Raw genomic sequence first — 43,086 nt, forward strand, 5'->3', positions numbered from 1 at the left:
GTGTCATCGGATACAGATGGTACCTCCCAACCAACTGGTGATCGCGCTATTCTGACTGTAACAATGGACAATGGATTTGATAAGGAATTCGATCTGAGTAAGAAAGAACTAAATGCCTTCATCGCTTGGTATGACGCTAAAGATGCTGGTAGAGGTCCTTCATTCTTTGCCATTGATAAACACAATAACAACAAAGGACCATTCAGCAACCGTAAAGACTATGTAATATTCAATAAAATCCTCACGTTTGAAGTAAGCGAGTATTCAACTAAATAACCAACAAGAAGGACTCTTTTCGGCTACAAGCCGTTAGAGTCCTTTTTCACATCTACTCTGAATTCAAATTGCTTACGAAAGAAATAAGATCCGTTAATCTTGATGGATTCCGGTGTAATCTTCTCTATTGCATCGCCGTAATCTACAACCTCCACTATATCATACTCAACGGCTGGACTACATATACTCTTACCTGGCTTAATGCAGCTGCGAACAGTTCTATATCCGATCGGTGAATGGTGTGGTAATTCCTTCAACAAAAAATCTCCGCCGACCAGTTAAGGTTAGCGGGGATTTTTGTTTAATGAGAGCAGTGAGGGTTATCTCTTCGGCTCTTTTTTTGTTATACCCATACCTCTTGAATCACAAGGGCATCATCAGGCTATCTGCTTGTGTAGCGAGCGGACAAACTATCGTAAAAAAGTCAGATAAGTTGAGACAATATGTGTACTTATATACGCAATTGACAAATGGAAAAAAGTTGAATATCCTGTGAATATGCGGTAAATTGAAAAGGAGGATTTGGGGATAGTTGAAGAGGTTGTCACATCTTTGTTGCATATTTTTACTTAATCTAAGTAATTGATCATTGTCCAAATATGTTATATTATTGGATAAAAATGTAACTAAGGAGGGGTTTTATGTTTAATAAGTCGATTCTTGAAACCATAACTGATATAGACTTGTTAGCTGACATGCTACGTGCAGAATTTTCGCTCGAAGGATGGGACGCTATGGTTCATATCGCAGACAAGCTTTATTCTTCGATACAAAAACTATATGAAGAAAATCAACTGCGGCAAGCTAAAGGACAACCGAAAATTAGAACGAAACTCAAACGAAACATTGCCTACTATTTTGGTTTTTCCAATCTCGCCAAGGGTATCGCACTCCAAAAACAGGGCAATTACGTTGCTGCCCGAGATTGTATCGAAAAATATGCAGAATTGGGATGGATATATGGATTACAGCAAGAAGGACAAGAAGAGGTTGCTAACTTCAAGATGCTTGCAAAGGCAAATACATATACTCTAGATTTACTAGAGGGAAAGATGGATATACTCAGGGAGTACGTCCAGTTCATCAAACAAAGCGAAGATGAAGAGCTACTACCGGGGATTATAACAGTGCTTGAATCATCGCTTGCCCATAATTACAATGTAGATTGGGTTCTAGAAGAGTTCAGAGCTGAGTTGGATGCTCTGGACGGAGAGTACGAAACAGATGCTAACATACGATACTATGTAGACCATCTTTACCTTATCGCTCTATATCAGTTCAATAATGGTACTATTTACAATGCAGTAAGTACTACCATTCAAGGATTGAGAATGAGTGATAAGCTAAAGGACGATACAGGATACAAAAAGCTCAATGCGTTGTTCGTCGCTTTTAGAGATAAAGCGACTAAAGAGCAAATAAGTGAATATAATGCATTGAACAAAAAAATTCTGGAGAGGGTGTTGAAAAGTGAAAAAGGCATTTTGTATGATGGCGGTAGCATTGTTTCTGTTAGGTAGTGTAGGCACCTTAATCGTCCCTACAGGATCAACCATAATATCCACGAATAATCACGGAATGAACTCCTAATATTTCATTGAATAACTAAGTTGAAAACCCTTCGCTGATGGAAGGGTTTTTGTATTACATATCAAATCTAAATCCCGAACAATATAAAACGTAAAAACACCCCACCAGCTTAGCCGGTAGGGTGTCACCGATCTTTCGGATTCCACAACAGTGCTTCCATATGTATTGTTATAAGCATATGGTTGGGATGACATTGTGCATGCACATATTTGTTCCATGCCGATCCCTCAATTGATCTAATAGTGTACAGTTTAAGAAACAACCAAACGTCTGGCTTTTTCTCAAACTGATTTATTCAAGAATATGGTCATTCTATAGAATAAATTCGCTCCCTCTAAATATTTTAAAGTTTATCAATAAACTCTTGGGCTAAACGCTTTGAAGTAAATCTAGGACAGCCTACAATATTTATCATTAGCCCTAATACTCCAGATATGATTGCAATCACAACAGAAGCACCTAAATTCTCAAATAAATAGTCACCTATCATCCAGCCCGCTATACCACAAGCTAGACCAAATACAACAGTCATAATTAGACATGTTACAGGAACAAAAAGAAGAAGTAGGCACACGATAAAAACCCAAGCACCAACCCACCATTCTCCCTCTGGCCACCAAGTTCTATCAGCCCATCTACCAGCGACTACAGACACCATCAGGATTTCGCATAGAACAAATATTTCTGCTAAACCCGCAGTTTTGTAATCTCTAATACCCTCCGCTACTTCTCTTCTAATACTCAATACAATCACCCTTACGCACGTAAACACGCATGTTGATATTATAAGCTTGCATACACTTAAAAACACCCCACCAAAGTAGCCAGTAGGGTGTCACCGATGCTTTCGGATTGCACAACGATACTTCCGTATGTGTTAGGCTAAGTATAATCAAATTGGGCTATTTTGTAAATATCAATAGAAAATATCTACAAGATCATATATACTATTTTTATAAAATTATTGATTATTATCTTAATTATATTAGGAGTGTTATTATGAAGTACTTCTTTTCTATTTTTATTCCCCCACTAGCTATCATTCTATGCGGAAAGCCTTGGCAGGCATTTTTAAATGTCATTTTGTGCTGTATTGGCTGGGTTCCTGCAGTAATTCATGCAGTGGTGGTAGTGAACAATTATAATGCTGATCCCCGAAACGAGGAACTTATTAGAGCGGTAAAGCAAGCCAGACAATTCCCTAGGTAACCAGAAATCCCAGAGAAATCTCGGGTATTAATATTCTGTAAAATATCTAGGATTAAGTCATAGAATTGTTTCCGGCTGCTTTTAGAGTCCACTTTGTTTAAGAATGAATATTATTCCAAAAAAAGCTGGTGGTAAGAATGATAGATCGTGTCTGCCGCAACTTTTTTTCAGTTATTCTGTTATATATGATAAAAAAATGAAATTAGCAGATTCACTTTATATTCCCTTGTCCTTCACGAGTGATGCAATTGAACTATTAAATTTAACTTTAAAATCAAGACAGCACTTTTCGAGAATTTCAATGTAAACAATTGCTATTGATAGTTAAAAGGGACGGCAGCTAATAAGTTCTTCTAACATTAAACTCATATCGCCAATTGTGAAGTCTTCCAAATTATCGGGGAAAGGTCTTTTCAGAATCTCTATCTCTAAAGGCCTATTGAACCTTATTTTCCTAATTACCTCCTTTGTAAAGTAATTCGCGGTCTCAGTTTCCGCAAATTCCCGATAATTGTTTTTCAGTTTAAGCATTCTTTGTTCCAAAGACTCCCATGTAACAATCTCTTCTTCCTCGAAATCAGGTATCTCTAATTTTTCTATTTTAACATTAGGCTTCTTTAAGTAATTAAACCACTTCAATGTTTGTCCTCCTGTATAAAGAATACCCCCACCAGCTTTAGCCAGTAGGGTGTCACCGATGCTTTCGGATTTATATGGTAAGTATATACCGATTGGATAAAATTGTAAATATTAGATTTTCCGCATCCAGTGTGTACAGATGGCTGCGCACGACCGTAAGCGGCGTCCGAATATCGTGTGACAGATCGGCGACCAACCTTTTCCGCAAATCTTCCTCCTGACGCTCACGTCCCCGGCTCTCTGCCAACTGCTCAACCATCTGATTGAACGCTTCCTCCAGCTTGCCGATTTCATCCGGTCGTCCGGTGCTGACGGGAATGGGTAATCCATCCTCTCCCCGTTGCGACATGACCGCCTGAAGCCGCACCAGTCTGCGCCGAATGCCTCCATAAAACAGGAGAAATACGAATATAAAAGCTGCAAGCACCAATACAATAAAAAAGAGGTAGTACAGCAATCTGCTACTATCTGTAGGCGGCTGTTCAAAGAACGAACGGGGAACTTTTAATGGCATATAGCCCCGATTCACATCATCCTTGCCCCCGCCAATAAAGGCCACTAAAGTAAAGGCCCCTCAATGCTTATTTGCTTCATAAAAGCTATAGCCAGTGCCGCATTCCATTGCTTTGGAATGTTAGGTTGTGTGGGTAGCTCCAGCCTTGTTTTCCCGGTTGCATCCACCCAAAATATCTGAGAATCGGGAAACGTATCCCGCTGTATTTTTCGCAGATGGGCTGAGATTTGCTCTGGTGTGGCTCCCTTCAAGGCTACAGCTTCGCGATGCCAGTTATTTTCGGTATGGTTACTGGAAGGGTAATATGGATTTTTAGGCTTGAGATTCTTCTCCCAGTTAGACAACATGCTATATATAAGCATCGTGGCAGGCAGCACCGTCGGCAACAGCATCATGGCAACTACAATAATGACCAGATAGCGGAACAACAGCGAACTTCGGAAACGTGTTCCCTTCTCTGCTCCAGGCTTACGGCGTAACCTTCTCCATCCCTTTCGCAGTCCGTTCATTATGCCTTTACCCGATAGCCTACACCACGGATCGTCTCAATGATGCGGGGAACCGCAGGATCAACCTCTAGCTTTTCGCGCAGATGCCGGATGTGAACCATTAAGGTTTTGTCCCCGTCGATATATGGATCGCCCCACACGGCTTCATACATTTGCTCCTTCGTCATAATCTGGCCCAAATGCCGGAGCAAATAAGCGAAAATATGATATTGCTTGCCTGTTAACGTAATTTCTTCCCCGGTATCACGATTCACAATATGGTTATCAGGAGGGTACACCGTGAGATGTCCCAGTTGTAAGGATTCTTCGGGCACAGTTCCCGATCGACGCAGCAAAATCTCCATTCGTGCAATGAGCTCATCCGGGTGAAAAGGCTTTGTCACATAATCGTCGGCAAAATCCAGCCCTTGCAGCTTATCGTCAATGGAAGTACGTGCTGACAGCATAAGAATCGGAAGCTCGGGCCGCTCCTTCTTGAGCCTTTTTCCAATCGTAAATCCATCCAGACCGGGTAGCATCACATCCAGAATCACAAGCTGGCATGTATGGGATGCTTCCACAGCTCCATCTCCGCTGCGCAGCCATACCACAGCGTAATGCCGCTCTTCCAAATACTGATGCATCCAAGCGCCGATATCCTGATCGTCCTCGATATATAACACACTTGTTTTCATTCACGCACACCTGCTTATCGTTTTTCTTTTATTGTAATGGGCATTATAGCATTTATGGTACATAACCCGCGTAAAAAGGTTAATAACTACCTTATACGACATATGCTACATGATTTCAAATTCTACTGCTCTCAAAATAGGAGGAATGCCATATGTTGCTGGAAGCGATATACCATCATCCGAAGCGAAATTGGGCTTTTGGTTATAACGATGCAACCATATTTTTACGGCTTCGTGTGAAGAAAAATGACCTGACCGCTGTACACGCTCTAACCGGAGACAAATACGACTGGGAGCGCACCCGACAACTCGTTCCGATGTCCAAATTCGCCACCGACGGCAGATTTGATTACTACGAGTGTACCGTAAAGCCCACTCATCGCCGGCTGAAATATGGATTTTTGCTGGAAGACGGAGAAGAACAAATATGGATGAACGAGGACGACTTTACCACCCAGGAGCCTCAAAATGCAGACAGCCTGTTCCAATACCCGTTTTTGAATCCAATTGATATTCTCAAGCCGCCTGCATGGGTGAAGGATGCGGTATTTTATCAGATTTTCCCGGAACGCTTTGCAAACGGTGACCCCTCCATTAGCCCGGAAGGTGTAGAGGCATGGGGCGGCACACCGCGAAGAGACAATTTTTTCGGTGGCGATCTACAAGGCATTCTGGATCATCTGGACCACCTGAACGAGCTGGGGATTAACGCCATATATATGACTCCTGTGTTCAAGGCGACGACCAATCATAAATACGATACCGAGGATTATATGGAGGTGGACCCGCATTTTGGGGACAAGGAGACGCTAAAAAAACTGGTGGATGCCTGCCACGACCGGGGAATCCGGATACTGTTCGATGCAGTGTTCAACCATTCGGGACGTACCTTTAAGCCGTTCGTGGATGTGCTGGAAAAAGGCGAAGCCTCGCCTTACAAGGACTGGTTCCACGTACATAGCTTCCCGCTGGAAGTGGTTGATGATACACCGACCTACGATACCTTCGGGCTGGAACCGATGATGCCCAAGCTGAACACGGAGCATCCCGAGGTGAAAAAGTACCTGCTGAACGTGGCAAAACATTGGATCGAAGAGATCGGCATCGACGGGTGGCGGCTGGATGTGGCAGATGAGGTGGACCACGCCTTTTGGCGGGAGTTCCGCACCACGGTCAAACAGGCTAACCCGGATGCGTACATTCTGGGTGAAATATGGAATGAATCGTCTGAATGGCTACAGGGTGACCAGTTCGATGCAACGATGAATTATCCTTTTACTCACGCAGTGAATGATTTTTTCGTCAAAAAAGCAACCGATGCCCAAAGCTTCGCCTTTGCCATCGGACGGCAGTTGGCCCGCTATCCGCAACAGGTATCCGAGGTTGCCTTCAATCTGCTGGATAGCCACGACACGCCGCGCCTCCTGACGCTGTGCGGCGATGACAAGCGGCTAGTGCGGCTGGCCGCACTGTTTCAGTTCACGTACATGGGCGCGCCCTGCATCTATTACGGTGATGAAATTGGTCTGGATGGAGATGCGGATCCAGGCTGCCGCAAGTGCATGGAGTGGGACCCCTGCAAGCAGGACCGCGAGCTGTTCGACTTTTACCGCGAGCTGATTGCGCTGCGTAAGGAACATCCTGCGCTGCGTGCTGCGGGATGCCTCACTTTTCTGGAGGCAGAGCCGGAGGGCGCAGCACTCGCCTATGAGCGCCGCAGTGAGGAAGAGGTGCTGCTCGTGCTGCTTAACCGTTCCGGTAAGAACCACGTCTTGGAGTTGGATATTCCCGAGCAGGAATGGGAATTGGCTTTTGGCGAAAGCCAGTGGTCCGCAGGAGCGAAGGGCTTGCGCGCCGAGCTTCCACCCTACGGCTACGCCGTACTGAAGACAGCGCCTGCGAAAAAAGGTGGGGGAAAGCCATAATAAGGATATAAGCCTATGTAAGACACATATGTCAAACAGCGAGAACCATCGGAAACAGTGTGGTACCTGTTCCCGATGGTTTATTGAGCTATCTATGAATATTTTATATGGTAATCTCGGTGATCCTTTGACTCTTTTTATTGGGTAAGTATTACAAATAATACGTTCCAATCATTGTAGCAGAGCTAGAATAATCAAAACACCTAACGAAAAATGTCACCTAGAATTTTAACACTCTCAATCTTAATCAGGTATAATCTCTTTAACTGCGGCACCCTCAGCAAGGCTACTTAATTCGATCTGTTTCTTATACTTTTCTAACAGTTCCACTAATTCCGAAGGTTCTGTTTCTTGTGTAGCTAGCTTATTATAAAATGTGATGACATCCTCGTTAAGATGGGGATTTTCATCTAGAACACTGGATAATTGCGTTATATATTTCTCATCATGCTTTTTGAACTCGGCCTCCATAATATCCTGTATAGAACCTTTTATGTCTCCCATTTCTTTTTTTACCAGGTATCTATTCCATAAAATTTCTGAATTATTGGGTTCCTCATTCAAAGCCAGAGTAAATTCCCTAATCGCTTCTTTTAGATCACCTAAATTGTAGTAACATATTGCTCTAATATTATAATGTACAGCAGATGATTTAATAGAATGCATCTTCGCTAATTCAATTCCTTCAGTCAGGAACCCTATAGCGTTATTTAAAAGTGAATGACGCTTTTGTTTGTCTTTTTTAAACTTATGGCTATAATCCAAAAAAGCATGTCCTAAACTTCTTAAGTATACATGTTTACTTTTGTAATTATCTGTTTTAGCAACGCAAAATTTATACATTTTAATTGCCAATTCATAGTCTTTTGTGAAAGAATAACATCTTCCTAGAGTGTCAAAATATTCAGGTTGAATATAACTCTTTTCTGCTCTTTCCATACCATATTCAAAAAAAGAAATAGCTTTAACATAGTTTTTCTTAAGATAGTATACTTTCCCAACTTTAAATAACCAATCACAGTCTACAATTTTTGATTGCAGGAGAGTTTCCTCCTTCTCCTGCAACTTGTCAGAATCATGATTCTCCTCATTGATACTGTCAATAATTTCCTCAGCTAATGCTAGTATCTTTTCCTCATCTTCAGATTCGGGAATTAAGTCTACCATGCCATCCTCTGAAATAATAGCGATTACACATTTACCGTTCTCATTCTGTTCATCAATATCTCTAAGCTTATGCCAGTAGCGATGCGCAGAATTATAACGAGCCCCACGACTAGCATCTCCTATATCTCCCTTAGCGATACCATCCAGAATGACACCAATTGCATGACAGTTTCCATCAATATCAAAATAAATTGCACCGTCAATAGCAGTTAGGAATTTTATGTATTCCGGGTTTATGATGCCTGGTTCAATTAATGTTGACTGTTTACTTAACCTCTCCATCTCACATTTAGCAATCTCCGGTTCTGTGATAACTACCATAGTTCCATGCTTTTGTTCCCGAGCCTTACGGACAATCTGATCCAATTTCTCAAGTTTCCGATTGACCATGTCATCATGATCAGACTGTCCTTCCCAAAAAACACTTTTTAGAAGATGGATAAACTTCTCGGAAGTGTAACCTTCTTCTCCAAGTCTTGGGTTTTTAAAAGAAACGGATACCAGTCGAGTTTCTACCAAACTAAGATCTGAGCGATAAAACTTCCTGTCATCATTTACTAAAAGTTCACCATAATTTGATCGTTTTGCATCCGTTCTAACGAGAACCAGATTGCACTTGGAAAGTCCATTAAAATCCAGTCTTAATATCAGAGCACCCTCTTGTAAATTCCAGTTTATCTCACCCAAGCCATGGATCTCGTTATGATCAGCGATAAGATAAAGGTCCTTATCTATATTTGTTAATTCAAGCAGCTTACGTATACGTTTGGAATCGTCCAGCCTAATGCGGTCTTCTTTAGTGAATTTCACGGTAAAACGAATAAGAGGTTGCTCCTTAATAACCATTTCATTCATGAACAAAATGGAGCCAAAGGGACTTGTACCTTCATATGTTTTAGTAGATATTTCATCTACTTTCTCAAGTAGATTATTCACATAATACTTACTTTGAAGCATATGATCATATTGAACTTCAATTTTAAGACTCGTAGCTTCAATAAGACATTGTTGCATCTTTCCAAAAAACAATCTTGTTAATCTTCTGGTAAATTGAAGACTGTCTTCGTTATACTTTGTGTCGATTTGATTATCATTATTCATCGTAATAGCATTAAATTGGGTATCTAAAGAAAAATAATCACTAAAGAAATAATCCATTATCATTCTTAGAAAAGATATTTCGGGTTCTTGATAAAAAAGCTTCCTACTCTCATACTCTACATTTCGTACTTCCACTATATATACGACATTATATAATGCTTGGCCATTATAAAAAGGTAACTGATTAGAATAAATAATCTTGGTATCAAGTATGCTATTCTCAACGTTTATATCCTGTTCTATTTCTATTTCATTTTCAGTATTCTTTGAATCTTCGTCATTATTAATGTCTGCCTGATACGGTTGTTGCTTTTGCCTATCAAAATAACTCTTAATATCGCCGTAACTATCAACCACTGCCGAAAAATCAGCTTTTAACTCAGCATATACGTTCGATACATCTTGTAGGGTATCTTGAGAGACCGGTTTCCCATCTTCGCGACTACTCGCAATGGTTTTTTTTATTCTAATATTTTGAGTGAGAGATTTTTTTCCGTTATAAACAAGGGCGTAGAGCTTGATATGAATCCTTTTATTTAACTTTTTTAAGATCCCCTCCAAACTGCTATACACAACCTCATTCAACACGTCAATATATTCAACTTTGGTTCCCAAAAAATCGCCTCTTTCAAATGTAGTTCTTATAGCCTATTTCTCTACATAATAGCATACGTATTTACAATTATCACCATGGATAATTTTTTAGAAAATACAAGAAATCTGATTTCAATTTAAAATCCATAAAAACTTTTTCTATATCATCACAGCGCTGTTTTTAATCTACCGTGTTTATTGAAATGCCTTTAATCAAGCTGTAAACTTCCAATACACATACAAACACTCCCAGAACGGTGCTATAATATGTTCAGGTAAGCGCTGATTGAGCATGCGAATTGTGAAAGGGGTGGTTTATTTGGAACATACAACCACGATACGCACAGAGCTGGAGCAATTCATGGCACGAGAAGGCCTAAGCATAACCCAATTTTGCGAAATGGCAGATGTAGAAACGGAGACAGTCGATGCGATTTTGGGCAAAAAAATGCCATTCTCGGTAGAGCAACTGGATCGGGTTACATACGGTATGGGACTGAATCCAGGCCATTTTTATGAGCATTACATCAAAGAATATCTGGTCGAAGTTGTACCCGATTGGCGTTACATTAAACCTTTTTTATACCGATGTGAAGAACTGGACAAACTGGATTGCATTCGGCAAACCAGTTTGTTAGGGTTGGATAACAAGACTTACGCTCCTCTATTGTTCGAAGTAGCTGAGGATTTTTTCATACATGACAAACACGCCGCAGCAGCCCTTCTCTACAGAAATATTGTTAAAAGGGAGGGCGGCCGACGTTCAGAACGCTTGGCCTTGTGTCAGTATCGCTTGTTTATTCTTGGGCTGGGACCCAATAAACAGAAAAACGTAGATGCTGCTAACCGGGTTTTTTCCCTTTTGGATCAGCTTGACGACATAGACCGACTCGACGCATTAAGAGAACTGGCGATTGCCTATTCGCAAAGGGAATTATGGGATTTAGCCAAGGACTTGGCTCAGGATATGGACGATGAGGCTAATATTCAATACCTTCTCATGCACCAACCTAATAAAGTTAATCAGGAACCACTCAAAAAGCCACAAAGACCAATGTTCTTTTATATGGCCTATTCTAACTATCTTCGTGCGAACATTTGTGAGGCCCAAGGAAGCTACAAGCAAGCGCTACAATATACGTACGCGTATGCTAATCTAAGCTGGGTGAAGGAAACGGATGAGGAAACCCAATACTGGCTGAACAAATGCAAGGAATGGGCACGGTCTGGTATATTTTTATATAAAATGCTAAGCGGAGATGTAAGCGCCATTTTGGACTATGTGACATGCATTGAAGCTTCACAAACGGAGCTGATGTCGGGTTTATTCAAAATCGTCAGAGCCGCCAATCAGCAGGATATCAAGGTTGATTATTTTCTTAACAAGTTCGAAACAGACATTACAGCCTTTATGGCGCGGGAAAAAGCTATCGTTACGTATACACACAAGATCACGCCAGATTTATATATTCTTTTTCTATATGAGCTGGCTCACTATTATTTAAGCAGAGGGGCATTTGACGTTGGTTTTCAATATCTAATCGACGGTTTGGAAAAAGCCTTTGAGGTCGATAATAAATCCTGTATCATTAATTATATTGGGCTTTATGAGCATTCCCGATTATTTGCGTCCCGTGAAACTGATGCAGAGTATACGAGATTAATGACCGGAATGTACTTAAAAGATGATGACTAACTCAAACTAAACTCAAACAACGCGCGCCGAATGGGTATCGACGCGCGTTGGCTACATAACTTTTTAACGGATTACTTATTTTGAATATCTGTTCTTACGACCCCGACATCAGAAGCATTGATAGAAATAGGGTTGCCACCTTGTCCTGTCTGAGCTGAAGAAGATTGTCTGACGTCTACCGAAATTCTTTTATTTTTAAAACCGCTCCGTCTCTTCCTTCCCAAAGCAATTACCTCCTTAAAATACTTTGATTTTCCTTTAATCTCTCATTTGCGAGCCCTGTTCAGACGGATATAAGCCATCCTTGAGTTGATCTCAACTGCGAAGAGATATGTTATATGAATATGCTAGAGTAGGAGAAGTTGTATCGGCAAATAGCAGATCATAGAGAAAAGAGGCTTTACTAACAAAACACTACAAGTAAATATCACAACCTATTTTAATGAGTAAATGGGGTTCGGCTAACGCCGAATAAATAACCCAGACGTTGAGTGAACCTCATACCCTTATTTTTCAGTCTCGTACTTTATTTTCTTCTAACACTTATGACTCTATTCGCTTATTCACATGTTTATAACTATGCAATATCCTATAAACAAGAAAAACACTTGGTTCCCAATCTTCGCTACCCGCCATCCGATACCATAGGTCAGTTTCATCCTTCCGGACTTTAAACGTTTGTCATACTTTTGCATAGGCGTAATCCATAATAGGATGATGTCTCTCATCTTCAGCATATAGACAAATCGAAATATCCATTAATCGAACAACGACCGGCCGACATTTCATTTAACCATGGTGAAAATACAAATTTTTCTTCGAATAGAGTAATAACAATTCCATAGATATGGGACAACCACACCGGAAGCGCAGGGAATGGACTCGGCTCAGTTGGCAGAAATGATGGATGCTTTTCGTAACCGCCATGTGCACAGTATGGTCATCATACGTAATGGATACCTGGTAGCTGAAGCAATGCTGATAATCAAGTGGACTCGCTGATTACGTCCGTGGACCAAAGGCTCTCTGATTTTTTTCCCGAGCTTCCTAAAATTCTGTTAAAATACGAAATTGCGATCAAGCACCTGCTTAGCATGTAGTTAATCATGGATAAACGTGTATGTGTTCCACCAAGTTAACAAGCCAAAAATTATAAACTTTTACCTGCAAAAAACACAAGACACTACTGGAAAAATTTATTATACTAGATATTGGAAACGGTTGCAAAAGTGCAATCATTCACATTTTTGAAAGGTGGGAAAGTAATGAAACCAAAGAGCAAAGGTAAGTTGCTGCTTTTATCATTGGCGATGGCTGTTTATGGTGTCGGGGCCAACAGCGGACATGCGGCAGCAGCGGATCCCCCGTGGCCTGGCATGTATGAAAATGACGGAAGAACTCCGCACACCATCCATATGTCGAACAGCAAAACCGGCTCCACCCTCAATCTGGTCACCCAATATGGGGCCAATACGGCGGATTCTGCTGCGGACGATGCAGCCAAGATCCGCGCCGCCATAGCTGCGGCAAAAGCGGGCGATGAAATCTATTTACCGAATGGGACGTATAACTTAAATTCCCCAGATCCCAATGATACATCCACTCATTTTCAGCTTAAATCGGGTGTTAATATCCGTGGAGAAAGCCAATTGGGTGTTGTGTTGAAATCAAATTTCGACAATACTGACAAAACCTCTAACCCCATTACCTATTACGTCATGCGTGGGAAAGGGGTTAATAACGTTTATTTAAAAAATTTCAGCATCACTTCTATTTGGAACAAAACATATTCTTCCGACTCGACCACGAGTAACCCTGATGCCGGTGGGCCTAATCATGGCATCCAAATCCTGTACGACAGCACTACTAGCAATAAGTCATACAATGTTACGATTGACCGGATAACCATCGAGAAGTTCAAAAACAATGCCATTAAAATTACGAAGGCTCAGGATGTCGTAGTCCAGAACTGCACAATTAAGAATGCGACGGACGTAGGTGGAGCCGGAGCGGGTTACGGCATTGTGTTAGAAGGTACTTATCATGAGGATCATATCGGACAGAATGACGATTCTGCACGCAACGTGGCGCAGAATAACACAATCCTCGGTCCTTATATCCGCCATGGAGTTCTTTTGCAAAACTACACGCATAATAACGTGATTCGTAACAACACCATCACGAATAGCGCCCTTGATGCCATCGATCTACATGGCGAAGATGAATATTTGAACGAAGTATACGCCAATACCATTACGGGTGTCTCTAGGGGAGGTGGAGTGGGGCTAGGCAACTCCGGCGGGACTACCTATATTCATGATGCGACAGGTTCATATAACTATATCCACGATAATGTTATTGACAGCAGCAAGTACGGTGTTTGGGTACTGTTTGACACACCAGACACGACCATCGAGCGAAACACGATCCGAAATTTTTATAAAGTTTCCAATTCATCAGGAATTTATTTGGGGAAAGCGCCCAGAACTATTATTCGAAGCAATTTGATCGATGGGAACGGCGCAACTGGTTTCTGGGGCATTCATCTTGCCGGCGATAGCGGCACAGGTACTTCGACGGCAGGAAATCCTGATTATACCGATATCATCAATAACAAGGTGACGGGTAACAGCGGAGGTATCAAAATAACAGCAGGATCCGGCGTTGAGCTTGGAGGCAACACGGTGAGCGGAAATACAACAAACACCAGCTATAGCGTAGCTGTAGGGTCAATTGCCCCTGACGCGATACCGCCTTCACCTCCGAGCGGCTTGCAAGCAACAACCGTTGGGAAAACGAGAGTAACCTTATCCTGGACAGCCGGCACTGGCGCAAACCGATATCTCATCTATGCCGGAAGTACGCTGGTCGGCACGACGGAGGGACAAACAAGCTACGAAGTAGTCAACTTGCTAACGGGTACCAATTACAGCTTTACGATCATGGGCAGCGATAACGGTGGTAACCTTTCGGCAGCAAGTAATGCCTTGACAGTCACCACTTTGCAGTAACGGAAACTAAGCATTTTAAATAATTGACTCATATCAAACGTTTAATTGTATTGCCGAAGAATTCCTATCAAAATGTGTAAGAGTAACCGTTAGATGGCGAGGTACCTGCATGCAGCAGAAGAGAATAAGCCGCATGGTGGGTCAGCCTCGCTTACCCCAAATCCCAAACCACCTCTAAGAAAAACGCGCCTTGCGGCGTCCTTGGTGTAACCCATACGTTTGGGGAGGGAATTGGATATGGGGCCCCAACCGCTGTTGAAATTCGTGTTATTTTGAATCTTGTTTATCGGTATCAACACGAATTTCAAAGGCGGGCGCTCTCGCTTTTCCGCCCCATATCCATTCCCTCTTCTATCCTACTTTGAGCTGCCTTCTACTTCTCTTTCCCCCATTCGGTTTTCTATCCGGTATTCGTATCCATGAACACCCTTGTAATATTCCGGATACATCTCTCCTTCACAAATCTCACAGGCAAATTGTGGTGCAACCTTCGGGTCTCCATCGTCCATCATATCAAAGTTTTGAACTACGCTAAGCGGTATGTCTTCTGTTTCCTTGCAATTCAAACAGATGTACTTGACCGTCTCTTTGGTTAACATGGGCTTGCTTATGTTTAGCGGCTGTTTCTTCTTTTTCTTCCCTACTTTTCGTTTCTTTGACACGGGTGACATCTTGAATCATCCTCTCTAGACATGCTTTTGCAGTACCGCACTTCGCATACTTCACCTTCATATACGAAGAACTATATAAGTTCAACTAAAGTTTCACGAATCTTGGAATGGATTTCCGATTCGCACGTCGAATAGATAAGGAAAATCAACGAGATGAGTGATGATGATGGAAATTCAACCAACGGATCAACAAGAATGGGAAAGGCGGCTGGGTCAAAAGAAAAACCGTCGGATGTATGAACGCTATCAGACGATCTACTTACATGCTGTGAAACAGATGTTGGCGACCGAAATTGCGGAGATCATTCGCAGAAACCCTGTAACGGTGAACACCTACATCAAATCCTATCAAGAGAAAGGGCTGAATGGCTTGGTGATGGTGCTGGACAACTCTGGAAATGGCTAAAAGCCGATGTCATCAACAATGTGTTTTATCATACGGTGGCCGAGATTCGTAAGAATGTGAAGGACTTCATGGACGAGATCTCCAAAGATAGATGGGCCATCATTAACCGTTTGTGCGTCCGCATGGAATCTTCCTTACGAAAACTCATTAAGCCTAAAATCATTAGTTGAGCTTATATAGATGCATTCTATGGTTAGTATAAGAGAGAGATCAGTCATCATTAAATTTAGAATAGAAGTTAATCCGACTCATTCTGAATCCGATAACGAGTAACAGGATAACCCTGTCGAAAATTTAGTTCCCCAGCTCGTCCATCAAAATATAGACGTTTTTAAGTTTTCTTTAAAATTTTTTCCGCTTCAAGCAAGATGTGCCTCTCCGCTCTGCTCTTCGTTAGATTCAATGTTGGATCAAAATAATCAGTGTTAAAAAAAATCATATTTTTTACGTTTCAGCAGACTACCGCTGGCTTATTAAGTTTAAAAGGCAGTACAACGATCATTTCAAATTGTCTGCTTCTCCTTCAATTTTCAGATGATCAACATATTTTCAGATGATCAACATATTTTCAGCTACACCAACATCACCGGTCTCCAGTGGTGACATTAACATTTAAACCTTAACTTCTTTTAAATCAAAGAGCTTGATTTTTACTCCAATGCAGATGAATGCAAGCATCAGAAACAATACACCGCTCCATACAATCTGGTGTGTTCCCATTTGGGATAAAAACCAGCCACCTGAGGCGGTGCCTATTGTTACACCCAAATTTGCAAAGGATACAAACAAGCTATTGCCAAACTCAGCTGCATCTGAGGCCTCAGAGGTTAGCCAGGTTTGGCTTATAATGAGGCCGCTTGTAAAAACAGCTCCCCACGCAATGATAATAAGGATCATCGGAATCGTGTAATTTCCCACAGAAAATACTAGCAAATAAATGATTCCAAGCAGCAGAGGATAAAAAATGGTTGTTTTAACTACACTCTTGCTTAATAGCTTAGCTGCCTGTAGATTACCGAAAACACCGCTCGCTCCGAAAAGAATTAACATGATACTTATCGTTTTACCATTCATGTTTGTCACTATTCTAAGATATTCAGCAAAATAAGAATATACGGAGTACAATGCTGCAAGAATGAAACAAGTGGCCGCAATGTTAAACCACAATTGTGGCTTAACCAAAATTTTCAACTGATTCCCATAAGATAACTTTTCTTTTACTGACATGGATGGAATCCAAGCTATTATACCGATAAATGTGCAAGCATTAATAACAGCAGAAAAGAGAAAGGCAGCTTCGAGTGAAAACTGATCCCCAATAAATGATGTGATTGGAATGCCTAAAACCATCCCCACAGTTAATCCTGTAAAAACTCTGGAAACTGCTTTAGCACTTTGTTCTTTGGGAACAGAGCTTGCAGCTGCTGAAAATGCTACTGAGAAATAAACAGGATGGAGAAAAGCAGGTAAAATACGACAAAACATTAGGACAGAATAGTTGGGGGCAAATGCTGAAACAAGATTGGCAATTGTAAAAATAGCAAGCACTCCTGCTAAGATTTTTTTTCGGTTTATTCCGGAAAATAATAAAATCATGAACGGACCAGAGATGGCAATGATAAGCGCAAACATGCTTACAAGCATACCCGCTTGAGAAATGCTGACTTGGAATTGATTCGAAATCTGCGGTAAAATACCTATAACTCCAAGTTCGGTATTAACTATTCCAAATACGCCGAGGGCAATGATAAAGGTTACAAATGACGTTTTCATATGGATGTGAAATTCTCCTTATACTTTAAAGTAATATATAAACATATATATTATAAAACAGTACTTATTTTGTTTTAAGCCTAATATTTCTTTATAATGGTGATTTTTAATTCTATTTATTTATTTTTTCCAAATATCACTTCCTATCATTATTTGTCCATCTTATGTTCTAATTCATAATTCTTCTCCATCTCCTTGTAGATAACGATTTTATCTGCAAGCAAATTTAGATTTTTCTGAAGCTCAATCATATGCTCTTGAACTTCTTTATAGTGCTCTTCGAGAAGTACCCTCCTTGTAGTTATAGTTGAATCTCCCTGCCTCCTTAACTCAGCGATTTCGATCATTTTGTTGATTGACATTCCTGTAGCTTTCAGTCGAGTCAAAAACTTAATCCAAGTGATATCTTCAGGTGAATAATAACGGTAACCATTTTTATTTCGGTGGATTGAGTTAAGAAGACCAATATTCTCGTAATAGCGAAGCGTGTGAACACTAAGATTCGTAACATCAGCAACCTGTCGAATAGTTAGTAACTTTTCCATGAACACAGTATATACTTTCGAGTTAACTCGAAAGCAACACTTAATTTTTTGTAGATGTCTCTATGAAATTTTCGGATTAAAAGTTCTTGTCTCGAGCAAAGGATACGTACCGAGCGCTCCTCAAGGATTGTATTGAGCCTGCCAAACATAAAATGAATTTCAAGGTGCTGGATTCGGCACAAGTTCTCGTTTATCTGAAAGACCTTGATTTCGGAATTGTGAAAGGTACATAAAGACACCCAATGGGCCAAGGATCTGAAATCTGCATATGAGTCGGAGGAATTTGGAAATTTCATCAAATCCTAACCTAAGTATGAAGGCTTTGTTCTGGTTGCCGTGCAACGGTTGCCCATTGGCAAGACGACCTATTCTCGTTAATTCATATTGCATAAAAAAGCGCCGTTTTGCAGAATCTATGGAATATGCCGAAGCATACACACCTTACCCGAACAGGACGGAGAAGCGGAGGAACATAGATGAAGCGAATGTTTGCCTTATTGTTATGCACTGCGGTTGTTGGCATGTTGGTAGTTACGAGTCAACCCGCACTAGCTACGCAGGCTGTTGACGGACAGCCTTATCATTTTGGATTTAAAAAAAGCAAGGGAGGGGAGCTGCCTTCCATAGCGCAAGAGGGCTTTATGCACCTGATCGAAAGACAGGGAGGCATTTTTTTGGGGGATACGACCAAAAAAGAACTGTATCTTACCTTCGACAACGGCTATGAGAATGGATTTACCCCCAGAGTGCTGGATGTATTGAAGGCTAAAAAAGTCCCGGCTGCCTTCTTTGTGACCGGGCATTTTGTAAAAGACCAGCCTGCTTTGATGCGCCGTATGGCCAGCGAAGGTCATATCATCGGGAACCATTCATGGAGTCATCCTGATATGAGTACCATTTCTTCGGCACAGATCCGGTCTGAGCTGGATAGGGTACGAAGCGCATCGGCCGAACTGACCGGACAAAAAGAAATGAAATACGTCCGACCGCCACGCGGCATTTTTAGCGAAAAAGCCTTGGCTTCCTGCCGGGAAGCGGGATATACAAGCGTATTCTGGTCTGCGGCTTACAAGGACTGGGATACAAATATCCAGCAAGGAACAGACTATGCCTATCGTCAGGTCATGAATCAGCTCCATCCTGGAGCGGTCATTCTGCTCCATTCCGTGTCCAAGGACAATGCCGAAGCGCTTGGTTCTATCATTGACGAAGCTCGCAAGCAAGGATATGAATTCAAAAGTCTGGACGACCTCAAGGTCAAGCATTACCACTAAAGAAGCATCTTAAATCGGTAAGTCTTTTATGTCTTAGCCCGATCCACACTGCCTACTATAGACAGTGTGTGGATCGGGCTTTTTACTTTACGCTCAAAGAAGGGGTTAGATATAATAGATAAACAAATATTCGGAGGATCGACATACATACCGGAGGTACATCATGCACTTTGTATTCGATTTGGATGGAACGATTTGCTTCAAGGGACAGTGTGTGTCGGATCAGATCGCAGACTGTCTGGAACAACTGACTCATGTGGAAGCCTTCTTGCCGGAAGTGCTGGACATCAGCCCGCAAAATATCCATAAGAAGCTAAAACGCCTATTCCAAGCTTAACTTATATACTCTGGCTTCATAAGGACGCAGCTTCAGGGCGTTCAGATTCTCCCCTTTTACCGGCTCGCAGTTGGACAGAAGCAGCTCCGCTTTCGCGGCAGGATAGCCCTCCTCCTCAGGCCAGTGGAACACTGGGTCACGGTCAAAGAAATTCAAAATGACTAGCAGATGCTCCTTCTCCAACGTACGGGTAAACACATACAGCTCCGTATCCAGTGGCAACAGCAGCTTATATTCACCATAAACGATCACCTCATGCTGTTTGCGCAGGGCAATCAGCTTGCGATAATAGTGAAAAATTGAATCCGGGTTATTTCTTTCCGCCTCAGCGTGGATGTGCGTGTAGTTATCGTTAATTTTCATCCATGGCTCTCCATCGGTAAACCCGGCCGCACGCCCTCCATTCCACTGCATGGGTGTCCGCGCATTATCCCGGCTTTTTCTCCAAATCGCCGCCATAATCTGCTCTTCCGGTTCACCAAGCTTCCGTTGCTGCTCATAATAATTCAATGTCTCCACGTCCCGGTAATCATCAATCGACGAGTACGCGATATTCGTCATACCGATTTCCTCACCCTGATAAATGTACGGCGTACCTTCGAGCATATGCGTGAAGGTTGCCAGCATTTTGCCCGACTCCACACGGTATTGTCCATCATTTCCGAATCGTGAGAGGGCGCGCGGCTGATCATGATTGTTCAAATAGTTGGCATTCCATCCTTCCTGATGAAGCACCGTCTGCCAACTGCTCATAATTTTTTTTAGTTCCACCAGTGTCCACGGCTTGGGTTTCCATTTTTCTGTCCCTTGCCCTTGGGCATCTATAAACATGTGTTCAAACTGGAAAACCATATTCAGTTCATGCCGCTGATCCCCCACATAATCGAGCGCCTGTTCAGGGTTCAATCCTGATGTCTCACCGACGGTCATTAAGGGATAACGCTCCAGCACCCTTTCGTTCAGCATGCGAAGAAGCACATGCACCTGTTCCAAATTGGAAAAGAGCTGATAGGCTCGTACCCATGTCCGTTTCTCGGGATTATTGGCGTCCGGCAGCCCTTCCGCTTTGACAATATGAGCAATGGCATCAAACCGGAAGCCATCGACTCCCTTTTTCAGCCACCATTCCACCATACGGTACAGTTCAGCGACCATTTCTTTATTGTTCCAGTTGAGGTCCGGCTGATGCTCGGAATACAGATGCATGTAATATTCGTCTGTAAGCTTGTCATATTTCCACACAGAACCGGAAAAATACGATTCCCAATTGTTCGGATATCCGCCATTTTTGCCTGTTCGCCATATGTAGTAGTCCCGTTTCGGATTATCCTTGGACGAACGTGATTCCGTAAACCACGGATGCTCATCTGATGTATGGTTTAAAACCAGATCCATCATAATTTTAATGCCTCGTTCATGCGCCTTGTGAAGGAGTTTATCAAAATCCTCCATCGTTCCGAATTCATCCATAATGGCATAATAATCGCTAATATCGTAGCCGTTATCATGATTGGGCGATTTGTACACCGGACAAATCCAGATGACATCAATGCCCAGCTCACTCAGATAGTCCAGCCTGGACAGAATGCCTCGTAAATCTCCTTTACCGTCTCCGTCCGAATCCTGAAAGCTAATCGGATAAATCTGATACACAACGGCTTCCTTCCACCATATTTTTTTAGGCATGTTGCCCTCCTGTAGCTTCTCTGTACATCCAATAGCATATGCTCTTAACATACTCTCAATACCTGCTGGCGAATCGGTTGTATGATGGGGAGAAGGGAGATTGAAAAAAAATATTTTTAAAAACAGGTTGTATAAGTTATTCCGACGTTACCTATATATATAAACCGCCCATATCCATGAACCAGAAGCGGTCCCATTCTCTAAATCAAAGGAGGAACCCACATGAACCATCGCCCCAAAGTGCCAAAGGATCTGATTGTGGAGTCAGCTGTGATCCCGTCGAATATCAATGTGGATGTGGAATCAGCCACCGAAGGAGGAAAACGCCGCCTGATGCTTAGCGATAACCCGGAGACGCTCACCCCTGTGACTGTACCTGCCGAGCAAGCTACCCTGTGGCATGATGTGGTACGCACGACAACCCGTACGGTCAAGCATCGCATTTTCGGTTGGCATTACAACAAAATCGGCGGAACCGTCAAACTGGGCATCACCGTAGAGAACAAAAGCGATGCTGCGCTGGAAGTACGTCATATCAAGCGTGCTCTTGAGATTGCGCCTGAGGATGGTAACTGGATTATGGATGTCGGGCAGTCCATTGCCAAAAGCTGTTTGGCAGGTACGATGAAGCGCTTGAAGCCAGTAGACCGTCATAAATTTGGCAAAGGCACAACGCTGCTGGAAGAATTCGAGCTGCCTGAAGGATCGCTGGCTGGATTCACCTATGACCTCACCGTGGAATATGGCGAAGGCCACGGTACGCTGGACTATGTAATCCGCACCGTGGTCAGCAAGGATACACAGTCCGACCTGCGCGGGATTCATGCGGAACCGCTACCACCCGTACCGCCGCCGCGGGCGCATCCGCGCGGTGTATGGTCCTTTTCCGAAACGAACGCGCGGATGCCAGAGTACGTGGTCGGGCAAAGCGCCAACTACCGGGCGTGTGCCACGAAAAAACTGGACGGCGGGACTCCTGCCGATCTGCTGTTTACCGCGGCCCGCAGCGAACTGGGCCCTGCGCTTGATAACCGTGGACAATTCGGTGTTATATATAACGCGACGATTCCCATCGTTAACGACGGTGGCGAGGAACGTACGGTCCGCATCTACGCCAATCCGCGTGGGGGAGCATTCGCCGGGTCTGTGCGTGTGGATGATCGTGTATATGGTATCCCTCTGCTACGAGATAAGACCAAGGTATGCCGATTGGCTGAGATCAGCGTCCCTCCCGGCAGGTCCAGCTATGATCTTAGCTTCATGGTCGCCGGCAGTGCAAATACGCCGCTAGGTCTGTACGTCATTACACTATAGCTGTGCCCACGATGACTGAATGAGCGAACATGGGGCTAATTGAACAGTCACGCTTCGTTATTAGTGTAAAAAAGCGCGAGTGCAAGGGTTGTTCCCCTTGTAGCTCGCGCTTTTTGGTTCATACTCAGTCATTTGAGCAGGTTATGGGCAAGCAGTTCTCTTCGCCGCCATACCCGGTTTATGTCAGAATAAATACCGCTCTATTTGAACCGCTGGACCTGCCTCGAAGGCATAATGGTCAACTCTGGAATATTGACATGTTCCGGTTGCTCCAGTGCATAAAGGGCAGCTTCTGCAACATCATCGGGATGCAGCGGCACAACGCTCGAAGCAAACGCCCGAATTTCCTGCTCGGGATATCCGGCCACCTGCGAAAATTCCGTCGCCACCGCCCCGGGGTGAATCGCAGTTACACGAATTCCTTGCGTACTGGTCTCCAAACGCAATGCGGAGGCTATGGCGCTAGCGCCGTACTTGGTAGCGCTGTATAGTCCTCCTCCGGCAACTACTTCCTTCGCTGCAATAGAGGAAACAATGACAACATCCCCCTTGGCCTGTTCCTTCATTGGCTGAAGTCCGTACTTCAATGTCAGGACAAGACCGTGCACATTCGTCTTGTAAAGCTCCTCCCATCTTTCCAGATCCACTTCTGCCAGTGGGCTTCGATACCCGAAGCCGGCATTGGCAACGATAATGTCAAGCCGCCCCCAACGTTCAAGAATGGCGTGGACCGCCTGCTGTACGTCTTCAGCTTTTTGGATATCGGCAGGTATTGCCATGACCTCGTACAATTCCTCTTGGTGCAAGTCGCGAACCCATTCGTCCAATCGCTCCTGACGGCGTGCCAATACAGCTACATACGCGCCTCGCTTTGCCAGTTTTTTTGCAATCGATGCCCCAATGCCGCTGCTTGCGCCTGTTACCAAAGCTACCTTACCGGCTAAGCTTTCCTTCCCTTTCCAGGATAATTTCAACTCATCCAATATCATGTTAAACCCTCCCAAGCTTATTTGGTTAAACGCACGCGATGAACGCCCTGACTGCCTCCAGGAGCTGTGCCTATATATAAATATCCGTCATGGTTTACAACCGTGGTTACCCCATAAACCGAGCCTTCAGGATCATGCCAGCTTCCGATGAGTTTACCCTGCGGATTAAGCTCCACAGCAAGCCCATGCTTCACAGGTGCGCTTGCACCGCTGAGCAGCGATTGAGGCAATTTGGCCATCATTCCAGCCAGCCACGGGCTTTTATGCATCTGATCTACAAAGGGAATACGTGTCGTGAAGAGACCGACCCAGAAATGGCCTTGGTCATCACGCGTAATGTTATCCGGAAAACCGGCGAGATTATCCACAAAAATATCCGAAGTCCCCTTCTTCGGCCCTTTGAGCCAGTATCGGGTCAATTGGTAGTGATACGACTCTGCCACAAGCACAAAATCTTCGTCCGCAGACAAGGCAACCCCGTTCGCAAAATAAAGGCCTTCCAACAGAACTGTCGTCTGCTTGGTCACCGGATCATATTTCAGCAAACGTCCATGTGGCTTGTTTTCGGCGATTTCTTTGAAGACTACACTGCCATAATTGGAGGTGTCCGAAAAATAAATAGTACCGTCTTTGGCAATATCCAGCTCGTTGGCCAAATAAATCGGTGTGCCGTCGACTTGATCGGCCAACACCGTCACGTTTCCGGAAGGATCTACCGACAGCAGCCCCTTCTTAACATCCGTAACGATCAGATTTCCACTTGCGTCAAACATAAGTCCATTGGGCGTTCCTTTGGTATCTGCATATAGTTGGGCCTTTTGCGGATTGCCCTTTGTATCAATGGCAGCCTTATAAATTTTCCCGTCGGAGTCTCCCGTATATAAATTTCCTTTCTTGTCAAAGGTGATAAATTCCGGATACTTAGGGGCATCTGTAACAAGCTCTGCGGAGCTGAGTTTATTGTTTTGTTGCCATGGCCCCGCTTCTTCAAAAGAGGGGGTCGAAGGTGCAAGCCATTTTACAGGCTGGACAGGGGAAGGAATGAGCATGAAAATAACCACTCCCAGAAGGATTACCGCCAGCAGCGATAATCCGGTTCTGCGTACCCATTTACGCGGTTTCTTATTCGTTCTTCCTTGAGAATCTTGGACAGATAAATCAGGTTTACTGGGCATTAGAGTGCCTCCTATGTGATGTGAATAATATTTATATTTGAACGACGATTTTACCGAAATACTGTTTTCCTTCAGCCAAAAGTGCGAAGGCTTCGCCGATTTGGCTGAGCGGGAATACCCGGTCGATGACAGGATGTAAACGATGACGGGAAATGGCACGATTCATGTTTTCGAAATGTTCCCGGTTACCGACTTGGCTGCCGCGAATCGTCGCAGCCTTCTGCAATATGCTGGTGACATCGAACTCAGGAATGGTCAAGCCCGATAAGAATCCGACCATGCTCACAGTCCCTCCGGTACGAAGTGCATTGATGGATTGCACCATTGTTGCCGCTCCCCCTACATCCAGGACATGGTCGACTCCGCCTGTCAGCTCCAGAGCCACCTTACCCCACTCGGGAACTTCCAAATAGTTGATTGTCTGCCATGCGCCGAGAGCTTTTGCCCGTTCCAGCTTGTCATTGCTACTTGATGTGATTATTACCCGTGCTCCCGCCATCAGAGAGAATTGAAGCCCAAAGATGGAAACACCGCCTGTTCCTTGCAAGAGCACCGTATCCCCCGCTCGCAGCCCGCCGGATTCCATCAGCATGCTCCATGCGGTTAATGCCGCAATCGGCAAGGTGGAAGCCTCCTCCCAAGAAAGGTGATCCGGAATGGCGACGACCCCTTCTTCATGCAGAACGATATATTCAGCCGCCACTCCACTGAGCGGGCCTCCCAGACTGTCCTTTAATACCTCCGCTCTCGTGCTCCCGCCAATGAATTTCTGTTGTAAATTTGTCGCTACCCTTTGTCCAACCTGAAATTTTGTTACTCCTTCGCCCACAGCCACAATTTCACCCGCTCCATCGGATAACGGAATGAAGGGAAATTGAATGCCGATCGGCATGACTCCATTAAGTATTACTAAATCTCGATAATTAAGAGACGCTGCCCTTATGCGGATCAGAACTTCCAGCCGTCCCGGCACCGGTATGTCAAGTTCCGTCAAGGTTAGCTCTTCAAAGCCAAAGCCGTTTTTCAGTTGCACTGCTTTCATTTTGGTTGTCCTCCTTGAATGTTAAACTTTTACCCAGCATGGATACAGTGTATTACATAAGAAACAATGTTTCTTATATAATACACTGTATCCAATTGTCTTCAAGACGTCAATCTTTACTTTTAAAATATAAACGGTCGTAAACTGCTTTCGGGCTTTTAACGATCCTTACCAAGTACAATTGGAGACTGGGTGACTTCGCTTGTCCAGAACTTGCTCAGGTAGGCCAGCATGGATCAAAAAAACGCAAGTTACAGGGTTGAAATAACCTCTATACTCGCGTTTTCTTTACATTAGCATTTTGCATAATTCGATTCCCAACGCTTAAAAGTACAATATATAGACAAATTAGACCGTTACGATCTATATATTGCTGATTTAAATTTATCTTGGGATTTATGCATGCTAATATTAATGGTGATATAAGAATTGTCTAGTATGCTTGGAATTTGCTTATGGGACAGCCCCATTTAGGCTCCACTTTTGATAAACTACGTCGATTTAAACGTACTCATGACTTCACTACTCTATTAAGTACAAAATTGGTGGGCGGATCAGGCTCCGGCTTGCCAAACAAATAACCCTGCGCCAGGGACACACCTGCTTCACGACAAAATTCAAAATCCTCCATCTGCTCAACGCCTTCAGCCAGTACCTGGCCGCCAAAACGAGAAGCCGATTCTACGATCCCTGTAATTTGTCGCTTCTGATCACTGTTGCGATGACAGCCATCAATTAAACTGCGATCAATTTTGGCATAATCGGGCTGGAGGCAGTTCATAAGCTCTGTCGTAGAATAACCTGCCCCCACATCGTCCAGTGCCACTGAAACTCCACGTTTGCGATATAGTTCAAAAATATGTTGCAAAACATTCAGGTCGTCAATTTCTTCCGTCTCTACGACCTCAAACACAAAATCCTCCGTATTCATGGACAACCGATCAATCGTCTCAAAGGTATGATTCAAGCAATAGGCCGGATCATAAACGGTCGAAGGGAGAAAGTTAATAAAGCGTTTAATCCCCGCAGGGAGGCAAGTTGCACTTTTTTCAATAGCGGAAATACAGGCCGAGCGATCCAGATGAGCATGCAAGCCAGCTTCACGGGCAATTTCAAACAGCCGAAAAGGCTGAAAAGGCCGCTCCAAATGTGACGGACGCAGCAAAAACTCAAACCCGATAATGTTCAGCTTGTGGTCAACAATAGGCTGCATGTGGCTGGAAAAACTTCGATCCTGAATAATATTCACAATATTCGGATGTTGAAGTCTGGCTTGCAGTTGGCTAAATAGAAGCCAGTCCTCATATCCTTCTACATGATACAACCCGGTCACCACAGCCTTCATATGTAACAACCATTTCTGCGGCAAACGAGCCAGTTCGTTAACCAGTTGCTCCAGCTCTGAACGGCTTCCATAACGGAACACTATGCCGCCCTCACACCATTGTCCCGATAGCATACCCAAGCTATCTAATGCCGTATAAAGCGATACTTTGGAATTCCTGATCTTTAATAATCCTTGATCCTTAATAGGTAATATGATGCTGCAACTGCTGCAATTCATAATGGTCCCCCTTGGAACAATTTGCCGGTTTTTTCATCATTATATCACAAATAATTAGAACAAAAGAACTATAAATTACGAAAAAAAAGCTTGTTTTCATCTGAAACTTAGGACTTAAGTTTATATTCGACAAAAAACAAAGTTTTTTGAACAGTATTAAGGAGTGTTTAAAATTAGCCACATCAATAATTAAACTTGAAATTATTTTTCCGGGGTACAATCTCTGCCTATTTTTATTTTTTAGAGCAACTCTTCATTGGCAAAGTGGATATTTGACGTTATAACGTAAATATTAATACGTAGTCATGTTTCTTCCGAAACCGAGATGAAAAAGATAGCATCCGGTGCCCAATGGGCGGCCTCATAAATACCCTTTTCATCCAAAATATGCTGCCATTCTCTAAATATGCGAGGCCTTTATCTATGATTTGCATTTACCAGACCATGCATACATTTAACTTGGGTTACAAAAAGAATGGCATGGTAAGGGGTAAGCTTCTATCCGGCTGTCATGTCCATGCATTTGCAATAACCGTTTGCGGAGCATCCATCTGAAGTGCCAGCGAAACAAATGCTTCTTCGCTAAATCACATGGCTGATGTCTGTTTCATAGAGAAATAGTGAATACTACTCTATAAGAATAATCGTAGGGTGAGATGTGAAGATGTCTATCTGCGAGAATGGATGAGCTGGGCGACATGAAGAAGGGATTCTTCGCTGGTTCCACACCGCATGACCAATGGTCTGCTGGAAGGGATTAACGGTCGGGTACAGGCCTCCAAACGACGAACCCGCGGCTACCGTAATGTGTGGTCTTCCCATCCAATAGAGCGAAGAGCCTTTTATTTTGTCGATTTTATAGAAAAATAATAGGCCTATAGCATCAATTTACATTTTATTCATAAAAATAAACAACTTATACCTTTTTTATGTTATCATTATGAAGTCGTCCAAAAAATAGTAGAGGAATTGTTTGTGTACCATGAAACAATTGACAAACACAGCAATTATCCTTACAAGTGTATTGGCTCTAACTGCGGTAGCTCCATTGGCAGCTTCTGCTGCATCGTCGACAGAACAAATTTCACAAAATTCAAGTTCAAGTGTATCTCAGAAGAGTGTAATTGAGGCAGTGAAACCGTATGTACAAGTTAAAGATGGAGTATTTTCCCTAAAAGATGTTCCTGAAATCGGATTTGCAAAAGCATTTTGACGAATTGAATGAATTATCAAAATCAGGGGTAATTACTGTAAATAGTGATTTAAGCATTAAAGACAACGCGATTTCACTTAATGCGGTATACGGATCATGGACTTATCATTGGTGGGGATATGATCGTAACTTCACTGACTATCAGACAAAACAGGCTATAGACTACTATTACTCTGTGGCAGGCGGTGGCGGACTCGTTACAGGGGCAACATATTGGTTTCCTCCTGTGGCTGGTTTTGCAGGAGGGGTAGCAGGATACTTTACACTTTTTGCGGCTCGTATGGGTGCGAACAATAATGGTAATGGGGTTTATGTAGCGGTTACATGGGCGACAACGTTTGATGTTACACCTTTATAATCCTAAAAAATTGAGGATAACTTATGATTAATATAACATTGGCAAGCATAATATATATTCTTTTGATAATTTGGGGGTTCAGCTATGTGGCTGTTTACCTAATCAAGAAGAAAAAAAATACACATGGACAATCTGGCTATAAAATAATTTTTTTAGTTATTCTTGTTTTTTTGGTAATCGCTCTGGTTAATTCATTTCCTTAATGTATTGCAATTCAACTAACCATATGCTATACGATTCTTATAGCTAAACAATCGCTTCAACTTCTTGAAGAAAACTATTTTAATCATTGTCGGAGCCATTTTAGCGTTCTTTATTCTCTGTTTCTTTTTAAACCTGTGGGTGGTCAATAACATTCGTGTTGTCCCTAACTAATAAACCATGAAAAAAAATTCAGAAAATTGTTGGCTTCTCAGCTTTAGCCATGGTTTTAGTTATCATTTTCTTGGCTATGTACTGCATTGTATACAATTGAATTGTTGTGAATGCTGTACCACAGCTTTCTAAAAGACAAGAGCCTTTCTTAAAGGGAGGGCTTTTATTTGTGTAAACTTTTGAGAAAAATCATAACTCCTCCCTAGCTCCATACATAAAAAAAAGGCTAAACGGATAACCCCATTTAACCTTCACTTAAATTTTATATGATTTAATGTTCTGCCTTGTTTCCATTGATCCATACTAGGAATGATTAAATTCCTCCGTGGCAACCTGTTGATTCGTAATTAGACCCTTTTAGGAGTGCATTATTTCAAAGCCTTTTTAATTCAAATTTATTACATGTTTAGTATCCTCCAATGGTATCGTGAAGCTGAATACTATGGTGCTGGTCATAAGCATGATTAGGCCCATTTGCGATAAACAGAAAACTAGCTGCGACGATCAGAAGAAGCATTTTTCTCAACATTGTTTATCCACACCCTCTCAATGAAATTGAAAAACTCTGCTTTGGTTTCAGGAACCGCATAATCCTGAAAGTGTAAAAACAAACCCATACAGTTTATAAAATAAGTCTCATTATTTAGTGTATGATAACTTACCATTGCATACGTCAAATGTTTAAAACCATCAATGTAAGAACCTCGTTGCACAAAAGACTCAATAACCGTTTCAAAACTTAAGTACGTGACTCACATCTAACTGATATCGGTTAGCCGCAAACGAATGATTAAATTCCCCCGTGGTGACCTGTTGATTCGTAATTAGACCCATTTTAGGAGTGCATTATTTCAAAGCATTTTTAATTCAATTTGTTACACGTTTAAAATCCACCAATCGTTTCCTGAAGTTGTATTCTCTGATTATGAGTATTCGACTGAACAGGTACAGGTACAGTAACAATAAACAAAAAACTAGCTGCGACGATCAGCAGTACCATTTTTTTCAACATTGTTCATCCACACCTTTTCAATAAGATTTAAAAATGCTGCTTTAGTTTCTGGAACCGCATAAGCCTGAAAGTGTAAAAATAGACCAACACAGTTTTTAAAGCAAGTCACATTATTTAGTGTATTCGAACTTTCCGTTGCATAGATCAAATATTTAAAGCCATCGCTATGCATCCCTCGATACAAATAATAATAAGCTAACTCATAACCAAAACGTGCATACTGGTCTGGCACAACTTGTTGGGTATACATATCATTAGATGCTGATAATTGAGCAAAGGAATTAATGTTTTCTTCAAATTGTAAGAGTACATCATCCACATCTATCTGATATTGGTTTGCTGCCATTACTATATTCATCAACTTAGCTACCATTTCCTTTTCCGACTTGTCAGGTGAAGTGCAAATATAATCTACGTAATCAGGAAGTACACTAACTTCTCCAGACAAAAGTTTATATACATAAGTATTACCTTCTGCCCAATGTTCAAACAAGCTGATCCAATGTTTAGCATCTGCGTCAGTCTCTTTTACCCAACTTAAATCAGCATAGGCGTATGTATATTGTAGAGCTTGTTGATAATCGCCTTGAGCCTCACAGACACCCGCACACAATAAGTCAGCATAAGCAATGTATCCAAATAACGGCCCCCTAGTCTCCTTTTTAGACTCATTGCGCTCTCGCTTCTTCTGTTGATGTTTCATCGAATATTGAATTTCCGCTCTCAACTTCATTTTTCTCGCCATTTCATCTACCTTATCCCATTCACGCAAAGACCTATACACGTTGGCCAAATCCTTCAATGCGTCAAGCTGGTCTATTTCATCCAGGCGTTCGACAAAATCCTCAAATTTTGTAGCTGCATTGAGATTGCGTTTTTGATCATCACCTTGTTTTGCCACAAATATACGATATTGACAGATGGCCAAGCGTTCCGAATGCTGCTGCTTTTCGCTCTCGGCTACTTTTTCATAAAGATAAGCGGCTCCGTCTAGGTGTCCTTTTTGAAATGAACTTTCAGCTAATTCAAAGAGGGAAGTAATATAGGCCGATGGATGATCTAGCAGCATACCTACAACTCGCTCTAAGCAATCCAACCGTGTAAACTCCACACAACGGCTTAAAAATGGGCTGATTTTTCGCCAGCTGAGCCGAAATTCTTCAATACACTCTTCAACATAACGCTCGTAAAAATGGTCTGGAGGTAAACCCATGCCCATCGTAATTCTATCTAATTGGTGCATCGAAATAGAACGATTGCCCGTCACAATGCCACTGACAGTACCTACATTCAAATCAATGATACAACCAAACTTGGTCATGCTTAAGCCTTTCTGCTCCAGATACTTTTTAATTTCTGCCCGAATCGTAGGTGTGTTTTCCATGGTAAACCACCCTTTCAGCATTTGGCATATGATGCATAGTTAAATAAATGATGTAGTTGTGAAACAAGTAGTAGGATAGATTCATTTTATTGCTCATGATTATACCATCTTTTGGAACAAGATTATAGACCTTTCAGTTTTTTACTTTAGATACCTTTTTGGGTAGTTTACGATGATTTCTTGATTAAGGGTATCGTCATTTTGCTTATGTCTGGTTACGCAGTGCAAGAGCCTTATCATGCTGAACGATCTCAGGAGAGCTATGCCCAGCGTCGTGAGGCCTCGATTCCCGTAGGAAAGTGGACACCGGAGTTGGCCAAGGTCATCGAAGAGAAGCTTCAGGCGATATGGTCTCCCGAGCAGATCGTAGAGCGGTTGCGTCAGGAGGGACAAGCTATCGTAGGCTTTAAAACGATCTATCGCTGACTGTATACAGGCCTTTTGGTGAAAGGTCTACTTACTGTCCTGCGGCACAAAGGTAAGCGCCAGAAGCCTGCGGAGACTCGCGGCAAGTTTGCCGTAGGCAAGCCGATCTCCCAGCGTCCAAAAGAGGTGCGGTCTCGGGAAACGTTCGGTCATTGGGAACTGGATACCGACATCTCAGGCCGTGGAAAAAGGAAGGGCTGCGTGGCCACATTTGTGGAACGCAAAACCCGTCTGTACACCGCCATTCAGATGCCGGATCGCACGGCGTTGTCCATGGAGATTGCGTTTGGTGTAGCTGCTTCTCAGTACCCTACTGCTGCCTTCCCAACGGCAACCGCTGACCGTGGTAAAGCGTTTGCCTGCTATGCGAGCTTGGAAGCCACTCATGATGTACAAATCTATTTCGCTGATCCGTATTCCTCCTGGCAACGAGGCTCCAATGAAAACGCGAATGGCTTGCTGCGAGAGTTCTTCCCCAAAGGTACGGATTTCGCCCAAATTACAGATGAAGCCTTGGAGAAAGCTCTCCACCTGATTAATCATAGACCCCGAAAATGTTTGGGGTGGAAAACCGCTCACGAATCCTTTTCAGAGGAGCTGTCGCACTTGGCTTGACAATCCGTCCAATACATTCAAATTGTTATTACCCTTTTAATAATTTATCTTCTTTAATTGGAGCGGTAATTTCTTTGATCTCTGCTTCATCGTTCATTTTTTGCAGGTTCATTGGCATGGAGTCTAAATATTTGTATTCCTCGACCCTAACAGAATCTTCTGTCCAATTCCCTTCTTTATCTTTCACAAAGACCTCTCTCTTTACTGGGAGCCCTGTTTTATTATCAATGGTTACAGTCTCTTTTTTAAGATTGGTTTCTGCTACAACCTCTTGAAGTGATGCGTCATTAGATTGTGGCCGTAAAGATTTTACCCAATTTTGGTCTTTCATTTCCTTTTTCTGTTCTTCCATTAGAGAGATATTTAGAATTCTCTTATTTTCATTAGCCAGGTTCACAGGCAATGTCCAAGTGTTCCCTACAAGTTTTCCTGTTACATGATCCCTTCCTATAGAAGTGACTCGTCTTCCCTCTTCAGAAACTATAATTTTATTTTGCAGAACTCCTCCCACATATTCTTCAGTGACCTCACTTAAATTTTTCCGATCACGAATACGTATTGAGTAAGAAAGATCAGAATATGTGCTATTAGAGACAGTTATTTTAATATACTCTACTTTATTGCTAGTGGATTTTTCAGCAGCTGCAATTGTCTCGCTTTGTGCGCTAACAACTGTATCTGTGTTTAAATATAAGTAGCTTGCAGCAGCAACCACAATCAATGGAACAGTAAGGGCACTAATTAAAATTTTCTTTTTCATCCTCTTGACCTCCTTAGTCTGCTTTCAAATTCCACCCATTAACATAGCCATCCGTTCTAGCATCTTTATCGTGAATCCGCCAGGCATTTGGATTACATTCCGTAGCATACAATTCATAATCTTTATAATATGCATTAAGGTACCGCCCTTTGCTTACAGTAATGCCACTGCTACCACTCAAATTTGGACATGCATCCCTGTAAATGGTACTTGTGCGCGATACCCATGCTCCATCTGTATAGTAATAATTCCAACTTCCTTGTTCCGCTGTAACCTGGTCCGGTTCTAACATTTAATCCACCGATTTTCACATCATATACACTTGTTTTCGGTTCCCGAGCAAGTTCTGCATTTGTTACTGCTGGTGTCTGTAGTAATACAACAAAAATAATCAGAGCAATAGAAAAGGATAAAGATCTCACTAATTATTTTAACATAAAAACCCAATAACTACTATTATTTATATATCAACTTTACTCTTTCCATCAATAAAGGTGTCCAGTAAGTGCGTGTATCCATTATGATCGAATTATGGACTGCATCTCTAAAAATCATGATAATCGGTGATCCTATCTACCAGAGTGAACTGCGAAAAACTTAACCCTTAGTTCAGCATCACCTCTTAAATCATTTTGATAAATACTTAAATGAATATGCTCGTAAAACTTCTTTGCTGCTTCTCACATGATGGATTTTAAAATCTTAAATATATTTACTTGTGTCCTCCCACCTTCCAAGATATTTGTTAGGAGTTCGTTGATAGGTGATGCTTATACAAATTCCTATCTATATAAATAGAGTAGGAAATGTATATGTCACTCTCAGAATTCATAATTATTTAATTAATGTAATTTACTTAAATTACGATAATATCATAATCCTTGATATTTTTCAGAAATATATTCGATAATTTACTATAATTGAAACTTCTTTCCTGTACACGATATATCCATAAACGTTTTTGTATCAAAAATAAGGCTCAAATATCTAAATTCATTTTAGGACGTTGGATAGAATCACCTTAGAACTGGTCAATTTATGAATTTAAAAATGGATTCGTTGTAATCAAGGTGGTTATAGGTATACATTATATAAAAAGTAAAAAAGCGGCTCTCGCCGCTAGAAAGCATTTTATAAAGTAAGCGTCAAATATAGCCCACCTATTAAAACAAGTTTCATCATGAGACAATCTTCCTCAGAACAGTTATGAGGAGGATTTTTTTGTTGGAACAGACAGACAAAAAGACATTGTGGAAGTCACGAATACAAGACTATCGCTCTAGCAATGAACAGGTGGCAGATTGGTGTAATCGTCACGGAGTGACATCTGGTCAGCTTTGGTACTGGATGAAAAAGTTGAAAAAAGAAAGTGCGGAACATCTGGAAAACACTCACCCCAAACCGAACTGGGTTAGCTTGCACGTGAAACCTTCGGTTCCCCAAGATCGTACAGCACTGGTGGTCGTAATAGGGGCAGCACGGTTAGAAGTACCTCAAGGTGTAGATCAGAAACTGTTAGCAGACGTGGTAACGGTATTAAGGCGTTTATGTTAAAGGCCCTTCATCTTTCTCATGTGTATGTAGCCTGTGGAACTACGGATTTGCGTAAATCCATAGATGGTCTTGCTGTTTTAGTTCAGGAACAGTTCCATCTCGATCCATTTTCTCCAGCTCTGTTTGTATTCTGCAACCGCCAACGAGACAAGCTCAAACTATTACATTGGGACCATAACGGGTTTTGGCTCTACTACCGCCGATTGGAACGTGGGCGCTTCCGTTGGCCAACAGATATGCACTCGCAAACACTCTCGATTTCTCCCCGGCAGCTCCAGTGGCTACTAGACGGACTTTCCCTCGAGCAGCGTCTAGCACATCCGCAGGTAACAGCTCACGCTGTTGTGTAATGCCTTCGCAAATAGTCACAAAAGGAATGTATGGATCAAGGAGATTCAGTGTGTTTTATCGAATAAACTGAGTATGAAAAATACGGGACAATCCTCCACGTCAACTGAACAATTACAAAGCCACATCGAGAAACTCCAGACTCAGGTTGACGAGCTTTCAGCAAAGCTCAAGTGGTACGAGGAGCAGTTTCGTCTTGCCCAACAAAAGCGCTTTGGCGCTTCAAGCGAGAAAACAGACCCGAACCAACTCGATCTTCAGTTGTTTAACGAAGCAGTACTTGCAACAACCGAAGAGGCAGATGCATATGTTGAGACAATCACTTACAGCCGTAAGAAACCTTCTGGAAGCCGTGAAGCGAAGCTGGACCAGTTTCCTGTGGAGACCATAGTCTACCAGCTGCCGGAGGCAGAACAAGTTTGTTACTGCTGTGGTGGCGCACTACATGAAATGAGTACGGAGACACGAAGTGAAATAAAGATCATCCCCGCACAAGTGAAAGTTGTGCGTCATGTGCGTCAAGTCTATGCTTGTCGTCATTGCGAACGTGAAGACGTTCATACGCCTGTTGTAACAGAGTGGCTGTCTCACCTTGTAGAGAGGATGCGTGTACACCTGTTACGTCAGGATGTCCTTTATGCGGATGAAACCACGCTACAAGTCCTTCGTGAACCAGGGAAAGCTCCACAAACACAGTCCTATATGTGGCTGTATCGAACGGGACGAATGGGTCCACCCATTGTCTTATTTGACTATAAACGGACTCGTGGCGGTGAGCATCCCCGTGATTATCTACAAGGCTTTCATGGGTATCTCCACGTGGATGGCTATGCGGGATACCACAAGGTAGCCAATACGACACTTGTTGGGTGTTGGGCACATGCTCGCCGAAAGTTTGACGAAGCACTAAAAGTCCTACCTTCAACGGAAGAGCGGAAAGGTACAGTTGCGCAGCAGGGACTGCAATACTGTAACCAGTTGTTTGTCGTTGAAAGGGACATTAAGGAAAAAACCACAGAAGAGAGGTATGCCATCCGAAAAGAGCGGAGCAAGCCCATTTTGGATGCTTATTTGGTATGGCTTTGTCAGCAAAGAGCCCGTACCCTACCTAAAAGCGCAGTTGGTCAAGCCATTGCCTACAGCTTAAATCAGTGGGAGAAACTGACTTCCTTTCTAGAAGACGGACGTCTGGAGATGGATAACAACCGCAGTGAAAGGTCCATAAAACCCTTTGTCATTGGAAGAAAAAACTGGTTGTTTGCAAATTCACCTCGCGGTGCAAAAGCAAGTGCAATCATCTATAGCTTACTTGAGACAGCGAAAGAGAACCAACTAAATCCCTTCCAATATCTGAACTATCTGTTTGAACAAATACCCCAATTATCTGATGTGACGAACGGAGAAGAGTTGGACCGTTTCCTTCCATGGTCGACGTCATTACCAGATGTTTGTCGCATCACGAAATCCTAGTCCTAGAAGAAATAGCCCTCACCATTTTTTCTTGGCGGGGCTAATTTGCGCTTACGCTCTTAACTACTACTTCCTTACGAGCAACACACTGCACTCCACATGGCTCGAATACGGAAACATAAATCTAAAAAGCAAAAAAACGACACCTCTGCCGTTTTGATAGTTAAGTGTGGTGGAGACAAGGGGGATCGAACCCCTGACCTCTTGACTGCCAGTCAAGCACTCTCCCGCGATGGTCTTTTACACTACCCAAAAAGCGCGAAAATAATAAGTTTCATCGGTAGATTTAACAAAAAAATCACCCTAATAGAGAGCGCTGTAAAAGCCCTGCTTTTGAGAAAAGTGGTTATCTAGAATTGGAAAAGTGAATAAGAAATGAAAAAAAGCAGCTCGTCCATACTCAATTATGGGTCTGCGCCTGATCTGTTCTTTGAACGTATCCGAAGTCTACGATGCTATTTATCTTACGCAGCAAATGGTCTTCTGGAATAAATTTATTAAAGTTCCGCATGAAATGATGCACTTATTTGTCTAGCTGAATACAGCAACAACACTCAACACGTTTTTCCTTTTTTTCCTTTATACAACAAATCCAGTGCCTCTGCGGTGCTGGATCACTTTTTACATATATTGTATTCGTTTTACAGAGCTCTCAAATAGCAAGTGATTCGTTATATGCTATAATCCATTTTATAAGATTCACTTAATGATGAAGTGAGGAAAAGAGAATGATCCAAGAAACAGACAAAATAAGAAAGAGCTTCCTTTCATGGAGACTGTTTTTTTGTTTAAAGCTAATCTTTGATGTAGTTTTAGCAGGTGCATTTTATTTTGAAAATTCGCTCACACTCTTTTGGCGACTAACTTTTGTAGTCATTTCATTGGTGGTTTTCCTTTTGATTAATTTATTTTACGTAAATATGAAAAATAAACAGACTTGGCTATTTCATATCCTCATCATCGATTTCTTGGTATCCGCTTCTTATGGTTATTTGTATATCGACGGGTATTTCCCGCGTCATTTATTTATCGGAATTACAGCAATGGCGATTTTAATGTTAGTCAAGAACATCCGAATGCTAATTATTACTTGCATACTGTTACTGTTCGTGTATGTAGTTACGATGGGCAGTATCGATTGGTATTTATACAAAAAATTGGATGGGATTGGATACTTCACTTCCTGTTCATTTATTTTTTTCGCAGGTATTGTGAGCTCTTTAATCCATTATTATCAACGCGCACGTAAGGATACCCTGCAGTTGTATGCACAATTGTTGCAATCTCATGCACGCCTGCAGGACTATGCTCTCAAAACCGAAGAATGGGCCGCGACTAGAGAGAGGGTACGAATTGCGCGAGAGATTCATGATACAGTAGGTCATAAATTGACGGCACTATTGGTTCAAATGCAAGCTGCTCGCAAGTTGAGCGGATTGGATTCATTACGCAGTAATCAAATCTATCTGGAATGTGAAGATTTAATTAGATCGTCTATGCAAGAGGTCCGGCTTTCCGTAAGGGCTATTCGGGATGAACCTACGAAGTCTACTTTTTTAAATGATAGTCTTGAAAAGTTAAGTGAGGAGTTTACCAAATTTGCAGAGGTACATACCGTTTTTGAAGTGAAAGGGATACCCGTATCATTACCAGGTAATCTTCAATTAACGGCTTATCGAATTGTACAAGAATCACTTACGAATGCCCAGAAACACGGTCATGCGAAACATGCAAAAATCTTGTTAGCCTATTCGGAGGCGGGCTTTTCTCTTGGCATACGTAACGACGGAGAGGTCCCTGTTGAACTAAAGCCGGGGTTTGGTTTAATTAATTTGCAAGAAAGAGTGAGGGAGTGGAACGGAACGATGCGTTTATGCATGGATCAGCACGAGGGCTTTGCTGTCGAAGTACAATTCCCTTATTCTTTAACGGAAATGGAGCGTGTCAATAGTTGAGAATCATGATAGTAGACGATCAGCGGCTCATGAGAGAGGGGCTTGCAACCATTATCAGTTTGGAACCTGGCATAGAAGTGATTGGAACGGCAGTGGATGGTAGAGATGCCTATGCCAAAGCCCTAGAATGGCGACCTGATGTTGTGTTAATGGATATCCGAATGCCGGGAATGGATGGCGTGGAAGGAACGGAATTGATTCTCAGGCATCTACCGGAAACCAAAGTATTGATTTTGACCACCTTTGATGACGCGGACTTAATTTTAAGGGTTTTGGAAAAAGGAGTCCACGGATATTTGTTGAAAGATATGCCCTCTGAAGCGATCGTCAGTGCGGTCCAAACCGTATATAATGGCGGGACAGTACTTCAACCAGATATAACGGCAACGCTTCTGAATGAGTTAAAAAAAATGTCGGAATGCAATCCGGTTAAAGCTCACACTTTAAGTATGAGTGAGCCCATTGGTTTAGAGTTTCTGACCGAACGCGAGAAAGAGGTACTAGCTTTATTGGGTCAAGGGTTAAATAATAAAGAGATTGCTGGCATTCTTGTCATCACGGAAGGTACAGTGAAAAATCACGTATCGAATCTCATAGCTAAGCTTGGGCTACGCGACCGAACACAAGCAGCAGTATTTTCAGTTCGTCATCAAATATAAATCAAGAGGCATGACTTTTGGCATAGAGCGTGAGATTAATCATGCTTTAGCGATCAAACGTTCTGCCTTTTTCTTTGTAAATCCATGACTATTCATAGATTTCCTTACTGCCTTTTCTAGATAGAATCAAAGTACAAGAAATTAGGGGAGGATAGCCGTGTAGCGAAAGGATAAGAGACCATTGAAATTAGAAAAAAAACACGAGATGAGGAGTTATTAAGATGAAAAAAATAAAAGTGACCTATTGGATCATCACTATTTGTACGCTCATTGGATTCTTACTTAGTGCTATTAATGAGATTTTTCAATCTCCAAAAACATTAGTAGAAACAACGCAGCTGTTGGGCTACCCAGTATACTTTCTTACTATTCTTGGTGTGGCAAAAGTTATAGGTATCATTGTTCTGCTTATTCCCAACTATTACAGGCTAAAAGAATGGGCATATGCCGGTTTTACTATTGATTGTATAGCTGCATTTTGGTCAGAAAATGCTGTCGGGAATTCTATGGGAAGTATTAAGTCTGTCATCGTCTTTTTGTTTGTAATGCTTTCTTACTACATGCTACGGAAAATGCAGAGCGGTATGCAATTAAAAATATAAATTGAGTCGAACCCGCCAGGCTCCTCTCCCCGTGACTACACAAAAGTTAATATATGGAGCCTAGGGGTATAAACAATAAAGAACAAGCTACTTTTAGACACTGCCTTTAATAATACTAATAACGTGCTGAACAAATTCATCTGACAGCCTGATTTTATCTGCTCTAAATTGCAAAGCGCCGAGCGTCCTTCCCCCTGAAGCTCATCATGCGTCAGAGCATGGCTGCTAACTTTAGTGATGTCGGCAATTATTTGTTTCAGCGGCGCGGATTCATCGATCTGTACGCCCCACTCATGGTTGTGCTTCACCCCCCCCCCCCGATCCGTAAAGTTTGCTGAGGTGATGATACCCCTGAGTGGATTATCGTTTTTGCTGGCGATATAGATTTTACCATGTAGTTTGTTATCAACGTGTACTCGAAACGTAATCGTGAGAGTAAGGCAATTTAACGAGAACGAATAAATTGAATTCGCCTTCTTGAATAAGTTTTTTTACATGACGGATTGTAATATGAAGTGCGACACCTACGCTTAGACAAAAAAATGGCCCATGATTGATTCGTGTAAAATGAAGTCACCACAACACCATTTACACGGGAGAATCAATCATGAGTTATTCACATCTTAGCATAACAGAGCGCAGTCAGCTAGCCTTGCTACATCGTTTGGGGTGGTCTACTCGGGCCATTGCCACTGAACTCAAACGACATCATTCTTCGATTGCCCGTGAGTTAACACGGGGAACGCAGACAGGCGACTACCAAGCCGAGGCTGCTCATCACGCCTACGAGCAGCGTCGAGAACAGTCTATTTCCCGTGGCAAATGGACACCCGAACGCGGTTCTTACCTTACTGAGAAATTGGCGCAAACCTGGTCTCCCGAGCAAATTGCCGGACGTATGAATCAGGACTGTCCTGGACAGAAGGTTTCATTTAAAACGATCTATCGCTGGCTCTATCAAGGCCTTTTGGTGAAAGGAGATACCACTGTCTTACGTCATAAAGGAAAACGCAGAAACCCTCGCGAAACTCGTGGTCGATTTAACGTAGGCAAATCCATTCAGCAGCGACCCAAGGAAGTGAGAAAACGTGACCGTTTTGGTCACTGGGAATTGGATACCGTTGTTTCCAGTCGAGGAAAAAGTAAAGCATGTGTAGCTACTTTTGCCGAGCGCAAGACCCGCCTCTATCTCGCTGTCAAGATGCCTGATCGGACCTCAAGGTCTTTCGAGAAAGCATTTGGGGTGATGGCTGACTCTTTTCCCAAGGGTACGTTTCAAACTGCCACTGTTGATCGGGGAAAAGAATTCGCCTGTTAGGAACGCTTGGAATTAGAACATGACCTAGACGTTTACTTTGCCGATCCATACTCTTCATGGCAACGTGGCACCAACGAGAATGCCAACTGACTTCTCCGTGAATTCTTCCCCAAAGGAAAGACTTTGCGGAGGTCTCTGTGGAAGAATTGGCTCGTGCATTGCATCTCATTAACAACCGGCCTAGAAAATGTTTGGGCTGGAAAACCGCTTACTTTATAAAAGGAAGACTTTTAATAAATTCAAGAAGCTTTAAACATGGGAAGAGTGATATTCGTTAAAGGATCTTTAACTTTAGAAGGATGTTCGTGCTCACTTTTTATTTTCGTCCTAATATGATTTTAGGTCGTAAGATTGACTTTTGGGGAATTGGATGATTTTATAAATTAAAGCTAATGCATGAGATAAAGCCTTGGCACGAGCTCTCCACCTCATCAATCATAGACCCCGAAAATGTTTGGGGTGGAAAACCGCTCACGAATCCTTTTCAGAAGAACTGTCGCACTTGGCTTGACAATCCGTCTATTATTTATTTTGTATGTATATCCGTTTCCATATATATATTTTGCATCAGAGTGATTTCCAATCAGCAAATACACTGGATTGACGCGAGATATTCATCATAGCCTGTTATACCTAAGTTAATGTGCGAAAAATTGATTGTGGTGACTATTGAAAATAGTGTGAAAAAATTAACTCGATTTTCCTAACTGTGAAAACGCCATCTTATAAGCCACAAACGTAATAATTACGTAGATAAAACCATATAGAATCCAAGCATCTATATTAACTGCAATGGTTTCTAAATTGGTGGCAATAAATATAAGAGGCAGTAAGAAGGCTAGAATTAATCCTAAGTAGATGTTTCCTTTGAAAAAGGCGAAACATACTCCGATCAAGATTGCCAGAATGGGGCAAAGTAATAGAGTAGGGAGGAGGGGATTAAGTCTTGGAGATAACCAATAAATCATAATAATCGCTCCTTAAAGTTAATTAGTCAGAACAAGGATGTTTCACTTTCTAACTTACCATTTTTAGGGTCAATTATCTGCATTATAGGATGAAATTGTGTATCAGATGTATTGCCATCAAGAAATACAATAAGCTTGCCTTTAAATATTTGTAGTGATGCTCCATTTTGGCCTACCGGAAAGTATTCTGTTAAACCTTGCAAACGATTTTCTATAGTGAATTCTTTGATCTTCTTTGATGTTTTTAAATCAATGACTGTACTTGCCAATAATCACTTCAATAATTTGGAAGATGAAAAAGCTGACAGTATCCCTATGCCGCTCTGAGCTGCGTTTTCATTTGGGCTAATGTAGCCCCGGATTGAGCTTGGTCGTAGATATATTCAAT

General features: G+C 42.3%; 37 protein-coding genes and 9 pseudogenes. 23 read left to right on the forward strand and 23 right to left on the reverse strand.

Going from position 1 to position 43,086, the window contains the following annotated elements; all coding sequences use genetic code 11:
- Nucleotides 1-276 (forward strand): annotated as a pseudogene (locus ACWGOO_RS14340) (SPRY domain-containing protein); the annotation flags it as partial.
- 23 nt (nucleotides 277-299) lie between these two features.
- Here the strand turns inward: ACWGOO_RS14340 and ACWGOO_RS14345 are convergent.
- A pseudogene (locus tag ACWGOO_RS14345) lies at nucleotides 300-514 on the reverse strand (hypothetical protein).
- A gap of 403 nt (nucleotides 515-917) precedes the next feature.
- Between ACWGOO_RS14345 and ACWGOO_RS14350 the strand changes: the two are divergent.
- On the forward strand, nucleotides 918-1,796 hold the full coding sequence (locus ACWGOO_RS14350; RefSeq protein ID WP_452484423.1) for a DNA-binding protein: 879 nt from the start codon (nucleotides 918-920) through the stop codon (nucleotides 1,794-1,796).
- 413 nt (nucleotides 1,797-2,209) lie between these two features.
- Here ACWGOO_RS14350 and ACWGOO_RS14355 read toward each other — a convergent pair whose 3' ends face one another.
- Nucleotides 2,210-2,611, reverse strand: coding sequence for a hypothetical protein (locus ACWGOO_RS14355; protein WP_452484425.1), 402 nt, complete (start codon nucleotides 2,609-2,611; stop codon nucleotides 2,210-2,212).
- Between the two features lie 254 nt (nucleotides 2,612-2,865).
- On the opposite strand from ACWGOO_RS14355, the gene ACWGOO_RS14360 reads away from it, so the two are divergent.
- Entirely contained in the window at nucleotides 2,866-3,075 is a 210-nt protein-coding gene (locus tag ACWGOO_RS14360; protein WP_225999311.1) for a YqaE/Pmp3 family membrane protein, read from the forward strand.
- A gap of 324 nt (nucleotides 3,076-3,399) precedes the next feature.
- Here ACWGOO_RS14360 and ACWGOO_RS14365 read toward each other — a convergent pair whose 3' ends face one another.
- From ACWGOO_RS14365 to ACWGOO_RS14375, 3 genes and pseudogenes are all read right to left on the reverse strand, one after another.
- Nucleotides 3,400-3,714, reverse strand: coding sequence for a hypothetical protein (locus ACWGOO_RS14365; RefSeq protein WP_452484427.1), 315 nt, complete (start codon nucleotides 3,712-3,714; stop codon nucleotides 3,400-3,402).
- 112 nt (nucleotides 3,715-3,826) lie between these two features.
- Nucleotides 3,827-4,737 (reverse strand): annotated as a pseudogene (locus ACWGOO_RS14370) (HAMP domain-containing protein); the annotation flags it as partial.
- Complete coding sequence (locus tag ACWGOO_RS14375; protein ID WP_452484429.1) at nucleotides 4,737-5,411, reverse strand: response regulator transcription factor; 675 nt, start codon at nucleotides 5,409-5,411, stop codon at nucleotides 4,737-4,739. The pseudogene ACWGOO_RS14370 and the gene ACWGOO_RS14375, both read right to left, overlap by 1 nt.
- Nucleotides 5,412-5,563: 152 nt before the next feature.
- Between ACWGOO_RS14375 and ACWGOO_RS14380 the strand changes: the two genes are divergently transcribed.
- A complete protein-coding gene (locus tag ACWGOO_RS14380) occupies nucleotides 5,564-7,336 on the forward strand; it encodes an alpha-glycosidase (protein ID WP_452484431.1) in 1,773 nt (590 codons plus the stop codon).
- Between the two features lie 243 nt (nucleotides 7,337-7,579).
- Here ACWGOO_RS14380 and ACWGOO_RS14385 read toward each other — a convergent pair whose 3' ends face one another.
- The gene (locus tag ACWGOO_RS14385; protein ID WP_452484433.1) at nucleotides 7,580-10,219 is read right to left on the reverse strand and encodes a tetratricopeptide repeat protein; all 2,640 of its coding nucleotides are present in this window, start codon (nucleotides 10,217-10,219) and stop codon (nucleotides 7,580-7,582) included.
- Between the two features lie 298 nt (nucleotides 10,220-10,517).
- Between ACWGOO_RS14385 and ACWGOO_RS14390 the strand changes: the two genes are divergently transcribed.
- Nucleotides 10,518-11,894, forward strand: coding sequence for a tetratricopeptide repeat protein (locus ACWGOO_RS14390; protein WP_452484435.1), 1,377 nt, complete (start codon nucleotides 10,518-10,520; stop codon nucleotides 11,892-11,894).
- 71 nt (nucleotides 11,895-11,965) lie between these two features.
- Here the strand turns inward: ACWGOO_RS14390 and ACWGOO_RS14395 are convergent, their stop codons facing one another.
- Nucleotides 11,966-12,118 (reverse strand): hypothetical protein, encoded by a 153-nt coding sequence (locus ACWGOO_RS14395; RefSeq protein WP_170970763.1) that lies wholly within the window; start codon nucleotides 12,116-12,118, stop codon nucleotides 11,966-11,968.
- A gap of 1,041 nt (nucleotides 12,119-13,159) precedes the next feature.
- Here ACWGOO_RS14395 and ACWGOO_RS14400 point away from each other — a divergent pair.
- On the forward strand, nucleotides 13,160-14,905 hold the full coding sequence (locus ACWGOO_RS14400) for a right-handed parallel beta-helix repeat-containing protein (protein ID WP_452484437.1): 1,746 nt from the start codon (nucleotides 13,160-13,162) through the stop codon (nucleotides 14,903-14,905).
- A gap of 356 nt (nucleotides 14,906-15,261) precedes the next feature.
- Here ACWGOO_RS14400 and ACWGOO_RS14405 read toward each other — a convergent pair whose 3' ends face one another.
- On the reverse strand, nucleotides 15,262-15,576 hold the full coding sequence (locus tag ACWGOO_RS14405; protein ID WP_452484439.1) for a hypothetical protein: 315 nt from the start codon (nucleotides 15,574-15,576) through the stop codon (nucleotides 15,262-15,264).
- A 166-nt stretch (nucleotides 15,577-15,742) separates the two neighbouring features.
- Between ACWGOO_RS14405 and ACWGOO_RS14410 the strand changes: the two genes are divergently transcribed.
- Nucleotides 15,743-15,982, forward strand: coding sequence for a helix-turn-helix domain-containing protein (locus ACWGOO_RS14410; RefSeq protein ID WP_452484441.1), 240 nt, complete (start codon nucleotides 15,743-15,745; stop codon nucleotides 15,980-15,982).
- A gap of 20 nt (nucleotides 15,983-16,002) precedes the next feature.
- On the forward strand, nucleotides 16,003-16,152 hold the full coding sequence (locus ACWGOO_RS14415; protein WP_452484443.1) for a hypothetical protein: 150 nt from the start codon (nucleotides 16,003-16,005) through the stop codon (nucleotides 16,150-16,152).
- 442 nt (nucleotides 16,153-16,594) lie between these two features.
- Here ACWGOO_RS14415 and ACWGOO_RS14420 read toward each other — a convergent pair whose 3' ends face one another.
- Both ACWGOO_RS14420 and ACWGOO_RS14425 read right to left on the reverse strand, forming a co-directional pair.
- On the reverse strand, nucleotides 16,595-17,761 hold the full coding sequence (locus ACWGOO_RS14420) for an MFS transporter (protein ID WP_452484510.1): 1,167 nt from the start codon (nucleotides 17,759-17,761) through the stop codon (nucleotides 16,595-16,597).
- A gap of 143 nt (nucleotides 17,762-17,904) precedes the next feature.
- The gene (locus ACWGOO_RS14425; protein WP_354454599.1) at nucleotides 17,905-18,300 is read right to left on the reverse strand and encodes a MerR family transcriptional regulator; all 396 of its coding nucleotides are present in this window, start codon (nucleotides 18,298-18,300) and stop codon (nucleotides 17,905-17,907) included.
- A 476-nt stretch (nucleotides 18,301-18,776) separates the two neighbouring features.
- Here ACWGOO_RS14425 and pdaA point away from each other — a divergent pair, with 476 nt between their 5' ends.
- Both pdaA and ACWGOO_RS14435 read left to right on the forward strand, forming a co-directional pair.
- Entirely contained in the window at nucleotides 18,777-19,574 is a 798-nt protein-coding gene (pdaA, locus tag ACWGOO_RS14430; protein WP_452484445.1) for a delta-lactam-biosynthetic de-N-acetylase, read from the forward strand.
- A 163-nt stretch (nucleotides 19,575-19,737) separates the two neighbouring features.
- Nucleotides 19,738-19,827, forward strand: a pseudogene (locus ACWGOO_RS14435) (HAD family hydrolase); the annotation flags it as partial.
- 69 nt (nucleotides 19,828-19,896) lie between these two features.
- Here ACWGOO_RS14435 and ACWGOO_RS14440 read toward each other — a convergent pair.
- Nucleotides 19,897-21,597, reverse strand: a complete 1,701-nt coding sequence (locus ACWGOO_RS14440) for a glycoside hydrolase family 13 protein (RefSeq protein WP_452484447.1) — start codon at nucleotides 21,595-21,597, stop codon at nucleotides 19,897-19,899.
- 222 nt (nucleotides 21,598-21,819) lie between these two features.
- Between ACWGOO_RS14440 and ACWGOO_RS14445 the strand changes: the two genes are divergently transcribed.
- On the forward strand, nucleotides 21,820-22,911 hold the full coding sequence (locus ACWGOO_RS14445; protein WP_452484449.1) for a hypothetical protein: 1,092 nt from the start codon (nucleotides 21,820-21,822) through the stop codon (nucleotides 22,909-22,911).
- Between the two features lie 200 nt (nucleotides 22,912-23,111).
- Here the strand turns inward: ACWGOO_RS14445 and ACWGOO_RS14450 are convergent, their stop codons facing one another.
- The 4 genes from ACWGOO_RS14450 to ACWGOO_RS14465 form a co-directional block, all read right to left on the reverse strand.
- The gene (locus tag ACWGOO_RS14450) at nucleotides 23,112-23,900 is read right to left on the reverse strand and encodes an SDR family oxidoreductase (RefSeq protein WP_452484451.1); all 789 of its coding nucleotides are present in this window, start codon (nucleotides 23,898-23,900) and stop codon (nucleotides 23,112-23,114) included.
- 17 nt (nucleotides 23,901-23,917) lie between these two features.
- Nucleotides 23,918-25,075: an SMP-30/gluconolactonase/LRE family protein gene (locus ACWGOO_RS14455; protein ID WP_452484453.1), complete on the reverse strand. Its 1,158-nt coding sequence runs from the start codon at nucleotides 25,073-25,075 to the stop codon at nucleotides 23,918-23,920.
- Between the two features lie 31 nt (nucleotides 25,076-25,106).
- Complete coding sequence (locus ACWGOO_RS14460; protein WP_452484455.1) at nucleotides 25,107-26,117, reverse strand: zinc-dependent alcohol dehydrogenase family protein; 1,011 nt, start codon at nucleotides 26,115-26,117, stop codon at nucleotides 25,107-25,109.
- Between the two features lie 511 nt (nucleotides 26,118-26,628).
- The gene (locus ACWGOO_RS14465) at nucleotides 26,629-27,681 is read right to left on the reverse strand and encodes an EAL domain-containing protein (RefSeq protein WP_452484457.1); all 1,053 of its coding nucleotides are present in this window, start codon (nucleotides 27,679-27,681) and stop codon (nucleotides 26,629-26,631) included.
- A gap of 694 nt (nucleotides 27,682-28,375) precedes the next feature.
- Between ACWGOO_RS14465 and ACWGOO_RS14470 the strand changes: the two are divergent.
- From ACWGOO_RS14470 to ACWGOO_RS14480, 3 genes and pseudogenes are all read left to right on the forward strand, one after another.
- Nucleotides 28,376-28,485, forward strand: a pseudogene (locus tag ACWGOO_RS14470) (transposase); the annotation flags it as partial.
- 178 nt (nucleotides 28,486-28,663) lie between these two features.
- Nucleotides 28,664-28,894: a hypothetical protein gene (locus ACWGOO_RS14475; protein WP_452484459.1), complete on the forward strand. Its 231-nt coding sequence runs from the start codon at nucleotides 28,664-28,666 to the stop codon at nucleotides 28,892-28,894.
- A 4-nt stretch (nucleotides 28,895-28,898) separates the two neighbouring features.
- Entirely contained in the window at nucleotides 28,899-29,252 is a 354-nt protein-coding gene (locus tag ACWGOO_RS14480) for a hypothetical protein (RefSeq protein WP_452484461.1), read from the forward strand.
- Nucleotides 29,253-30,033: 781 nt separating this feature from the next.
- Here ACWGOO_RS14480 and ACWGOO_RS14485 read toward each other — a convergent pair.
- The 3 genes and pseudogenes from ACWGOO_RS14485 to ACWGOO_RS14495 form a co-directional block, all read right to left on the reverse strand.
- Nucleotides 30,034-30,156 (reverse strand): hypothetical protein, encoded by a 123-nt coding sequence (locus tag ACWGOO_RS14485; RefSeq protein ID WP_452484462.1) that lies wholly within the window; start codon nucleotides 30,154-30,156, stop codon nucleotides 30,034-30,036.
- Nucleotides 30,119-30,343 (reverse strand): annotated as a pseudogene (locus ACWGOO_RS14490) (transcriptional regulator); the annotation flags it as partial. The pseudogene ACWGOO_RS14490 and the gene ACWGOO_RS14485, both read right to left, overlap by 38 nt.
- A gap of 258 nt (nucleotides 30,344-30,601) precedes the next feature.
- Nucleotides 30,602-32,023 carry a transcriptional regulator gene (locus ACWGOO_RS14495; protein WP_452484464.1) on the reverse strand — a complete coding sequence of 474 codons (1,422 nt, stop codon included), beginning with the start codon at nucleotides 32,021-32,023 and terminating at the stop codon, nucleotides 30,602-30,604.
- Between the two features lie 234 nt (nucleotides 32,024-32,257).
- On the opposite strand from ACWGOO_RS14495, the pseudogene ACWGOO_RS14500 reads away from it, so the two are divergent.
- Nucleotides 32,258-33,064, forward strand: a pseudogene (locus ACWGOO_RS14500) (IS30 family transposase); the annotation flags it as partial.
- Between the two features lie 28 nt (nucleotides 33,065-33,092).
- Here ACWGOO_RS14500 and ACWGOO_RS14505 read toward each other — a convergent pair.
- Together ACWGOO_RS14505 and ACWGOO_RS14510 are read right to left on the reverse strand one after the other, a co-directional pair.
- Nucleotides 33,093-33,824 (reverse strand): hypothetical protein, encoded by a 732-nt coding sequence (locus ACWGOO_RS14505; protein WP_452484466.1) that lies wholly within the window; start codon nucleotides 33,822-33,824, stop codon nucleotides 33,093-33,095.
- Nucleotides 33,825-33,837: 13 nt separating this feature from the next.
- The gene (locus tag ACWGOO_RS14510; protein ID WP_452484468.1) at nucleotides 33,838-34,116 is read right to left on the reverse strand and encodes a hypothetical protein; all 279 of its coding nucleotides are present in this window, start codon (nucleotides 34,114-34,116) and stop codon (nucleotides 33,838-33,840) included.
- A 932-nt stretch (nucleotides 34,117-35,048) separates the two neighbouring features.
- On the opposite strand from ACWGOO_RS14510, the gene tnpA reads away from it, so the two are divergent.
- The 6 genes from tnpA (at nucleotide 35,049) to ACWGOO_RS14540 (ending at nucleotide 40,412) form a co-directional block, all read left to right on the forward strand.
- The gene (gene tnpA, locus ACWGOO_RS14515) at nucleotides 35,049-35,378 is read left to right on the forward strand and encodes an IS66 family insertion sequence element accessory protein TnpA (protein ID WP_452484470.1); all 330 of its coding nucleotides are present in this window, start codon (nucleotides 35,049-35,051) and stop codon (nucleotides 35,376-35,378) included.
- A complete protein-coding gene (gene tnpB, locus ACWGOO_RS14520; protein WP_396476447.1) occupies nucleotides 35,372-35,728 on the forward strand; it encodes an IS66 family insertion sequence element accessory protein TnpB in 357 nt (118 codons plus the stop codon). Before tnpA ends, tnpB begins: the two co-directional genes overlap by 7 nt.
- Nucleotides 35,729-35,801: 73 nt before the next feature.
- On the forward strand, nucleotides 35,802-37,196 hold the full coding sequence (gene tnpC / locus ACWGOO_RS14525; protein WP_452484472.1) for an IS66 family transposase: 1,395 nt from the start codon (nucleotides 35,802-35,804) through the stop codon (nucleotides 37,194-37,196).
- Nucleotides 37,197-37,924: 728 nt separating this feature from the next.
- Nucleotides 37,925-39,151 carry a sensor histidine kinase gene (locus ACWGOO_RS14530; protein WP_452484474.1) on the forward strand — a complete coding sequence of 409 codons (1,227 nt, stop codon included), beginning with the start codon at nucleotides 37,925-37,927 and terminating at the stop codon, nucleotides 39,149-39,151.
- 5 nt (nucleotides 39,152-39,156) lie between these two features.
- On the forward strand, nucleotides 39,157-39,810 hold the full coding sequence (locus ACWGOO_RS14535) for a response regulator (RefSeq protein WP_452484476.1): 654 nt from the start codon (nucleotides 39,157-39,159) through the stop codon (nucleotides 39,808-39,810).
- Between the two features lie 221 nt (nucleotides 39,811-40,031).
- Nucleotides 40,032-40,412 (forward strand): DoxX family protein, encoded by a 381-nt coding sequence (locus tag ACWGOO_RS14540; protein ID WP_452484477.1) that lies wholly within the window; start codon nucleotides 40,032-40,034, stop codon nucleotides 40,410-40,412.
- Between the two features lie 35 nt (nucleotides 40,413-40,447).
- On the opposite strand, the gene ACWGOO_RS14545 is transcribed toward ACWGOO_RS14540, so the two are convergent.
- Nucleotides 40,448-40,876, reverse strand: a complete 429-nt coding sequence (locus tag ACWGOO_RS14545; RefSeq protein ID WP_452484512.1) for a restriction endonuclease PLD domain-containing protein — start codon at nucleotides 40,874-40,876, stop codon at nucleotides 40,448-40,450.
- Between the two features lie 143 nt (nucleotides 40,877-41,019).
- On the opposite strand from ACWGOO_RS14545, the pseudogene ACWGOO_RS14550 reads away from it, so the two are divergent.
- Nucleotides 41,020-42,008: pseudogene (locus tag ACWGOO_RS14550) on the forward strand (IS30 family transposase).
- Nucleotides 42,009-42,130: 122 nt separating this feature from the next.
- Nucleotides 42,131-42,241, forward strand: a pseudogene (locus ACWGOO_RS14555) (IS30 family transposase); the annotation flags it as partial.
- A gap of 178 nt (nucleotides 42,242-42,419) precedes the next feature.
- Here ACWGOO_RS14555 and ACWGOO_RS14560 read toward each other — a convergent pair.
- The gene (locus ACWGOO_RS14560) at nucleotides 42,420-42,698 is read right to left on the reverse strand and encodes a hypothetical protein (protein WP_452484479.1); all 279 of its coding nucleotides are present in this window, start codon (nucleotides 42,696-42,698) and stop codon (nucleotides 42,420-42,422) included.
- Nucleotides 42,699-42,724: 26 nt separating this feature from the next.
- Nucleotides 42,725-42,967, reverse strand: a complete 243-nt coding sequence (locus tag ACWGOO_RS14565; protein WP_452484480.1) for a hypothetical protein — start codon at nucleotides 42,965-42,967, stop codon at nucleotides 42,725-42,727.
- Nucleotides 42,968-43,086: the final 119 nt, after the last annotated feature.

The organism is Paenibacillus sp. NPDC055715 (assembly GCF_053617595.1).

What these genes read in the sequence shown, in the direction of transcription:
- ACWGOO_RS14380 (WP_452484431.1), top strand. Translation starts at nt 5,564, where the DNA reads ATGTTGCTGGAAGCGATATACCATCATCCGAAGCGAAATTGGGCTTTT.
- tnpC (WP_452484472.1), top strand. Translation starts at nt 35,802, where the DNA reads ATGAAAAATACGGGACAATCCTCCACGTCAACTGAACAATTACAAAGC.
- tnpB (WP_396476447.1), top strand. Translation starts at nt 35,372, where the DNA reads ATGTTAAAGGCCCTTCATCTTTCTCATGTGTATGTAGCCTGTGGAACT.
- ACWGOO_RS14530 (WP_452484474.1), top strand. Translation starts at nt 37,925, where the DNA reads ATGATCCAAGAAACAGACAAAATAAGAAAGAGCTTCCTTTCATGGAGA.
- ACWGOO_RS14505 (WP_452484466.1), bottom strand. Translation starts at nt 33,824, where the DNA reads ATGAAAAAGAAAATTTTAATTAGTGCCCTTACTGTTCCATTGATTGTG.
- ACWGOO_RS14560 (WP_452484479.1), bottom strand. Translation starts at nt 42,698, where the DNA reads ATGATTTATTGGTTATCTCCAAGACTTAATCCCCTCCTCCCTACTCTA.
- ACWGOO_RS14510 (WP_452484468.1), bottom strand. Translation starts at nt 34,116, where the DNA reads ATGTTAGAACCGGACCAGGTTACAGCGGAACAAGGAAGTTGGAATTAT.
- ACWGOO_RS14360 (WP_225999311.1), top strand. Translation starts at nt 2,866, where the DNA reads ATGAAGTACTTCTTTTCTATTTTTATTCCCCCACTAGCTATCATTCTA.
- ACWGOO_RS14405 (WP_452484439.1), bottom strand. Translation starts at nt 15,576, where the DNA reads ATGTCACCCGTGTCAAAGAAACGAAAAGTAGGGAAGAAAAAGAAGAAA.
- ACWGOO_RS14425 (WP_354454599.1), bottom strand. Translation starts at nt 18,300, where the DNA reads ATGGAAAAGTTACTAACTATTCGACAGGTTGCTGATGTTACGAATCTT.
- ACWGOO_RS14465 (WP_452484457.1), bottom strand. Translation starts at nt 27,681, where the DNA reads ATGAATTGCAGCAGTTGCAGCATCATATTACCTATTAAGGATCAAGGA.
- ACWGOO_RS14450 (WP_452484451.1), bottom strand. Translation starts at nt 23,900, where the DNA reads ATGATATTGGATGAGTTGAAATTATCCTGGAAAGGGAAGGAAAGCTTA.
- ACWGOO_RS14495 (WP_452484464.1), bottom strand. Translation starts at nt 32,023, where the DNA reads ATGGAAAACACACCTACGATTCGGGCAGAAATTAAAAAGTATCTGGAG.
- pdaA (WP_452484445.1), top strand. Translation starts at nt 18,777, where the DNA reads ATGAAGCGAATGTTTGCCTTATTGTTATGCACTGCGGTTGTTGGCATG.
- ACWGOO_RS14440 (WP_452484447.1), bottom strand. Translation starts at nt 21,597, where the DNA reads ATGCCTAAAAAAATATGGTGGAAGGAAGCCGTTGTGTATCAGATTTAT.
- ACWGOO_RS14445 (WP_452484449.1), top strand. Translation starts at nt 21,820, where the DNA reads ATGAACCATCGCCCCAAAGTGCCAAAGGATCTGATTGTGGAGTCAGCT.
- ACWGOO_RS14400 (WP_452484437.1), top strand. Translation starts at nt 13,160, where the DNA reads ATGAAACCAAAGAGCAAAGGTAAGTTGCTGCTTTTATCATTGGCGATG.
- ACWGOO_RS14410 (WP_452484441.1), top strand. Translation starts at nt 15,743, where the DNA reads ATGGAAATTCAACCAACGGATCAACAAGAATGGGAAAGGCGGCTGGGT.
- ACWGOO_RS14460 (WP_452484455.1), bottom strand. Translation starts at nt 26,117, where the DNA reads ATGAAAGCAGTGCAACTGAAAAACGGCTTTGGCTTTGAAGAGCTAACC.
- ACWGOO_RS14485 (WP_452484462.1), bottom strand. Translation starts at nt 30,156, where the DNA reads ATGTTGAGAAAAATGCTTCTTCTGATCGTCGCAGCTAGTTTTCTGTTT.
- ACWGOO_RS14535 (WP_452484476.1), top strand. Translation starts at nt 39,157, where the DNA reads ATGATAGTAGACGATCAGCGGCTCATGAGAGAGGGGCTTGCAACCATT.
- ACWGOO_RS14455 (WP_452484453.1), bottom strand. Translation starts at nt 25,075, where the DNA reads ATGCCCAGTAAACCTGATTTATCTGTCCAAGATTCTCAAGGAAGAACG.
- ACWGOO_RS14350 (WP_452484423.1), top strand. Translation starts at nt 918, where the DNA reads ATGTTTAATAAGTCGATTCTTGAAACCATAACTGATATAGACTTGTTA.
- ACWGOO_RS14475 (WP_452484459.1), top strand. Translation starts at nt 28,664, where the DNA reads ATGAAACAATTGACAAACACAGCAATTATCCTTACAAGTGTATTGGCT.
- ACWGOO_RS14375 (WP_452484429.1), bottom strand. Translation starts at nt 5,411, where the DNA reads ATGAAAACAAGTGTGTTATATATCGAGGACGATCAGGATATCGGCGCT.
- ACWGOO_RS14540 (WP_452484477.1), top strand. Translation starts at nt 40,032, where the DNA reads ATGAAAAAAATAAAAGTGACCTATTGGATCATCACTATTTGTACGCTC.